Source organism: Nitrosospira sp. Nsp1 (assembly GCF_900100985.1).
Classification (GTDB): Bacteria; Pseudomonadota; Gammaproteobacteria; order Burkholderiales; family Nitrosomonadaceae; genus Nitrosospira.
This window is the reverse complement of record NZ_FMUF01000026.1, coordinates 1-42,355: the sequence shown is the minus strand read 5'-3', so window position 1 is coordinate 42,355 and position 42,355 is coordinate 1. Positions and strand designations below refer to the sequence as shown.

Sequence of the window (42,355 nt, the reverse complement as noted above, 5' to 3'; positions counted from 1 at the left end):
TGCTCTTCACTAAATCGCTTCTTCATGTTCGCCTCCATGTCAAAATTAACATGAAGACTCACTCAGCGGGTGGCTACAATATTCTTAGCAGATCAGCATCACCCATCTCCGCCATCGCCTACCCCTACTACATCCAGCATATCGTAAACCTTCCCCTGATGTCACATTTTGGTACTTCAGGTTGAGTCAGAAATAAAAATTCGCTCAATGGCGGGTTTAGTAACTGCTGAGTTGAATATTTCGCGATCTGTACTATGCTTTTATCAATGTATTGTTTATAGCCTTTTGCCACCAAAACCCGATGGCCTATTAATTAACCATTGAATTTTACAATAACAACTGCACGCAAACATGTTGCTGCTGTATCGGGCCAAACGGAGGTCAATAAAAATGAAAAAATCTACCTTACTGCTATTCATACTAATCATGGTACCGGCGGCTCCAGCTTCTGCCGAATTTAGTGGGACATTTGAACTTGGTCCCAGTGGATGCGAGGCAATGGGGTTATGCAAGCTAACCTATGACCTCAAATTCAAAGATGCTAAAGGGATTGAATGGCAAGCAAATGCAAAAGACGAAACCGATGGAGCGACCATTCCTAACTGGGCACAACCGTTTATCGGAAAACCTTTCGACGAATCCTACATCAAGGCTGCTGTCATTCATGATCACTACTGTAACCGTCACGTGAGGCCATGGCGACAAACACATCGAAGTTTTTATGATGCATTGGTCGAACTTAATGTAGGAACGAAGAAATCCAAGCTCATGTATTACGCGGTTTACCTATATGGCCCAAAATGGGTGGAATTAATTCCAGGAAATGCCTGTGGGGCAAACTCCAACTGCATAAATACCTTCAAAACTGGCGGTCCAGTCATGCAATCTCGTCAAGCTGAGTATGAAAAACAAGGAATGCTCGAGGATATGAGGGAGGTTGAAAAACTCCTGGAAGAGCAGGATGCTAGCTTGGAAGGCCTTGAGAAGCGCGCCCAAAATAAACGACCGAATGACTTCTATTACAAACATGGTGATCGGGTGATAACCAATACTGGCTTGGCGGTCGAATAGCTTCTATGATTAGATTACGTTGTCATTTGTCTAGCTACGCTTCAACAGTATCATTACCAACATAGTCATCGCCTCTGCAGGCTATATTTTCGTGATTATTAATATTCAACCCGAGGGGAACAAGAATGAAAAATAAGGTGCCTTTGAATATCGTGGCCGCTAGCATTGTCTTGCTTTTAACAGGCTGCAGCTCACTAGCAATTAAAGACCTTCCCCCACTATCAATTAAGGACCCTACTAAGTATATAACTGAGCAGAAGAATCCTATCTTTACCCGTGAAGAATTGGAAGACAAGGAAAAGAGTCATGGGTTAAGAATACTTGCAAAACAGGTCCTTGGCCAAGGTCATGAATGCAGCAAGGAACCCATCAAGGCAGTTTCCGACGAAAAAACCGACGATACGGCCTTCAGACCGAAATATTATGAAGATAAGGAACCACTGTCAGAAGACATGGCGAAGGCAGGTACTATGAAGGCACTAATAATGAGCCAGTGCAGCCAAGATGGTGATATGGAAGCAGGGAATCTCGGAATGCGTGAGTTTATAGATGCCATGCATAAAGAATATGTACGAGCGTATGCAGATGGTGATGTTCAAGAAACAATATCAAAAGCGAAAGCGGAAGGGAAAGCGAAAGCGAAAGCAAAAGCGGAAGCAGAAGGGAAAATGGGAGCAAAAGCCAAAGCGAAAGCGGAAGGAAAAACGGACGCGGAGGCGGAAGCAAAGGAGGAAGCGGAAGCGGAGGCGGAAGGCGGACTAGTATTCAGCAAGGTGCTGTTCACTTATGCAAAAGCTTACTATAACGGAGATTTTGTTCTCCGAGACGGCACTAAGTTAGCAAAACCATCCGTGGTCGTTGGCTTCGATAAAGATGGAGTATTCAGTGGGTCCACCGATAACGATACATTGATTGGTTTGACTACTGTTTTTCTCGAGGCATTCGCAGAATTCGTATTTCCTACTCCGGTCATTGTTGCCGCGAAGAAAAAACCCGTTTATGAGGTCAAATATTGCCTAAAAAATCCAAAGGATTCTACATCAACTAAAACAGCAACCAAAACATCAGCTAATAGCAAAGGGGAAAAGATAATTTGTATAGAAGACCCTCAACCGCGCGAAGAAGATCAATTATACGAGCTACTCTATACAAGGAAGAAAGATGATGTTACGGACTATATGAATACTTCTAACCTTGAACCCGTAGTTCATACATTAAAAAACAGTTTTTTCGGGAAGGAGGTGGTTCTAGTCGAAAAAGGCTCTAAGGGAATCTCAGCGGTGGAATTTAAAGCTATGAGACACATCTCAGGCAATGTAGCTGATGGATTAAAAATGGTACTTGGCACATCTCTTCGCAGCCTGGGTGGATTCGGTGTGAGCTTTGGCGGTTTCGGGAAAATATCGGTTGGAGATAATGATGCTTTAACAAAAATAGTAGAAACAGCGATTGAAGTGTTGAGCAGGCGGTTGGTGGAATATAGATTTTATAAACTTTTCAAGGAGAAAGAGTTAGAGTCGCAAAAAAAATTGGACATTATTTTTAGAGATTGACTTCATTTCACCTAGCTTGGCCAGGAATGCGCTCTAGATCAGCGCATTCCGACCAATTCGATTAACGCGTGATTTTCTAAATCGGCCGACAATTCTCCCATCGCCCTATCCCCAATCACATCCAGCGTGTGTCATACACCTTTCGCCGGATTTCAATTTCCACAGTTTCCCGCGTAAAATTTCACCGAATTCTCCAGGGTCGCCCCCATTCCTTTACAATTTACGCAGAGGTTCGTTGTTGGGGGTGATCTGCTTTAGAAATTCAGGACCAGACAGAAAGTGAGTTTTTCGGCAAACTTGACCTTGAAAGGAGGGCTGTTTGCCATGAAGAAGAAGCGGTTTTCAATAGAACAGATCGTAGCGGTATTGAAGCAGGCGGAGCTTGGGATGCCGGTGGCGGATCTGATCCGGCACGTGGGGATATCGGAACAGGCGTTCTACCGCTGGAAGAAGCAGTACGCGGGGATGCAGTCGGATCAGGTGCGAGAGCTCAAGCAGTTGCAGGAAGAGAACGGGCGGCTCAAGAAGCTGGTTGCCGAGCTGAGCCTGGATAAGGCAATCCTGCAGGACGTTGCCACAAAAAAGTGGCCCGGCCCGCGCTGAGACGTGAAGTGGTGGCCTACATTGTGAGCCACTATGACTTGAACATGCGGCGGGCCTGCAGATTGATGAAGCAATCGCGCAGCGTCCAGTACTATCAGAGCGTCAAGGATCCGAAGCAGGCATTACGAGGGCGGATGCGAGAGATTGCAAAAGACACGGGTTCGTTATGGCTACCGGCGCATCCACGTGCTTCTCAAGCGTGAAGGCTGGCAGCTGGGTAAAAACCAGGCGTATCGGCTCTATAGCGAAGAGAAGCTGCAGCTTCGCTCGAAACTGCCCAGGCGCCGCAAGATGGTGGTGACGCGCCAGGCAAAGATAAAGCCGACCAAACCCAATGAAGTATGGAGTATGGACTTTGTGTCGGACCAACTGGCCAATGGCATGAAGTTCCGTATGCTGACGATTGTGGATGTCTTCAGCAAGGAAGCGCTGGCGATCGAAGTGGGTCAGCGCTTGCGAAGCGAACATGTGGTTGCCGCGTTAAATCGGTTGGCTACACACCGGGGTCCTCCCCAATATCTTTTTGTCGACAACGGCAGCGAGTTCTCGGGGCAGTTGCTCGATCTTTTGGCATACCATCACCAGGCGCGGATCGACTCAGCCGTCCTGGAAAACCTACGGACAATTGCCGCATCGAGACGTTTAATGGATCATTCCGAGACGAGTGCCTGAACTTGCACTGGTTTGAAACGTTGGAAGAGGCCAAAGTGATCATCGAGGACTGGCGGCGGGACTATAACGAGAGTCGGCCTCACTCGACTCTCAACGACTTGTCGCCAGCCGAATTTGTACGCCAGGCGGGCCTTCCAGGCCCTGTCCCGGTTTAACCAACGCCGAAAACTAACTCTCGGAATGGTCCTGGAAACCCAAGCGGATCAATTAACATGAAGACTCACCCAGCGGGTGGCTACAATATTCTTAGCAGATCACAGCCGTTCCCTCTTACTTTATATACATTGTTTCCTGAATATTCAGAGAATGTGCGGCTTAGAAAATCAACTCAGTAGGTAGAGGGAAATCATGAAGATATCAGGTTTGCTAGGGTTGATAACGGTATTAGGCATGATAGTAGGTTGCGCAATGCAGCCGCCACAGCAATCCCAGTCATCAATATCACCGGTAGAAGAGGATTCGCGCGACATCGTCGTATATTTCCTGCCGCTGGATGATTTCTCCGCGGATGCTTCAGCGTCGTTAGCCCAGTATTTCTCCCGGGAATTTGGAGTGCGTATGAAGAGCGCGTTACCAATGGGATCTGGCGAGCTACAGCCATTCGAGGGAACGCAACAGTACGCCGGGGAGGACATTTTAATGCTTGCAAAACCAGTGCTGGAACGTCTTCCTGGGCGAGCTCAAAATGCGAGTTACATAATCCTGACAAACCGAGATATCAATGCGCGTTCACGTACTTTCCGTTATATGTTTTCGTGGCACGATAGCGGTCTTCGCGCCTCAGTGGTATCGACAGCTCGAATGACTGAACCGGGCGATCTTTCGCAGCGAGCTGCGTCCCTACTAACTGACCGGTTTAGCAAAATGATCCGTCGAGCTGTTGGAGAAATGCAGTTCGGTTGGAAGCGGTCGAGTAATATCAACGATGCGATGTATTCTCCTATCATGGGTGTGGATGACCTTGATCGTATTGGACGCATGCATACACCCTGACAGCCCGCATTTCAAACCAGACCGATCTCAATGCAATGCATGGGTAACTGATGGAAAACCTGATGAACAGAGACTCCCCACCCACGAGGTTTCCCACAGGGATTACCCACCGGTTGCCCGGACTTCAATCACATAAGCAAGGGGCCTGACGCGACCTTTCGGCTTTGCCCAAGCTGTTTTTGATATTTTCTTTAGGGGCAATATCTTGTCAACAGAATCAGGAAAATTCCGAAGGTCCGGGCTTACTATCCCGCGATGGCACTCAATCGTCAGACGATTTTATTTTTAAGAATCCGGCGGATTTTAGGCAGTGTGAATACAGTGCCACCCGCCTGCTTGACCCGACGTTCGGCCCCAACCTGGCTGAGGGTGATCCAAGCGGTGACCAAGAGACCGCTCAGTTTGGCAGACGCCATTGCGAAATGGCTGCATCCGGTGCGCACAGGGCGGCGTAGGCTTCCCACTCCTCGATCAGATTATCGGCACAATCGCGTACCACGTGCGACAGGCGAGGATCATCACGGATAAGGCGCAAGTGAATAATGATTGCCGCTGCAACCGCCCGCGAACGTCTCGCCGGAAAGCGTGACATCAGGCAGATCAGGGCTGCCAAGGCCTGTTCCGGATTCGTGGAGTATTCCGGTAGTGTATCAGCCTGATTGCAGGTCTTGGGCCTCATCCGTTACAACCTCACGGCGTAATACTCGACGACGTGCTGCACCTCGATAGGGAAAGGCACTTCATCGGCGCCTGGCAGGCGGGTGACGACAGCCGATCGGGTCCGAGCATCGAAGCTGATCCATTCCGGGTGGGTAAGGGCAGGGGCGAGTAGGCACTCCATGGTCGAAGGAATGCGCGCTGCCTTATCGGTCAGGGCTATGGCGTCGCCAGTTTTTATCCGGATGGATGGGATGTTCACCAAGCGGCCATTCAGCATGACATGGCAATGACGGACAAGCTGGCGGGCAGCGGCCGCGGTCGGTGCGAAACCGGCGCGAAATACCAGATTGTCGAGGCGGCGCTCAAGCAGTTCGAGCAGTTTCTCGCCGGTCGGCGTCTGGGATTTCTTGGCTTCCTTGAACAAAATCCGAATTTGGGCTTCCGATAGGCCATAGTTGAAACGCAACTTCTGCTTTTCCATCAGGCGCACCGCGTAATCGGAACGGCGACGGCTTTTCTGTCCGTGCTGACCGGGCGGATAGCTTCCCGGTTCAAGGGATTTGCGGGACAAGCCCGGCAACTCGATCCCAAGTGCGCGCATGACTTTGAGTCTCGGTCCAGTATAACGTGACAAACGATTCTCCTTTTCGTTCTGGTTGATAGAGAGTCAGGATCTCCTTGACGCAAGGAGTCGATCTGGCAGCAAGCAGCAGCGATGCACCTTGACAATCCACTGCAAGGCTGCGGCCGAGCTGTAAGAATCATAATATTATCGAAACTCATTTGCAAATGATTCTTATTATCAATGATGATTTTTACTCCATCTATCACGAATTCCCAGTAAACGGAGCGCAAAGCATATTAAGCCGGAGCATTAGCCGCACAGCCGAAATTCCCTTGATCCAAGGGTGTTATCCCTGTTTTATGAAGAGCCGGCTCTTATTACTATAAAGATGAGAATAGAGTCATTTCTAAATATATTAATTGACAACAGTTCTCATTCTCATTACTATTTTGTCGTCGCTTACGGCTTCGATAGATCTGAGAAGCCGTTCTCGAGCTTTCAAAAATAAAAATAACTGTAGTTTGTTGTCCGCCCGCCACGCCAGGCTCTTACCTCTGGCCGCCAGCCCCGGAAAATCCTGCCAGTCAGGTTCCCCGAAATACCCGCCAGCCGATTCCGCCCGCAATCAATAAGCGTTTGACATGTGGAGTTTCCACATATGCCTGCTCATGTGCCTCTGGCACCTAGGGCTAGCGTACTTGCTTTGTTCATTCATCCATGGAGGATCTTGACGTGAAATTGAAATCCATAAGTTTGATTGCCGGTTTGCTGCTGGCCGCTCCAGCCCTTGCCGATATCGCCAACGGGCCCGATCCCTATGCCGCCGGCTTCGGCTTCGACAAGCCGAGCGATGCCACGGCTGCCTGGGGCGGATGGGCCCGGGGCGATGCAGGTACCGCATATGCGGAATGGGATAATTTTGTTGGGGGCATGCCCGGTACTCCCTACTCCTCGGTTTATGACTCGTCTGGCGTAAGTAGCGCCACTTTTACCTGGAATGCCGGGACCTTCGGCGCGACCTCGGGAAATCTGTATAGCTTTACCGGCTCTCAGATATTCGACATCGATGTCACGCCTGCTGTTGCTTTCAATGGTCCGCTTACAGTGGCATTGCAATTCGAAACCTGGGGCACAGTGATGGATTACGGCAACATCCAACTGAATGGAATAGCGCCCACCAGCGCGGGAGTAACCTATACCGATCCTGACTTCTCCAGCTCCATGGGGCCGGTCGAGTTGAACCACTATCTGGCGGTATGGAATTTGAACGCGGCCCCAACTGTGTTTCACATAGATATGCAAAGTATCGGACCGCACCAGAGCTTCACGCAAGCCGTCCTGGATATTGCCGCTCCCGTTCCGGAACCCGGTGAATGGGCCATGCTGTTGACCGGACTGGGGTTGATGGGGACGATTATTCGCCGGCGTAGCGTCGGAAATAATACCCAGGTATAGAAAAGCGTGATGGTGCGCGATCAGGCCAAATGGAACAGAAATATAAAGCCTGCCTTCTGGTGGGCACGCTACTCCTGCCTGCATACGCGGCCTATGCCGAGGTACCTGCCGATCAGGCTTCTGCCTTTCCTTCCCCATGCGCGGAACGCGAACTGAAAATTGCAGTCGCTGCCGCTTTTCCAAAGCCCACCCCAGAGGCCGGTTCCCCGCCGGTCGCGGCAGCGGCTCCGTGCATGGATTCACTACCTGAAAAAGCAGGCGCGGAAAACGTGCTTCGCACCATTTCCGTGTCGGCGCTCCGCCCCGAGCGCGACATGAAAAACGTGCCGGTCACGCTGAACGTCATTTCCGCAGAGACGATAAAGGAACAAATGGCTACGTCCATCAAGGATTTGATCCGTTATGAACCAGGGATATCGGTCGGCAACAATCCATCGCGTTTTGGCCTGAGCGGTTTCAATATCCGTGGACTGGACGGCAACCGCATACTGATCCAGATGGATGGCATCCGCCAGCCGGATAATTTCGTCATTGGTGGTTTTGCCAATACCGGCCGCAACCTGGTCGACGTCGGCATGCTTTCCGGCGTGGAAATTCAGCGCGGAGCCGGTTCCGCCCTGCAAGGGTCGGAGGGAGTAGGGGGTGTCGTCTCGTTTCGTTCCCCGGAGCCGGAGGATTTCCTGAAAGGCCGTTCGTTTGCCATCAGCCCTGAAACCATATACCAGGGCGTGGATCGCTCGCTCGGCATCATCGGCACGCTTGCCACGGGCAACGAATATCTCAAGCTGATGTTGCGGGGGGTGCAGCGCAGCGGACACGAAACCGCCACCATGGGTGCGGTGGGGGGTACCGGGATAACTCGCACCAAAGCCAACCCCCAGGATATCGATACCCTGAACGGGTTGGCGAAGCTGGTGTTCACGCCGTTTGCCAGTTACCGGGCGACGTTTGCGGCGGAAGGGTTTGAGCGCATCGTGGACACGGATATCCTGTCGCTGCCACGAGGCCGGCGGGTTGGGATCACGACGAAGGATGCCTATGATCGCGACCGGATCTCGCTCGACCAGCGCATTGCGAATACACCGGCCGGTACGATCAACCTCAAGCTCTACCAGCAGAACAGCAGGACCCGGCAGCATACGCGCGACGAGTTTCTGGATAGATCTCCCGCCGCTGGCGACCAAAGAAGCCTCATCGAACGCGACTTCGACTTCAGGCAGACATTGACCGGAGCGAAGCTGCAAACCGAATCGATATTTGAAATGTGGGGCGCTCATACCCTCACATGGGGGGGAGAAGCCTTTCGCACAGATACGAAGCAGGCACGCGACGGCTTGCAAAGCTATCTCACGCTGGGTACGCAGACGAAGCAAATCGGCCCCGACCTGTTACCTACGCGGGATTTTCCCCCGTCAAGCGCCACCCAGTTGGCTGCATTCTTCCAGGATGAATGGTGGCTATCCGACCGATTCACGGTTGTCGCCGGTTTGCGCTATGACAATTATTCTCTCAAGCCCAAGCCGGATGCGCTTTTCATTGAGCGCAATCCAGGCGTCGATGTGGCGGATGTCAGGCTCAGCGCATTTTCGCCCAAGCTTTCCGGCATCCTGCACATGGGCTATGGTTTTTCATTCGTTGCCCAATACTCGCAAGGATTCCGGCCTCCGCCATACAACGATGTGAATATCGGGTTTACCAATTTAAGCGCAAGGTATACAGCGGTTGCCAATCCCCATCTCCGGCCCGAAATTGTGCGTGGCGGGGAGTTATCGTTGCGTCATGACGGCGACAGGGGCACCGTATCCCTCACCGCCTACGATAACCGGTATGAGGATTTTATCGACTCCTCGCGTCCTCTTGTCTGCCCGGGCGATCCTCTGTGCGTGCCGGGACTGATGACATTCCAGTCCCGCAACCTGCCAAGGGTGCGCATCTATGGCTTTGAAGGCAGGCTGGACCAGCAGCTATACCCCGGCTGGCGTTTGCGCGGCAGCTTTGCCTGGACAAAGGGACGTGACCTCGAAACCGGTCTCCCGATCATTCAGATCAACCCGGCCACGGGCGTACTGGGCTTGTCCTATGAGCGCGGCCCGTTCCGCATCGAATCGCTTGTCACGGCGGCAATGCGCAAGACAGCCCTCGAATCGAGAGGCGTGAATCGATTGCTGCTGCCGCCCGGCTATACCGTGATGGATCTTCTGGCCCAATGGAAATTTGCGCGCACCGGCAGGCTGTCCGTAGGCATATTCAATCTGCTGGACGAGAAATACTGGCAATGGGCGGATGTGCCCGTTAATGATCCGCACACCGCCGACTCGCGCGGCGGCCCTGACCGCTATACCCGGCCGGGGCGCAACTTTTCCGTGAGCCTCAGCTACCAATTCTAAACCATGAGAAATTCCAGAGACCTGAACGACAAGCCATCGGTGCGGTTGCTGTTGGCGGCCTTGTCGTGGCTCACCAACAAGCCGCGCCCCGGTGACCCGGCAATGCAATTGGCCATTGCCCATCACATTCATATGCTCGTCCTGCACCCGGCATCCGATAGCTTCGATGTTCAGGCAGCTTTCTACATGGCAGGCAAAGCGGGCATGGATGCGGAGGGGCTTCTCGCACGTTTTTCCGCCGTTGCGACAAACCTTCATTGAGCATGGTCTTGGAACAGTTCTCAAGCCAGCCAGCTGGCTTCGGCCCTGACAAAATGAAATTTTTCAGGGATCTTCATATCCCAGTCGATTCTGTACGCTTTATCAAATAGTAAGGAAAACATGAATACGAAAAAACACATGTCAATGCTCAAACCCTGTTATTGCCTTGCGCTGGTTGTGCTGCTGGCGGTATCGATCAAATCCGGTTTTGCGGAAGAGACCTTGAGCAGAAAAGACAGGCAGACAGGATTTCTGGTTGTCGCAGCGGATCGTGGTTTCCTTGGCAACGAGGAGATCATCGACGAATTCCACCTGTTTGCAAAAGGACGCAATGCTTCACTGGTATTCGTTACCGACGAACGCACGCAGAAATATCTCGATACGGAGGTGGACAGTCTTTTGCAAAGAGGCGCGGAGCGCATCGTGACGATTCCGTTGTTTGTGTCCCCGCAGGATCCCCGCTATCGGCTGGCCCGCAACCTGCTTCAAGGCGGAAAAGTCAGCGTACCGGTTTCGTATGCACGCTCCTACGGCGAGAGCGTCTTCGCCGTAGAGGCACTGGTGGATAGATTGCGCACCATTCGATCCCCCGCGGATACCAGCCTGATCGTTGTGGGGTACGGCGCGGTGGACAGCGATAGCGAGCAGAGAATGCTGGATGACTGGAAGCATATCGCGGAGAAGGCCGCTGCCGGGTTTGATTTTGCATCCGTCAGCGTGGTGATCGGCTACGATAAAAAAGATGAAGCAGAGAAACAAACCGCCAGGCTGAAGCAGGAACTGGCCGGCGCTGCCGGCCCCGGGGGCGGAAAAACCGTCGTGATGCCATTTCACCTCGGCCCCAGGCTCGACAGCATGATGTCGTTCGACGCGAAGCTCAAATGGCTATTGCCGTCGGGCGCTCAACTGGTTTCCGAGGATAGTGCGGGTATGCAACCGAGTGACGGAGCCGGGCGCAGCAAAAATATCCCCCCGATCGCCGCCGGACTGGCGGCGTGGTTTGAGCGTGAAGCCAGCCTGAGCCAGCCGCTTGCCGCCGAAGATGTCGGAATCGTATTTTTGTCCCACGGTGCCGACTTCAACTGGAATGAAACAATGCGCGAGTCGGTACAGCCTTTGGCCAAGCGGTACAAAATCGAATTCGCATTTTCCATGGCTGACCCGGTGACTGTCGAGCGTGCCATCCGCAAGCTGGAGCAGCGCGGTGCAAAAGCCGCGATAATTGTGCGGGTGTTCGCGATGGAGGATAGTTTCCGCAAATCGGTTGAACGCATGGCCGGGCTGGACGTGGAAGGCATCGCACGGGACGCCGCCGATAATCATGCCGGGCATGGGCATGGGCATGGAGAAGGCGCCGGCATTCCGGCGCCGCGCATCCTTACCCGGTTGCCTATCCGGACCGTGGGCGGCTTGGACTCCCATTCGCTATTTGCCGCCGCATTGCTTGAGCGCGCTCGCACGCTGTCCAGGAACCCGGTGCGCGATACCGTTATTTTGGTCGCGCATGGTTCCGGTAGCGATCATCAGAACGATCAGTGGAACAGGGTGCTGGAGAAGATGGCCGCCCATATGCAAAATGCCGGTAAGGGCGAATTTCACGCAATCAAGGTTGCAACCTGGCGTGAAGATTGGCCGGACAAACGGGAACCCTGGATCCGCAAAGTCCGGGACATGGTTGGAGAGGCGGGAAACGATGGAGGCAGGGCGATTGTAATCCCTGCCCGAACCACCGGTCAGGGACCGGAGAAAGAGTTCCTTTCCGGCCTGGAGTATGACTTGGGAAGCGGATTTGCGCCCCACCCACTGTTCGTGCAATGGGTGGACGAGCAAATTCAAATGGGATTGGCGCAATTTGCCGAGACGCGCCGTGCAGCAATGGCGATGCTGGAGACCGATGGAATTAAACAGGAAATAGTCCCGAACAGGCTGTCACGTTCCAATCACGCATTTTATAAACTGATAAAGCAAATCAAAAAAAGAAAATAATCGATGGCAACTGACGATAAACCAACTACGTCGCATTGCGCCTCGACTTCATCATGAAGGGAACGGGTTAGCGCATTCGTCACGGTATACCGTGCGGGTCGACTGAAAAGCGCATCGATAAATCCACTGCCATTATATCCTTGGTGAGGCTGCCGACCGAAATTCGGTCCACGCCGCTTTCGGCTATCGCGCGGACGTTGTCGAGGGTGATCCCTCCCGATGCTTCCAGCGCCGCTGCCCGGTTGGTCAACCGCGCATTCAGGATGACTGCCTCGCATAAAGTGCCGAGGTCGAAGTTATCCAGCAGAATCAGTTTAGCCCCCGCATCCAACGCGGTGCGCAGGTCGTCCAGCGTTTCCACTTCAATCTGAACAAACACGCCTGCCGGCGCAATTCTTTTCGCGGCGCGCAGGGCAGGTTCGATTCCCCCCGCGGCGGCGATGTGGTTTTCCTTGATGAGTATGCCATCATATAAACCGAGACGATGGTTTGCGCCGCCGCCGCATTTGACTGCGTATTTTTGCGCCAGGCGCAGCCCCGGCAGTGTCTTGCGCGTATCGACGATTATTGCCCCGGTTCCGGCCACTGCATCTGCATAACGCCTGGTTTGCGTTGCCACAGCCGACAGTAGTTGCAAAAAATTGAGTGCGGCACGCTCCGCTGTGAGGAGAGGCCGGGCATTGCCTTTTATCTCGCAGAGTTGCTGGCCGGCGCCGATCGCTTCACCGTCCTGGGAAAACCAATGCACTTCGGCTTCCGGCGACAGTTGCCGAAAACATGCGTCAAACCACTGAGTGCCACATAAAATTGCATTCTCGCGGCTGACGACAGTGGCGACCGCGGCCTTTTCGGCGGGAATGAGGCTTGCAGTAAGGTCACCCGCGCCAATATCCTCGGCCAGGGCCGCACGGACGTTTTCTTCAATTGTGATTGCTAGATCCATGAACTCAGCGTGGCTTTCTTATGTTATGGAATCGGAGTATTTTATCTGAATGAGAGGGTGGAGGCAGCATGTCTGATGCACTGAAGGTAATTTCCTACGGTTTTGGTTCCATACTTGGCTTGATCGTGATCGCGATCATCGTGTTCCTGTTCATTCAGGATGTGACGCAGAAAAAGCATTCCATCCTTCGTAACTACCCGGTGATTGGACATCTGCGGTTTTTTCTGGAAAAGCAGGGGGAATATTTTCGCCAGTATTTTTTTTCGGGCGACAGGGACGAGATGCCGTTTAATCGTGCTACCCGAAGCTGGGTGTACAAGAATGCGAAGAACGAGGGCGGCATCGTTGGTTTCGGGTCCACCAATGATGTGCGCGAGCCCGGCTCGATCCTTTTTGTCAATGTCGCTTTTCCGCTGCTGGAAAGCGAGCGCCTGCCGACCCCATCGCTTCTCATCGGCGAGGGTTTCTGCGAGCATCCCTTCCATGCCAGGTCCATAACCAACATCAGCGGCATGAGCTACGGCGCGATATCGGCGCCTGCGGTGCGTGCACTGTCGCTCGGTGCGGCGGAGGCGGGGTGCTGGCTGAATACAGGGGAGGGCGGGCTTTCGCCTTACCACTTGGAAGGCGGTTGTGACGTCGTCATGCAAATAGGCACCGCCCGGTATGGTATCCGCAAGCAGGACGGCAGTTTCTCTCCTGAGCGGGCAAAGGAACTGGCCAAGGTGGTCAAGGCGTTTGAAATCAAGCTTTCCCAAGGCGCAAAGCCAGGCAAGGGCGGGTTGCTTCTCGGCGTGAAGGTGAGCGACGAAATCGCCACCATCCGTGGTATTCCTGCTCATCATGATTCGATCAGCCCCAATCGCCACGCCGATATCAGTAATGTGGACGAGTTGCTCGACAAGATAGCGTATATCCGTGAACTCACCGGACGGCCCGTCGGCGTAAAGGCCGCCATCGGTGGTTGGCGCTTTATAAACGATTTGTGCGATGCGGTGAACCGTCGCGGCGCCGAATATGCGCCCGATTTTCTCTCGATCGATGGGGGCGAAGGCGGCAGCGGTGCCGCACCCCAGACGCTGGTCGACCACATGAGCCTGCCCATTGCGGAAGCATTGCCGCGAGTGGTGGATTCGCTACTGCAATCCGGCTTGAAAAATCGCATACGCATCGTCGCGGCGGGCAAGCTTGTAACGGGGGCGCGGGCGGCCTGGGCGCTGTGCGCCGGTGCGGATTTCGTCAATACCGCACGCGGTTTCATGTTTTCACTGGGCTGCATCCAGGCCATGCGCTGCCATACCAATACTTGCCCTACCGGCATTACCACGCACAACAGGCGTTTGCAGCGTGGCCTGGTGGTGGAGGAGAAATACCTGCGAGTCGCCAATTATGCAAGAAACATGAATAGCGAAATCGACATGATCTCGTATTCATGCGGATTGCACCATGCCCGTCAATTGAGGCGCGAGCATGTGCGTATTGTGGAGACAGCAGGCAAAAGCGTGGCGCTCAACATCCTGTATCCTTATCCTGAAGTGTCTCAAGGTTGAATGCGGCAAGGTGTAGGAATCGCTTGCTGCCTACAGATGGTCGTGCCCGGACTGAACCTGGTCAAGCTGTGTTAAATGGGCAGTCCCCTGATGCACCAGTTATCCTCAGGTTTCGAGACCGGGAATCGGGGCGTCCAGCGCCTTGGCAGCACGCACGGGATCGAAATATTCGCGCAGGAACGTGATCTTTCCGCCTGCAGCCCGCAGAAATAATACGTAATTCTGGACATAGATACGTCCTGTGGACTTGATGAGCCCTTCTGCCCCGAATTCGGCGACTGCCGCTTCCGAATCGGCAAAGGGGTAGACCTTGACATCGAGGAAGCGAAAATTTTCTACCGCGCCCAGAAACCAGGTTACATGATTCATCACTTCCTGTCGTCCCGTCAGCCGCGCCGGATGGCCGAGGGAGGGTGCGTAGGGTAGCTCCCACAAGAGATCATCGGCGATCAGCGCCTGCCATTGCGCGTTGTCCTCGACAAACGTCTGAATATGCCGATGCAAGAGATTGGAGGCGATCGTCATTTAACGCTCCTGGTTGACCTGCAATTATGTACAACACGCCAGCCAAACCCAGCGTCACGATGATGACCGTTGCAATGCAGAGGATAGCGGCGAATATTTCGTCAGTATAGTATTGTTTCTCGCCATTTTTATCGTGCAGCTTGCCTCTTGAATCATGCTGCCGTGCGGAATTGTCCCAGAATAACAACGGCGGAATGATGACCCCTGCTGTTTTACGGCGCTACTGTACTATATTGAAATTGCGATTCGCTCCCACATATAGTAGTCATCCATAATCCACCGAGGAAATCCCATGCGTTTCGACAAGCTAACCACCAAATTCCAGCAGGCGCTAGCGGATGCGCAGAGCATCGCGGTAGGGCAGGATAACTCTTATGTTGAGCCACAGCATCTGCTGCTTGCACTCTTGCAACAGGAGGATGGAGGGACGATTTCGCTGCTGCAACGTTCGGGTGCAAATGTTCCTCCCCTGCGCGATGCACTGAAAAAAGCCATAGAGCGTTTACCCAAAGTGGAGGGTACGGGGGGGGAAATCAATGCCTCGCGCGAGCTGGGCAATTTACTCAACCTTGCCGACAAGGAAGCACAGAAACGCGGCGATCAATTCATTGCATCGGAGATGTTCCTGCTGGCCGTGCTTCAGGACAAAGGCGAAACCGGCAATCTGCTGAGGCAGCACGGCGCCAACCGGGCAGCGCTGGAACAGGCTATCAGCGAGGTTCGGGGTGGCGAAAACGTCGGAAGCGCCGAAGCGGAGGGCAGCCGTGAAGCCTTGAAAAAATATACGCTTGACCTTACCGAGCGCGCGCGCATGGGTAAGCTCGATCCGGTGATAGGGCGCGACGACGAAATCCGCCGCACTATCCAGGTATTGCAGCGGCGTACAAAGAATAATCCGGTTCTGATCGGGGAGCCGGGCGTGGGCAAGACCGCCATTGCCGAAGGCCTGGCCCAGCGAATCATCAACGGCGAAGTACCGGAAACCCTGAAGGACAAGCGTGTGCTTTCCCTTGATATGGCGGCGCTGCTTGCCGGGGCTAAATACCGAGGTGAATTCGAGGAGCGCCTGAAATCTGTCTTGAAGGAGATCGCTCAGGCGGAAGGCAGCGTTATTGTCTTTATTGATGAGCTTCATACCATGGTGGGCGCGGGCAAGGCGGAAGGCGCGATGGATGCCGGAAACATGCTTAAACCTGCGCTTGCGCGTGGCGAATTGCATTGCGTTGGCGCGACTACGCTGAACGAATATCGTAAATACATCGAGAAAGATGCGGCGCTGGAGCGGCGTTTCCAGAAGGTCCTGGTGGAAGAACCCACTGTCGAAGCGACCATCGCCATTTTGCGTGGATTGCAGGAAAGATACGAAGTTCATCACGGTGTCGATATCACTGACCCGGCCATTGTTGCGGCGGCTGAGCTGTCGCATCGGTATATAACCGACCGCTTCCTGCCGGATAAGGCCATCGATCTGATTGATGAAGCCGCGGCACGGATCCGCATGGAAATCGACTCCAAGCCCGAGGTGATGGACAGGCTCGACCGGCGTCTCATCCAGCTCAAAATCGAGCGTGAGGCGGTAAAAAAGGAAAAAGACGAGGCTTCACAGAAGCGCCTGGGCTTGCTGGAGGACGAAATAGCGAAACTGGAACGCGAGTATGTGGATCTGGAGGAAATCTGGAAAGCGGAAAAATCCCAGGTGCAGGGGTCCCAGCACATCAAGGAGGAGATGGAGAAGGTCAAGCTGGAGATAGAAGCGGCTACGCGCAAAGGAGACTGGCAAAAAGTCTCGGAACTGCAATACGGCCGGATTCCCCAACTGGAAGCGCAACTGCAATCGCAACTCAACAATCAGCAGCAAAGCGAAATGGCAGGGCGAGGTGCTGCGGAGAGCAAACCGAAGCTGCTCCGCACCCAGGTGGGCGCCGAAGAAATCGCCGAGGTGGTATCGCGTGCGACCGGTATTCCCGTTTCAAAAATGATGCAGGGCGAGCGCGAAAAACTCCTGCATATGGAACAAAAACTGCATGATCGCGTGGTTGGCCAGGATGAGGCGGTTCGCCTGGTGTCGGATGCTATCCGCCGTTCGCGCGCGGGGCTGTCCGATCCCAACCGTCCGTATGGTTCCTTTTTATTTCTGGGACCGACCGGCGTGGGTAAGACGGAATTATGCAAGGCGCTGGCAGGTTTTCTGTTTGATTCCGAAGATCATCTGATCCGCATCGACATGTCCGAGTTTATGGAAAAACACTCGGTAGCACGATTGATCGGGGCGCCGCCGGGCTATGTGGGTTACGAGGAAGGCGGCTATCTCACCGAAGCGGTGCGCAGAAAGCCCTACTCGGTCATTCTGCTGGATGAAGTTGAAAAAGCGCATCCCGATGTGTTCAACGTCCTGCTACAGGTGCTCGATGACGGCCGCATGACCGACGGCCAGGGGCGCACGGTGGATTTCAAGAACACGGTCATCGTCATGACTTCCAATCTGGGCTCGCAGATGATCCAGCAAATGGCGGGGGATGATTATCAGGTGATCAAGCTGGCGGTGATGGGCGAAGTGAAGACCTATTTCCGCCCCGAATTCATCAATCGCATCGATGAGGTGGTGGTATTCCACGCGCTGGACGAGAAGCATATCCGGTCCATAGCGCGGATACAGTTGCAATACCTTGAAGAGCGGCTCGCCAAGCTCCAGATGAAACTCGAGGTGACCGATGCCGCGCTGGCGGAGCTTGCCCAGGCGGGTTTCGATCCCATTTTTGGCGCACGCCCGCTGAAGCGTGCCATCCAGGCGCAAATCGAGAATCCGCTGGCAAAGGAAATACTCGAAGGCCACTTTGGCGCCAAGGACACCATTACCGTGGATTGCAGAAATGGCGTGATGGTATTTGCGAAGTCGTGAGCAGACGGGGGAGCAGACGTTCCTCCGCCAACTCTGAGCAATCGAGGCAATAATCCTTAACCCGGCGGTGGACCTGCGCCTAGCTGACAAATGAGTGACAAGAGGCAAATGAGCGCGTCCAGGTGCCGGATTCAGGACCATAGTCCACTCAGGCCGGGCTAGCCCGGCAGTTCGGCGTGGCACCGTTCTTTGGCGTAATTTCCCTGATAAAAACCAGGGATAAGCGTCAGAGAAAGAAGTGAATGATAAGCGCTCTGGCAACTGACCAGGCAACGAACAGCGCAAGAATACTCCACGCAATGAAGACGAGAAGCTGATTGTGCATCAGGCCAGTCTCCCATAAAAAAGTTTACACCGAGCGGATAATGGAGCGGATGGTCCCGAAGTAGACTCGCTTATGGATCGAGGCTTATCTGTCGATTATCGACGAAATCAGGAATCGAACTGTCCCTTTAACTTGGCTCGCCGCACCGACCTGCTTGAACCTAAATCCGGTAGTTGACCGCTCATTTGACAGATCAATATTATGATTAATAACAATATTTCATATTATTTGACGCTCACCTTCCGGTGAGGGCGCTACGGGGTGAATTGTACGGCTTTTGGGGCACATGGCTGCGTTGCAACTTCTTGGAATGGAACGACCATTCCGCGTCGTTGCGCCTTGCCCTGCACCCCAAAAGCCGTACAATTCACCCCGTCCAACTACCGGATTTAGGTTGAAGGATCACAGAACTCCTTGATCAAGTCTGTATACGTTTGAGCCGATAAATAATAGGATCGGCCTTCTTCGTAATCGCTCTCCGCCCGCCAGAGGTTACCTTCCATCCAGCAACGCTTTTAGCTCGTATTTTTCCCGGTCTATTTCCCCCCGTGTACGTACACCCGAGCGCCGCAATATGGGTAATGGCGGGCACCATCCCTGAAGCCCGTGCTGCAGCAGGAATGACAGTACAACCCCTGGTAACACCAGCCATTTCCTGTTGACCGTCACGCCGAGCAAAAGACCGGCCAAGGCCACTGTCGCGGCATTGACTTCAAGCGCGCGCTCGACGTCCCACTCTCTGTCGAGTTCCTGGATGCGCCTATCGATGACTTCCGGGCTGCTGTTGGCGTAACGCCGGATGTTGCTATTTGTTCGGCGTTCTATTTCGTGGTTCACATCTGCTGCTGTTGAGCGGCGAACGCGATTGGCGCTCGTTGGGTCTTCGGCATGTAACATTATTTTTCTCCTTTGAAGAAGCAGTTCCATAAAAGCATAGTCTGCTTCCCTGCGGTTTTCTTGTTTTTTGATCCCCATGGCTATTTGATGGAGATCAGAACACATGCAATGCAGCAGTTCCAGTGCCCCATGTTCCATTCGACATCTTGAAAAGCGATAATTTTACATATGCCATCAATGAATAAGGTTCCATCACGGATGAGGCCTTGGTACAGATGCCGGCTGGGAATAGAAAATGGCTGGATGTCGTCTATGCATTGCTCAACTGGCAGGCAGTGCATTTACAAATGAGGCATTGATGGCGACCCCCGGCATTCCATTCGCCTGGCATTTCAAGGAAGGGCTGTTCATCTGCCTGGAAATGGAAACCTGGCCGCAATTGATCGACTTGTACCAAAAAATGCATGGCCTGAGCGAGTGCTGGGATTTCGTACGTGCGGTAGCGAACATATTTCTCGCTTAAGGATTGTCAAAATGCGCCCAGACCTGAAAACGAGGTCTCTTTTTGACTGATATGTTTCCCGGGCTCCGGCCCGATTTTTTAAAGGAAGTAAAAATGGCAACTGGTACAGTAAAATGGTTCAATGACTCAAAAGGTTTTGGCTTCATTACCCCTGATGACGGCAGTGAGGATTTATTCGCGCACTTCTCGGCAATCGGCATGTCTGGATTCAAGACGCTCAAAGAAGGTCAAAAAGTAGCGTTTGAGGTTACGCAGGGTGCGAAGGGCAAGCAAGCATCAAACATTCAATCTGCTTAAGATTTCATGCTGGGGCGGCCAAACCGTGCCAGCATGTAGTCCATTCCTGACGATCTTCTTTTATCCTGACGTATTTATCATGGGTAAAATTACTCCATGAATTCCCTTAGCCGCTTGCGTCCGGCTCCACACCGAATCTTTTCCCGAAAGCGCCGCTTTGCTTTGTATCCTTTTCCGTTTCCGTTGCCATTTTAGCCGCTTAAGCTTCTGCCCCAAGCCCACGTCCTACTCTCCTCCTGGATTTGTTCAAGTCATCCGGGAACCCGGCCATTCCTGCGTTGTCTGAAAGCGCGATCTGCGTGAGCAAGTGCCTCTTGTACGTATTAGTGCCGGGTTAATGCCGGGTCGAGGCGAATATTCTTGGTAGCGCCGAGATTCGGGTAAAATATGGTTTTTAATGTTTCCTGGATGGATCCGTCATGAATAGTGTTGCAATAAAAGGCAGCCTGGTCGCCATCGTCACACCCATGCATGACAATGGCGAACTGGATCTGGAGCGTTTCAACGCCCTGATCGATTTTCATGTAGCGGAAGGAACCGATGGCATCGTGGTGGTGGGTACCACCGGCGAATCTCCAACGGTGGATTTCGACGAACATCATCTGCTGATCAGGGCCGCCGTGGAGCGTGCTGCTGGGCGTGTGCCGATTATCGCTGGGACCGGTGCAAATTCAACGCGGGAAGCAATCGATCTATCGATTTACGCAAAGAACGCAGGCGCGAATGCAAGCCTCTCGGTGGTTCCCTATTACAACAAGCCGACCCAGGAAGGTTTGTATCAACATTTCAAGACAATAGCGGAAGCAGTCGATATTCCGCAGATTTTATACAATGTGCCCAGCAGGACAGTGGCCGATATCGCCAATGATACCGTGCTGCGGCTGGCACAGATTCCCAATATCGTTGGTATCAAGGATGCGACCGGCGATATGGGGCGAGGTTTCGATCTGCTGTGCCGGGCGCCGGAAGACTTTGCGGTTTATAGTGGAGATGATGTGAGTGCCTTGGCGATGTTGCTGCTGGGCGGGCACGGCATCATTTCGGTAACGGCCAATGTTGCGCCCCGGTTGATGCATGAGATGTGCATTGCGGCATTTGCAGGCGACCTTTCCGCTGCTCGTCTTGCCAACAGTAAGTTGTTGAGGTTGCATCTCGATTTGTTTGTCGAAGCGAATCCCATTCCGGTAAAATGGGCAATATCACAGATGGGGTTGATAGGTGCCACCCTTCGTCTGCCTTTGACCCCATTATCGGATCGATATCATCAAGTTGTAAGAGAAGCGATGGACAAGGCCGGGATAACCATATAGATGATCGGCCGGAATTTACGAGGAATCGAGCGTTGCGCATGAGATGGAGGATGATGGTCGCGCTATGTTTAGCGGTGACCGTGGCAGGATGCAGTCTGCTACCGGAAGCAAAGAAAATAAATTACAAGTCGGCGGGTAAACTTCCACCGTTGGAGATCCCGCCCGATTTAACCATGCCTAGTTCGGATGAGCGCTATATCGTTCCGGATATCAACCCGACGGGAACCGCAACTTTTTCCGCTTATGATAAAGAGCGCAATAAAAGCTCCGGAACCGGGGGCGGCAGTGCCATTCTACCCACCGTGGATGAGGGCGGTGTGCGCATGGAGCGCTCGGGCACTCAGCGCTGGCTGGTGGTGACAGGTGAACCTGAGGACATATGGCCGGTAGTAAAAGAGTTCTGGCAGGAATTGGGTTTTATCGTCAAGGTTGAAATGCCCGCAGCCGGCGTGATGGAAACCGACTGGGCGGAAAATCGCGCGAAGATTCCGGATGATATTATCCGTAACACGCTGGGTAAATTTCTGGATACCCTTTATTCGACCGCCGAGCGCGACAAGTTTCGTACTCGTCTGGAACGCGGAGAGGACGGTGCCACCGAGATTTACATCAGCCATCGCGGCATGGACGAGGTGATGGAGGGTGATACTCGTACCCGCTGGCAGCCTCGGCCTGCCGATCCGGATCTGGAGGCGGAGATGCTTTCGCGCCTGATGATGCGATTCGGGGTCGCGGAAGAGCGTGCGAGAACGGCAGTAGCCAATGCCGGTAACGCGCCGGAGCGCGCGCGCCTGACGGGCGAAAAAAATGAAGTGCTTACCGTGAATGAGGCCATTGATCGTTCCTGGCGGCGGGTGGGACTGGCGCTTGACCGTATTGGTTTTACCGTCGAGGATCGTAATCGCTCGCAAGGGATTTATTTCGTGCGCTATATCAACCCTGACGTGGACAGTGGTGCCGGGCCAGGCTTTCTCTCGAAACTTCTCTTCTGGCGCGACGAGAAGGACGAGAAGCGGGATCAATTCCGCATCCAGTTAAGTGAAGCCGGAGCGGCGGGAGAAAGCACCGATGTCAAGGTGTTGAATAGCGAGGGCGAACCAGAGAAATCGAGTGACGCAAACCGCATATTGAAATTGCTTCATGAACAATTGAAGTGATGGGCTATCTTTTGAATGAGTCAGCGGACCGGCATTGGCGTCAAATATACGGAAATTGGTAAGGTAGGTCGGGCTGAGCCCGACCTACCGCCTCACTTTCGCAGGAAGATCCGTCAGAATTGTAAATACGGTTTTTAAAAAAATCGGGTTCCGGGCGCCGATCCCCGATTTTCAATGACTGATCGGTACATATATCAAATTGACGCTCTCCACCTCGCCCGGCCGTGGTGCGCGGACGGGCGCGCCCGGCTCATCGACCTCAAGACGTAATTGCACGCGATTGTTGATAATGGCGGTCTGAGGAAGGGGAATGGTGTACGTGACGGCTTCCGGGCCCTGCGGTCCACCGAAAGGCGATACGGTGCCGAGCAGTACGCCTTCGCCCGTGCTGACGCGAATCTCCGTTCCACGTGGAAGCGCCCCGGCATGGACCTGAATCCAGACCGCCTCCCGTGAAGTGGCCGGGCGAGCAAGCCCCAGTTCGATTACGCTTTGCTGGGTTTCGCTCTCTGCAATTGCACAGCCCGCGCATCCGGCGGAATACATCAATGCAATGATGATTGACGCGAGGTTCCGCCACCGTTTGTACATGATGTCAATGCGCCTGCACCACGATGGCAAGCACTTCGGCCTTTGCTCCCATAACATGGATTGCCGCGGCACCGGGCGCGCCCACCTGTTCCGGCACCACCTGGATGCTCATCGGCGCATCGGCCTTGAGGAGGTTACCTGCTTGCATCGCGGCAAGCGCACCCGACAATGGTATGGTGAAGGTGACAGGCCCATGCATGACGTGGTGCCCGAACATCGAGAGCGTACCGGCATAATGCGGGCTCGATGGATCGATTTTAGCTCCGCCGGCAGGTGCATTGACCAGAACGGCGAAATCATGACCATGCGCCAGTGGCGGCAGCGCGATTGTCACCTGTGCAAACAGCCTGGGCGCCTCCGGTTGCATCCCTGCCTGGAGCAGCGCGGATGGAATCGTCACGGCACCGATTGCTGGCTCTGTCGTGCTTATCGACGATTGGGAAATCTGCGCGCTGAACCGTTCGGCCTGGGCGGCGGCAACACTGGCCGCAGGCGCTGCCAGCGTCATCGGCACAACCTGCTCACCTGATCCCGGCTGATAATCGTAGTTGAAATCCCCAATCGTGGCATAGTCGCCAGCGATCCTTTTGGTTACCGGCTGCCCTTTCGAATCGACAAAGAACAGGAATGGCTCCGATGACCACGCATTGAGGTCTGAACCTTCCGGCAAAACGGGGTATCCGCGTGCCTGTTGCTTCCGGGTCCAAACGTCCCACAGCCTGTCGATATTCGCGTGGTGCAGGAAAAAGAGCGGGTCGATGGGCGACAGGTTGGCTTGCATGAAGCCGCCGCTATTGGTGGTTCTGCCGGATGGATCGGTAAAGATGCCGCCTACGCAATTATGAACCCTGTTGTGTGGCTGGCCTTCCAGAACGCCGAATCCGGTCAGCCCGCTGTGACCCATCGTTTTTGGGCTGGCGAACGTGAGGAAATCCCGCGGCGCGAGCGCGTCCAGCAAGGTCTGCAGGGAAACGGCTTTTGCCGTTTTTTCGTCGAGTCCCGGCTTTTCTTTTGTCAGGCCCCGGGCATGGGCCAGGTCGAAAAAAAACTGGCCTCTTGGGTCATCGATAATGTCGAACCAGAGGTCTTCGGGAGCGCGGATTCCGCGCGCGAGTAGCTGACCGTATTGCGTGCCGTCATCGAATTCTCCATTGGGTTTGTAACTGCGTTTCCAGTAGCTCGCTTTCGCTACTGCATCCCCGAAGCGAACCCGGAATTCCTTGTATTGTGCGATATAGGCGGGATTGGACGGCGTCAGTATATCCTCGAACATGATCGAGGGCACACTCGGCCGGAACGGATTTCTCGGGTCCGTATTCTCGCTCCAGTCCCAATAGGGAAGCGCAAAGCTCGGGTCGCCGCTAAGTTCGCGGCATATCTGTTCGAACCAGCCGATATAGCCGCGATGCCATACCAGAAACCACCAATTGCCGTGCGGGCAATCCATGGTGTGGGTGAGCGCGATACGATACCAGTTACGCGGATCGGTTGGCGGAAGCGCGAGCATCGCCCGGATTGCCCTCTTATAGCTCTCGATATTACGCCTCGCGTCGGGATTCAGGACATTCAGGCGCCGATACTTTGCCGTCCCCTGCGCATGAAGCGAGCTGAACGGAAGCGTGGCGCTGCCTACGGTAGCGGCGGCGGCAGCCGCTGTTTTTAGAAACGCGCGGCGAGACATGGTTGATGGCTGCAATTTGTTATTTTGCGACACGAAAACCTCATTATGGTTGGAATTGAATATCGAGTGCACCTGCCTCCACGCCTGCTGCAGCCTGCGTTAACGGGAGTTGATAATTTTTCCGGAACGCTCCGGTTATTGCCGACGCCTGGGAAGTGGGATCTCCAGAAAGCGCATAGCATCGGGAGCTGGCGTCATGCAATCGCGATCGGGGCCAGGTAATTACAATTAGATAATTAAATGACATTTCTGGATACCTGTAAAATCTTACAGGTGCCCGAGGCTCAGGCTGGCATGCGGCAGCGCAAGAGGTGACGGCACGATTCGTCGCAGGTCTCTTCGGGTCGCGCTTGCCAAGCAAAACCACCAAAACCACCAAAACCACCAAAACCACCAAAACCACAGGCCTTCCGCCAACCTCATCCAGGCTGAAAATTATTCCCGATGCACTAGAATGAAATAGCTACCGTATTAAATACTGATGAAGCATTGATAAACGATAGTAGTTAATCGGGGAATGTAGACGTCCTGTCTTGCCAAGGGGGAATATGAGTGCTACAGCTGCCATTTCGGAATTCGGTTCGGTTGTTTCTGTGCGCGGTGGCATTGTGGACATACGGTTTGAGCGTGTGCCGTCTATTCACACATTGCTGCGTGCGGGGAAGCAAGGAAAAATTGCGATTGAAGTGTTATCGCAGCTCGATGCCCATCACGTGCGTGGCATTGCGCTAACGCCCACGCAGGGTCTTGCCCGGGGCATGCAGGTCACCGATACGCATGGGCCGCTGATGGTGCCGGTGGGAAAGGCAACCCTTTCGCGCATGTTCGACGTATTCGGCAACGCCATCGATCGCCGCCCGGCTCCGGTCAATGCGCAGTGGCGTTCGGTGCATCACGCATCGCCCCCGCTGGCGCGGCGTTCCACGAAATCCGAAATCTTCGAGACGGGTATCAAAATCATCGACGTGCTGATGCCGCTGGAACGCGGGGGCAAAGCCGGCTTGCTCGGCGGAGCAGGCGTGGGAAAGACGATCCTGCTCACCGAAATGATCCATAACGTAGCCGGGCAGCATGAGGGCGTCAGTATTTTTTGCGGCATCGGCGAACGCTGCCGCGAAGGGGAGGAGCTCTACCATGACATGAAGGCGGCGGGGGTGCTGGAGAACATGGTGATGGTGTTCGGCCAGATGAATGAACCTCCCGGTGCCCGGTTTCGTGTGGGTCATGCCGCGCTGACCATGGCCGAGTATTTCCGGGACGACGAGCATCGTGATGTGTTGCTGCTGGTAGATAATATTTTCCGCTTTATCCAGGCAGGCATGGAGGTGTCCGGGCAGATGGGCCAGATGCCGTCGCGCCTGGGCTATCAGCCGACGATGAGCACGGAGCTGGCGCAGCTGGAAGAACGGATCGCCAATACGGATACGGGCGCCATTACATCGATCCAGGCGGTTTATATCCCGGCGGACGATTTTACCGACCCTGCTGCGGTGCACGCCTTCTCGCATTTTTCCGCTTCCATCGTACTCTCGCGCAAGCGCGCGAGCGAGGGCCTGTATCCGGCCATTGATCCGCTGCAGTCCGGTTCCAAAATGGCAACGCCCGGCATCATTGGTCAACGCCATTACCGGATAGCGCAGGAGGTGCGCCACACGCTTGCCCAATACGCGGAGCTCAAGGACATTATCGCCATGCTGGGGTTGGAACAACTGTCGCCGGAAGACCGAAGCATCGTGGCACGTGCGCGACGGCTGGAGCGTTTTTTTACCCAGCCGTTTTTCACTACCGAGCAGTTTACAGGCATCGAAGGGAAACTGGTCAGTCTGGCGGATGCGCTGGATGGCTGCGAGCGCATCCTGCGAGATGAATTCAAGGATCTTCCCGAGGGAGCGCTCTATATGATCGGGCGGGCTGGCGAGGCGAAAGGAAAGAACCATGCGGGAAATTTGCCTGTAAAGCCGGACATGGATCCCAGCCCGGTCTTGAACACCAGTACGAACCGAGATGCGGCCCGTGAATTGCCATGAATCTTAAAATACTTCTGCCGTTCGGGGTTTTCGCTGAAAAAACCGGCGTCGCACGTATTGTTGTGGAGACCAGTAGCGGATCGTATGGGCTGCTGCCCAACCGACTCGACTGCGTGGCGGCGCTTGTGCCGGGTATCCTCGCTTTCGAGACGAAAGAGGAGGGTGAGGTTTATATAGCGGTTGACGAAGGCATCCTGATAAAAACCGGCATGGAGGTACTGGTATCCGTACGTAATGCGATAGCGGGGGCTGACCTGGCTACGCTGCATGAGACCGTGATGAACGCGTTTTTAAACCTTGATACACAGGAGCGGGATGCGCGCCGGATGATGGCAAAAATGGAGAGCGGCTTCATTCGCCGCTTAATGGAATTTCACCATGAGCGATGATGTCGATGGAAAAACAGGAGGAAAAGCGGGTGGGAAAGCCTCCGCAGGTGGGGGTGGATCGGAATTAAGCCGACGCGTGGAGGTGAGGGCGGCGCGCAAGCTCAAAGGACAACAGGCACAGCATCAGGCCAGCCAGACGATCTGGGCCGGGTTGGGCATGATCGGGCTGGTGGGTTGGTCGGTTGCTGTACCCACGTTGCTGGGTGCGGCACTGGGCATATGGCTGGATAAAAACTATCCGATGAATCACTCGTGGACGTTGACCCTGCTGATTATCGGCATGATCGCGGGTTGCCTGAATGCCTGGTACTGGTTAGCCAGGGAGGATAGGGCAACCCATGAGGGAGAGCGCCAGAGGAAATAAAAGGTCGAACCGACGTAGTTGGCGCAGCGGGTGTAGCGGGAGCAGCGGGAGTGACAGGAGCAATAGGAGGATCGAATGAGCGAAACCTTGGGTCTGGTGTTGTCATTGGCGTCAGGCATTCTGTTGGGCGCATTTTTCTTCGGCGGCTTGTGGTGGACGGTGCGCTACGGCCTTTCATCCCCGAATCCCGGGCTCTGGTTCATCGGCAGCATGCTGCTGCGGATAAGCGCGGTCATGACGGGATTTTATTTCCTGCTGGGCCTGCCGGGCGAAAGCTGGCAAATACTCCTTGCCGGTCTGCTTGGGTTCGTTATTACGCGGCTGGTTGCGACGCGGCTTGCAGGCATGGGGAAACCAGACCTCGACCACCTGGAACGGAAGGCCAGCCATGCACCTTAGCCCCGATGACATCATTTTCTGGGAGTATGGGTTCCTGAAGCTGAACGCCACCATTGTATCCACCTGGGGGCTGATGTTTGTGCTGGTTATCGGTTCAAGAGCCATTACCCGCAAGCTTTCCATTGGATTGGAGCGTGCCCGCTGGCAGAATCTGCTGGAAATCGTGGTTATCGCCATCCACAACCAGATAAGAGAAATAGGCCTGCGCCAGCCACGGCTATATTTCGCCTTTCTCGGCACGCTGTTTGTTTTTATCGCCACGGCGACTCTCTTCACTGTCATTCCGGGATACGATCCGCCGACCGGCTCGCTCTCGACCACCACGGGGCTCGCGATCTGCGTATTTATCGCTGTGCCGCTGTACGGCATAAAAGAGCAGGGATTGGGCCGCTACCTCAGATCCTATCTTGAGCCGACGCCCATCATGCTGCCGTTCAACGTTATCAGCGAGTTCTCGCGCACCCTGGCTCTGGCTGTTCGCCTGTTCGGCAATATCATGAGCGGAACGATGATTCTTGCGATCTTGCTGACCGTCACGCCGTTCATCTTTCCCATCGTCATGAGCGCGCTTGGCCTGCTGACGGGTATGCTGCAAGCCTATATCTTCAGCATCCTGGCGACGGTCTATATCGCGGCCGCCACCTCTGGCAATACGAAGGATATCGATCAGGACCATGACTTGGCCGAACCCGATGAATCGGAAATGGAGAAACCGGACGCCGGGCAATGAGGGTTATGCCAATAAATTATTCTCATTTTGCATTTTTCAGGTTTATGCAACGCGGGTGGAGGGAAGCGCAATGTATCGTTCGATTTATTGAAATGGGATTTTGATGGGTTACGCTTTGCTCCACCCATCCTACGAAATTACGAAACGGCCACCTCGATCTATGCGAACCATGGTGCGTCCGAATACGATGAACCGATAAGAAAATCGGAAACCACACAATGAGCAATTATGTCCGTTTTTGCGGTTTTTGTAGGATGGGTGGAGCAAAGCGCAACCCATCGTTCGCGGGAAAGGCGATGCCTCGGGAAAGGCGATACCTCATGTTGGATGGCGACCACATAATCAATATGAATAAATATGACCCAAGTAAATATAACCTGACAGACAAAGAGAAGGAGGGAGTATGGACAGCATGACCCTTATCGCAATCGTATCGATCCTCGCGGCTGGCCTGACGATCAGCGTCGGAGTGATTGGTCCGGCGCTGGGAGAAGGAAGGGCGGTGGCCACGGCGCTGACTTCACTGGCGCAGCAGCCGGATGCCGCCCCGACCATTACCCGTACGTTATTTGTCGGGCTGGCGATAATCGAGTCGCTGGCTATCTACTGTTTCGTGGTTTCCATGATTCTTATTTTTGCCAACCCGTTCTGGAATTACGTTATTGCCCAGGCTGCCGGAAAATAAGCCGTGCTGATAGATTGGTTCACCGTTATTGCGCAAATCGTAAACTTCCTCATCCTGGTGTGGTTGTTGAAGCGTTTTTTATATCAACCCATTCTCAGGGCGCTGGATGCGAGAGAAAAGCGCATCGCTGCGGAACTGGCCGCTGCCGATGCAAAAAAACGGGAGGCCGAAAAGGAGCGCGACGAGTTTCGGCAAAAGAACGACGAATTCGAACAGCAGCGATTGGTACTGCTAGGCAGGGCTTCGGCGGAGGCGCACGCCGAACGCCAGCGGCTGATTACTGCCGCCCGGACGGATGCGGGCGAACTGCGCGCGCAGTGGGAAGAAGCATTGAAAAGAGAATACGAGGATTTGAGGGCAGCGCTCTCCCGGCGCATAGGCGCGGAAGTATTTGCCATTACCCGCAAGGTGCTGGCCGATCTTGCCGATACCACGCTCGAAGCACATATGGCGGACGCGTTTATCGAACGCCTGCGTGCGCTAAGCCCTGAGGAAAAGGCGAATCTGGTTTCGATAACCAGGCTGTCGGCGGCGGCATCGCCAGCCACGCCAGCCACCCCCGCCACCCCCGCAGCAGCAGAAACGGCAGGAATTCTGATCCGTAGCGCATTTGATTTGCCCGCTACACAGCAAAACGCGATTAAAGCGGCGATTAAGGAAATCCTCGACACGAGAATTCCAGTCCGGTTTGAGACCAGGCCGGACTTGATCAGCGGCATTGAACTCATTGCCAACGGGCATAAAGTGACCTGGAATATTGCAGGTTATCTCGCATCGCTGGAGGAGGAGATAGGCAAGCTTCTGAAGAGCCCTGGCGAACCTGAACCGGAAGCTGGGCTCGAGCCTGAACCTGAGCTCGAAGCTGAACCTGAAACCGAGACATCGGTAAAGGAAAAGAACAGGGATAAGAAAAAACTGAATACCCCGGATATCCCGAACCTTAAGTCCTCCGAACATATTCGATGAATACGACCGCCAAAAATCTTCAAGGCGTCATCGATGGCGTATTCGCGCAGATAACGCAAGTACGACAAGCCTCGAGGCCGCGCTTGGCGTTGCGCGAGACCGGTGCGATCACGAGTATCGCCTCCGGCATTGCAAAAGTATCCGGTCTCCCCGGCGTGGGCTTCGAGGAAGTGCTGAAGTTTCCCGGTGAGTCATATGGCATTGCCTTCAATATCGATGCGAATGAAATCGGCGTGATCCTGCTCGACGACTACTCGCAGTTAAATACCGGCGATGAGGTGGAACGCAGAGGGCATGTAATGGATGTGCCAGTGAGCGACGGGTTGGTCGGGCGGGTAATCGATCCACTGGGACGACCACTGGACGGCAAGGCGCCAGTCATACCCTCGAAGCGTTTGCCCATCGAACGCGCCGCTCCATCCATCATGGACCGTGCACCCGTCACCGTGCCCTTGCAAACCGGCCTCAAGGTCATCGATGCACTCATCCCGATAGGCCGCGGTCAGCGTGAGTTGATTCTTGGCGACCGGCAGACCGGAAAGACCGCCATTGCGCTGGACACCATACTTAATCAGCGAAACCAGAACGTGCTGTGCGTTTATTGCGCAATCGGGCAGCATGCATCCGGTGTAGCCAAGGTGGTTGCCACCCTGCGTGAGGCGGGTGCGATGCGCTACACGGTGGTCGTGGTGACGGAGGGAGACAGTCCACCGGGCCTCATCTACATTGCCCCCTATGCCGCAACCAGCATTGCGGAATATTTCATGGAACAGGGCCGCGATGTGCTGATCGTGTACGATGATCTTACGCATCACGCGCGCGCTTACCGTGAGCTGTCTCTGTTGTTGCGCCGGCCGCCTGGACGCGAAGCCTATCCAGGCGACATTTTCTATATTCACTCGCGGTTGCTGGAGCGCGCGACGCATCTGCGCGAAGAATTGGGCGGCGGTTCGCTGACTGCGTTGCCCGTTATTGAAACGGAAGCCCAGGATATTTCCGCCTATATTCCGACCAACCTGATTTCCATCACCGATGGCCAAATCTATCTCTCCCCGACATTGTTCGCGTTGGGTGTGTTGCCTGCCATCGATGTCGGCAAATCCGTTTCGCGTGTTGGCGGCAAGGCCCAGCGCCCCGCTTACCGCGCGGTGATAGGCGATTTGAAGCTGGACTATGCGCAGTTTGAAGAGCTGGAGACCTTTGCCCGGTTCGGCGCGAGGCTGGATAAGGCTACCCTTGGGATTATCGAGCATGGGCGCCGCATTCGTGCCTGCCTCAGGCAGCCCGAATCCGCCCCGGTTTCAATGATCGAGCAGATTGGCCTGCTGCTGGCGCTGACCGCCAGATTGTTTGACGATGTGCCGCCTGACCGCATGACAGAGGCCGAGCGAACAGTACGGGAGGCAGTGGCGAATATACCTGCCGAGGTGCGTGCGCGCATCGAAACTGCCAAGAATCTGAGCGATGAGGACCGTGAATCGATCACGCAAAGCCTGCGCAAGGCGCTCACCGGATTTCAGTCATCGCCGGAACTTGAATCCAAAGCAGGCGAGGCACATGATGAGCGATAGCCTCGCCAGCCTGCGTCGGAAAATCGAGGGCGCCCGTGATCTGCGGTCGGTGGTCAGCACCATGAAGGCGATGGCAGCGGCGAGCATCGGGCAATACCAAAGATCGACGCGGGCACTGGATGATTATTATCGTGCCGTGCAGCTTGGCTTGAGTGTCTGTTTCCGTACCGGCATGCTATCGTCATTCGTGTCGCCCGTGACCGGACAGGAAGTAAACCCGTGGGGCAACGTAACCGGCGCGGTCGTGTTCGGTTCGGATCAGGGCCTGGTGGGACGATTCAACGAGGTCATCGCCGATTACGCCATTCAGACGCTGGCGGCCTTGCCGGGCAAAACAAGGGTATGGGTGACGGGTGAGCGTGTGTATGATCGGCTGGCGGACACGGGCATGCATGTGGACCTGCAGGTAGCGGGGCTTTTTACCGTTCCGCTTTCGGTCAAGGGCATCACGCCGCTGGTGGGCCGGATTCTGATGGAGACGCTGATGCCAAGTCTGGGGGAAGGCGAAGCCCGGCGGGCAAGGCGCGACAAGGATGGGATCGCGCAGCTTTATCTTTTCTACAACAGTTCCCGGTCGGGCGCGATATATGCGCCTGTCCATCAGCGGCTGTTGCCGCTGGATGATGCCTGGCGGCGCGAACTGGCCGGAATTCCTTGGCCGACGAACAAGCTGCCGGAGGTGATGGGCAGCGGCGAAGCAACGCTGCATGCACTGATTCGGGAGTATCTGCTCGTTTCCCTATTTCGCGCTTGCGCTGAATCGCTCGCGAGTGAAAATGCGAGTCGCCTGGCGGCAATGGAGCGCGCCGAAAAGAATATCGATCAATTGAGCGCTGACCTTCAACAGAGCTTCTACCGTCTGCGGCAAAGCAACATCGATGAGGAATTGTTCGATGTTATCGCCGGCGTGGAAGCACTGGCAGGGCGCATTTCCTCTTAGGTCGCGGTCGCGCGGCTGATTAGCGCCAGCGGCTGCGAACGCTGAAAGAACAGGGCTGATTTTCTATCATGCTGTCATACGGGAGCGCCGATGAGCTTTCTTTCCTCCGAAGAACTGGCACGACTTTCATCCGCTGAATCGCTTTTTCCTTCCCCTATCCCGGTTCAGTCGGTATCGAGCGATGAGTTCATGCCGGCGCCACAGACGCCCCGGCAGCGGGAATTCGAGGTCCGGATCAAGGAAGCGGGCACGCGGATGGCGAAGCGCCTGGGCATCAGCCGGAGGAAATTTCTCCAGACGGCAGCCGGGATGACGACGGCATTTCTCGCCATGAACGATACGTACGGGCCGATCTTTGGCGTGTCGCGTGCCGAAGCGCAAACGCCCGAAGAAGCCGACGCGCGCGCAAAAAAGCTGTCCGGGCAATTCATCATGGATATGCACACTCACTTCCTGCGTCCCGGCACCCGGCTTGCCGGTTTTATCAACGCGCGCAAAGCCGTGGGCAAAGCCGGCTGGAACCCGGAACTGGTCGAGAAGGAGCAGACGCTCGATGACTTGATGTTCAGGAACTACATCAAGGAAATCTATCTCGACAGCGATACCAAGGTCGCCTGCATCAGCGGCGCGCCTTCCGAGATTCCGGAAGACTGGTTTCTGACCAACGAGATGAAAGCCCAGGCACGCGCCGCGGTGAATGGGCTTGCCGGCCGCAAGCGCATGTTCTCGCATGCCGTCTTCACGCCTGGCTATCCCGGCTGGATGGAGCAACTGGATCACGCGCTGGCCGATCTCAAGCCAGATTCGATCAAGGGCTACACCATCGGCGACAATACGCATAAGGATTTGTCGAAACATCCGTGGCGCCTGGACGATGAGAAACTTGTTTATCCCGCCTACGAAAAGATCCAGAAAGCCGGCATCAAAAACATCTGCATTCACAAGGGGCTGTTTCCGCCGTCGGTCGAGCAGCGGTTTCCGCACCTGCTGGGTTACTGCGATGTGCACGACGTGGGGAAGGCGGCGCGGGACTGGCCACAGCTCAACTTCATCATTTATCACAGCGGCTATCGCTGGGCCGGGGGCGGAACGGCGCAGGATGCCTGGAAGCAGTTCGAGCAGGACGGGCGCATCGAGTGGGTCACCGATCTTGCCGAGATACCGGCGAAGTATGGTGTCGGAAATGTATATGCGGACCTGGGCCAGGTATTCGCCCAATCCACTATTGCCGACCCAAGGGTAGCGGCCATCGTCACGGGACAACTCATCCGGGGCCTCGGCGCAGACCATGTTTGTTGGGGCACCGATGCAATCTGGACCGGTTCGCCGCAGTGGCAGATCGAAGCGCTACGGCGCCTGGAAATTCCGGAGACCTTGCAGAAAAAATATGGCCTGCAACCGCTGGGACCCGCCGATGGCCCGGTCAAAACGGCTATTTTCGGCGACAACAATGCGCGGCTTTACAACTTCACGGCTCAGCAGCGCTCCGGGTTGACCGATGACGAGATCGCTTCATACAAGAACTTGTACGGCAAGATTGGTGCCGGACGCGCCAATCTTGCCTACGGCTATGCGCTGAAGAACGCCTGAGCGAAACCGGCTGGTATCGTACATTTTCGTGGATGTACGGAAGCAGGTTAAATGCGTTTTGGATGGAGGCAGACTCGTACCGGTTTTCGGACGGCATCGCCCTATGCCACGTGTTTTTGCTCGCTGGGTAAACCCGATATGCCCTACCAGGTCAAGTCGATAACCGCTGGGTGATCATGCCGGCAAAGGGTGCCAACCCGACATCAGCAAAACGCCGTATTGGGACCGCGAAACAAAATCGAGTGAATGAGGCGCCGACCGTCGCAAGATTGCAGCGCCATGCCCCTATCCGGTAATTTCCACTTGACTTTTTTAAGCGAAGCCTAGTCTTTCCAGCACATCGATCGGCGAATTTAAGTTTGCCAAGGCCGCGCTACCGGGACCGTTGCGCCATGATGAAGCTGTCGCACAGTATTTGGGCTTGACGCCGGACCTCAGAAAACCGACCCTAGAGGCATAGTAAATACTAACAGCCCAGGAAAGTAGAATAACAAGTGCGCGACGACAACCTGCAACTCAATAATGAACCTCGCCGGCTGTTCGACCTCGGGGACTCTGAGGGCGTCAACGAGTCCGAGCGCATCCTGACAAACCTATGCCGGCGCTCATTCCTCCGTCTCTGGTCCCAAACTAACATCTACACCGATGAAGGCTTTAAGGACGGCAAGGGTGGGACGAAGGAACTCTGCGATGCCCTAGTTATCTTCGGGAACGACGTCATCCTCTTTTCGGACAAACACATCACGTTTCAGGTGGACAAGGAGCTGAACGTAGCTTGGCCCCGTTGGTACAAGCGGGCAGTGCTCGACTCATGCCGCCAACTACATGGTGGGAAGTCCTGGCTCAAACGCTTTCCAGAAAGAGCGTTCCTCGACCCGAAGTGCCTTCGAAAACTCCCGATACTCATACCCACTGGGGAGGCTGTTCGATTTCACCTTGTAGCGGCTACACGAGGTAGTTGGGATGCCGCATTGGCAGCTCGAGGAGGAGAAGGATTTGGCTCATTTGGTGTATGCAGCAGCTTAGAAGGCGACGCCCACTTGACTACGCCGTTCGTCATCGGACTGCCCGAGCCGAGTAAGCAGTTCGTGCACGTCTTCGACGAAGGTACCATTGAGTTGTTGATGAGTGAATTCGATACCGCTATCGACTTTATCGACTACCTCAAGGCCCGTGAGGCTCTGCTGGGGCGACGCGGCACGAATGTGACTGCCTTTGGCGAAGAAGAGTTGATGGCTGCGTACCTGCGTACCATGGATGAGTCTGGAATGCGGCATGTGTTTTTTAACACCCCGCCAGAAGAGCTTTTGCCCGACATAGTTGTATTTGATGGTTCTCACTACAACGGACTCAACTCTGACCCCGGCTACAAACGCAAGAAGCTGGCCGATAAAATCAGCTACTCATGGGATGCGCTGATTGAGCGTTTCATTGAATACGGAGACCCTGGTCTACATGAACGGTACGTCGACCAGACGGCGCTGGAAACTGAGGGCGGTCTGCGTCTGTTGGCCGCAGAGTCCCGCTTTAGGCGACGCCAATTGGCTGAGTCGTTCATTGGGGCATTGCATCGGGTAAAGCCAGGAGACCGACTAGGACGACTAGTGTACGGTGGCGTGGCCGATGAAACGGCTTTCGTTTTCGTTATCGTCCCAAAGCGCGCTGACGAGTCGTATGCAGAGTACCGTCAGTACCGTATGAGTGTTCTGCATGCCTACGTGCAAACGACACGACTCAAGGCAGAGTTGGCAACAACATTCGTTGGCATCGCCTTTGACAACCCGCACAAGGACTACGAGCGTCGTTCTGAGGACCTGTTCGTTCTGTCTAAGGACACTTGGACCGAGGAGGAGCTCGCGGAACTGGAACGAAGGCGGCAAGAGCTTGGCCTTTGGGGGCCTGCGATGGAGTACTGGCGATACCGCCAGGACGAGTTTCCACAAACAAATCAAGCAGTCGCTCTACGGCGAGTAGAAGTAGATGACAGGAAGTCGCTGCAATCGCGTGGCGGCGAAAGACGGAAAACTACGAAGAATCGCAGGAAGATGCAACAACAGTCAAAGCGCCGAAATCGCAGAAGGTAGAGCAGTTGATGAGATTCGCTGCCTTCTTAAATACATTGCTCACTTTGAATACCCCTACTTGGTGACTGGTGTACCTAAGTCCAATTGTTTTGTCATTGATAGAGTTCGTAAAATCAAAGCTAATGGATATTTTTTCAGTATTCTTTTAACGCTACTGGGATATTAATTGATATGCGACCTAAATCTGATAAGAAAACTTATTCTGGCCGTGGAAGCCGGTCCAACGGGGTATGTTCAAGATGAAATTGAGATTAATGGGTACTCGGAAGAGCAAATTGGTTACCACGCGTATCTTCTCATCAATGCTGGGCTAGCAAACGGTATAGATGTCACAACAATTGCTGATACGTCACCCCAATGGACAATTCTTCACCTTACATCCGCGGGTCACGATTTTGCTGATGCTGCTCGGGATGAGTCTATTTGGCAAAAAGCAACAGGGATAGCGAAAGAAAAAGCTGGCAACGTAACCCTTGATGTAATGAAGCAGATTCTAATTCACCTCATCAATAAAACGCTCGGATTCGACGATTCATGATCAAGTGCGCACCATCATCCAGCTGCTTTATAGGCGGAGGTTTACAACTAAGGGTTTTTCAGAGTAAGGAGGAGATTTCTAATGACAAATAGATATCATTATATAATCATTGAGACTTATCAATCCCACGGCGAATTATCGAGGCATTCAATACGGGCACGTCCGCTTCCAGGACAAGGCTTACCCCTAACAATGAGGGTTGAATGCTCTACTTTTATGCGAGAATTCCACCCCATAGGAACAAAGTTTAAGGTAAAAGCAAAAATCAAATCGACTGATGAAGCTCCTCATATTTATACTTCGTGGCAATGGAAATATGAAGTAGTTTCCGATGATGATGCGCGTAAATTCATCTCACAGGCCATATATGCGTGAGCAATAGCTTGAGTGTAGCTTGTAATAATGCATAAGGCATCCCTTTTGCTAAACCAATATGAGCAATGCAATGTATTGTTTTTTTTTGACTTCGTTTGTTGCATAAGGGCAGTGCAAAAACGGAGAGAGAAAATTCATGAAAAATGGTCAAAGGCGATATGGTGATTGTGCTTTCACCCACACCGAGAGTCCCGCGAAGCGGAGATCGGAGTAAGGGATGTCGCGATCGCGTTCCAGGTGCGTGGGACGCCTGCATCTCGCTTCGGTATCGACCTTCTTGCGAAAGGGCACTGCGCGGTCGCATTCTGCGCCGCTGCGTCCTGCTCTGCACCCCAAAAACCGCGCACTCCACCCTTCTAACTGCTGGATTCAGGATGACTGTTTTTCCACTAATAATCGAGCGGAGAATTTATTCCACGGCGGGTTGCGAAGCCGGTTCGTATTGGGGCGTCCAATCAATTATCTCCGCGGCGAGCCGGTCAGTGGCCCTGCCGAATGCCGCGATGACTTCAGGTATTTCCCTGCCTTGTACGGGTTCGATGATCTCAAAGCTGCGCGTGGCTACGATGCGGTTTCTTCCGGGCTGCACCAGCGTTGCGTATAAACGGATATTCACGGCCGGTATGCCGTTTTTGTATTCCACCTGGAATGCGGTCAGGTCACCCCCGAGCTCCAGATCGGCCATGAGATTATTGTTGCCGCTGCTCACGGAACTGAATCTGCCATCGATGCGAAAGGCTACGGCGAGCTGATCACGCAGTAAAATCGGCGCCGGGTTGCCCCAGCGTATGCCCTTGTAAGCACTGATCTGGTTGTCCTGCCGCAGTACCAGCACGCGCATGCTGTCGGTCAACTGGCTGCTGTGCGGGGTAGCAATGCGCAGCGCCCACGGCAGACTGCCTGCCTGGGCCGAGCGCGGAATCGAAGAGGAGGGCAGTTGATAGATCTCCAGCTTTTCGGCTTTCGGCAATATCGAGCAGGAAGACAGGAATACCAGTCCCATCACCGCCGATATCGACCCGAAACGGCAAAAGTATTGCGGCCGAAGCGCACTACCCATCATGGTTCAAACTCCTGAATTTTTTCACGGCCGGTCAGATAATCGGCCGGGTTGTCCTCCAGCCTGCGCATTATCCTGTTCATTGAGCCCAGTGTTTTTTGCAGTTCTTGCAGGGCAGGCCCAAGCTCGTTCAAGCCACGCATTCCGCCACCAAGCGCATCCTGGTTGTCGAGCAGCAGTTGGTCGATGGTGGCGGTGGTTTTTGCCAGCGAAGCCGCCGTTCGCTCCACGCTGTCCAAAGTACGCGCACCCTGATTGTTGATCAGGGCGTCGGCGCTGTCCATCATCAGCGAAGCCTGCCGCAACGCCAGATTTGCTTGCTGGCTGGCGGTCGTCAATTCCTTCACCAGCACTTTGAAATTCTCGCTCTGCCCGGCTATTGCCCCTGAAGCCTGCGCGATATTTTCCACCGTTTTACTTAAGTGCTGCGCGTTTTCTCGTGACAAGACATCCTTGGCGCGCAGGATCAACTCGGTGATGTCCGCCATGGTACTGTCACTCTGCTCCAGCAGTTTGGCGATTGGAGAAGGGGTGGCCACGATCACAGGATCTTCGTCTTCCGCCGCCACCAGTCTGCGGCTATCCGGAGATCCGCCGCTGAGTTCTATAATGGAGTTTCCGGTGATGCCCGTAAACGACAGCCGCGCTTGGGTATCCTGTTTGATCTGGACATTGCCTTGCACACGTATCCGCGCGAGTACTTTGCGGGGATCGCGCGGATCGAGCGCAAGCCCGACCACATCGCCCACCTTTATACCGCTGTACTGCACGGCGCTGCCGACGGACAAGCCTCTTACCGCTTCGTTGAAAATGACGCTGTAATATCGCTGTCCGGTATCGCTGGGCGATTTGCCTAACCATAAAACGAATAGCGAGACAGCCGCCACGGCGATAACGGTGAAGAGCCCGATCAGCACATGGTGAGCGCGGGGTTCCATCAACCGGCCTCCTGCAGTCGTTGGCGTCCCGCTTGGTGAGCCGCCCGCCCGCGTGGGCCGTGAAAGTAATCCTGCACCCAGGCGTCGTCGGTGGCTTCAACGACATCCAGCGTATCCGCCACCAGGACGTGTTTGCCGGACAGTATCGCAACCCGGTCACAGATGGTGTAGAGCGTATCGAGGTCGTGCGTCACAATGAAAACAGTCAGCCCCAGCGCATCGCGCAAAGTGATGATGAGTTGGTCGAATTCCGCGGCGCCTATCGGGTCAAGGCCCGCCGTAGGTTCGTCCAGAAAGAGTATGTCCGGGTCGAGGGCCAGCGCCCGCGCAAGCGCAGCACGTTTTACCATGCCCCCGGACAACGTGGCCGGGTATTTTTCGCCGGCGTTGGCGGGCAATCCTGCCAGTGCGAGTTTTACGTTCGCGAGATGCTCGGCATCGGCCCGGCTGAGGCCGGCATTTTCCATGAGCGGCACAGCGACATTTTCGACGACGGTCAGCGAAGAAAACAAGGCGCCGCGCTGGAAAAGCAAACCAAACCGCCGCTCGAGCCGGTATCGGCGCTCACGCGACAACTTGAGGACGTTTTCGCCAAGCACACATACACTCCCTGACACAGGTGTCTGCAATCCGACTATCGTACGCAATAGTACCGACTTGCCTGAGCCGGAGCCACCGATCACACCCAGGATCTCCCCACGATAAACGTCCAGATTCAGCTTTTCATGTACGGTCTGCTTGCCAAAACGGTTTGTCAGATCGCGGACCTGAATTATCACATCGCGGCTGGGAGAAGCAGTCGAGCTTACCATCCCATCTCCATGAAAAACAGCGCGCCCAGCGCATCCAGAAGAATAACGACGAAAATGGATTGGACCACGCTGGAAGTCGTGTGCTGGCCAACCGACAGTGCGCTGCCGCTGACCTTGAAACCTTCGAGACAGCCGATGACCGCGATCACGAAAGCGAATACCGGCGCCTTGGACATACCCACCAGAAAATGCCGCAACTCGATCTGTTCCTGAAAAATCGACAGGAACATCGCTGGCGAAATATCCAGCGCCAATGCGCAGACGACCGCGCCGCCGAGTATGCCTGAGATCATGCCCACGAAGGTAAGAATAGGCAGCGAGACGAACAACGCCAGCAGGCGTGGCAATATCAGCAAGTCGACCGGGCTCAGCCCCAGCATGCGAGCGGCGTCAATTTCTTCATTGGCTTTCATGGACCCGATCTGGGCTGTGAAGGCACTCGCCGTCCGACCAGCCATCAGAATAGCGGTGAGCAGGACAGCAAGCTCGCGCAGGAACGAGAAGGCCACCAGATTAACGGTATAGATGCTGGCGCCGAAATCGGCCAGCACCGTTGCGCCAAGAAACGCAATCACCGCTCCGACCATAAAATTGAGCAAGGCAACGATGGGCACGGCATTCAGGCCAGTTTCTTCAATCTGGGCCACTACTGAAGTGATACGCCAGCGCCTTGGACGCAGAATGGTATGGGTCAGGGCCTGGAGCGTGAGGCCCGTAAATCCGAGCAATGCTAATGCCTGCTGTCGGAAGATTTCCATGGCATGCCCAATCCTCTCGAGCAGTTCGATTGCCGCCGAGCGCCGCCGCGTGTGCTGGATTTTACCGGTGGTGCTCATCGCATCCGCTACCGTTCGCAACAGTGCATCGCGTTCCGTAGTCAGCACTGAATCGGGACCGGATAGTTTCCGGGCGAGTTCGACGCCGAGCAACTCAAGCAGCCTTGAAGCCCCCGCCGTGTCAAGCGCGCCCAGGCCACTCAGGTCAACCTGGTTACTCTGCGCGCCAGCCAGATCCTCCACCTCGGTGCGAAGCCGGGCGATTTCCTGTCCCAGTGCCGCGTAGTTGTCAAGGGTCCAATCGCCGCGCACGGTCAGTTTGGGCGGGATGACGGAGGAATCCCAGGCGAGGAGTTTTGAATTAGCGCCGGGTGTCATGGGTTTCTACTTTTCCGGATGTAAATGGGATAATCGCAGGAATCCGTTGAGAGGCTTGTTTGCTCTCCCGGGCGTCGATGGACGGCGATAATTTCATATGACATCGGTGGTAGAGGAAGAGGATGGCGCGACATGGAGCAGGCTGCGTTTTTGGTGATTGAAACTCATCGCCATCCTAGCATAGTGGAAGTAGCGAAACCGCGCTTGTTAAATCGCATTCACGATGTTTCTGTTTAGCGTCGGCTCAGCCTCGGTATTGGTTTCGGGGCGTGTGGCTAGTGACCTACGCCGGCCGATATTGATCGAGGCCGTCGGCCAGCTTCGCCATTCTTCAACTTCCTGGAACCGGGGTTCGCCATGCCGTCTTGATTCAAATGCATGATATCCCGTCAGGCAACCAACTGAAAATACGTTTAAAAAACTATCTGTTTGTGCGGACGGTGTCAAGCACGAAGTATAGTGCGGGAACGGGCACGAGTGCTGGCCTATCGGCACGCAGCAAAACCTGCGTAATGGAAAGGGAGAGTAAACCACGCTCAACTGTATCGGCAGGTTATACGTCCTCGCGTCGGTTGATTCCGGCGCTAAAACAATCTGCCACGTTGCCTAGTAATGCAGATCGGGAGGCATGCGCTATTCGCTACCATGGCATATCTGCTATGGTTCAATCCTGGATGATACGTACGTAACCCTGAATCCGGCGGTTGACCGCTCATTTTTTAGCTTATTTGGGAAGCTGGCGCTATGAACAGCAAGGATAAGTTTCACAAAGTAGCGGAAATAGAAATAGTAGATACTCTGTTCCCGTCAACAATAATTTTCGATTTTTCTGCCTCATGCGTGAAGCGCATAGAACCGTCGATTATCGAACGGCTGATTGTGGGTAAAC

38 protein-coding genes and 1 pseudogene are annotated in these 42,355 nt (G+C 54.5%); 28 read left to right on the top strand and 11 right to left on the bottom strand.

The genetic code is table 11. From position 1 onward, the window contains the following. The 5 genes and pseudogenes from BLP78_RS15820 to BLP78_RS13385 all read left to right on the top strand — a co-directional run. Nucleotides 1-185, top strand: a 185-nt coding sequence (locus BLP78_RS15820) for a hypothetical protein (RefSeq protein WP_218118984.1), incomplete at its 5' end; no start/stop codon positions are given. A 205-nt stretch (nt 186-390) separates the two neighbouring features. Further along, complete coding sequence (locus BLP78_RS13400; protein WP_176752870.1) at nt 391-1,071, top strand: DUF1353 domain-containing protein; 681 nt, start codon at nt 391-393, stop codon at nt 1,069-1,071. Nucleotides 1,072-1,196: 125 nt separating this feature from the next. Further along, nucleotides 1,197-2,624, top strand: a complete 1,428-nt coding sequence (locus tag BLP78_RS15365) for a hypothetical protein (RefSeq protein WP_143002970.1) — start codon at nt 1,197-1,199, stop codon at nt 2,622-2,624. A gap of 324 nt (nt 2,625-2,948) precedes the next feature. Then, nucleotides 2,949-4,054, top strand: a pseudogene (locus BLP78_RS13390) (IS3 family transposase). A 193-nt stretch (nt 4,055-4,247) separates the two neighbouring features. After that, complete coding sequence (locus BLP78_RS13385) at nt 4,248-4,892, top strand: zinc metalloprotease (RefSeq protein ID WP_090459979.1); 645 nt, start codon at nt 4,248-4,250, stop codon at nt 4,890-4,892. Nucleotides 4,893-5,289: 397 nt separating this feature from the next. Here BLP78_RS13385 and BLP78_RS13380 read toward each other — a convergent pair whose 3' ends face one another. Both BLP78_RS13380 and rpsD read right to left on the bottom strand, forming a co-directional pair. Then, complete coding sequence (locus tag BLP78_RS13380) at nt 5,290-5,571, bottom strand: hypothetical protein (RefSeq protein ID WP_090459978.1); 282 nt, start codon at nt 5,569-5,571, stop codon at nt 5,290-5,292. A gap of 3 nt (nt 5,572-5,574) precedes the next feature. After that, nucleotides 5,575-6,186, bottom strand: a complete 612-nt coding sequence (gene rpsD, locus BLP78_RS13375; RefSeq protein ID WP_090459976.1) for a 30S ribosomal protein S4 — start codon at nt 6,184-6,186, stop codon at nt 5,575-5,577. Nucleotides 6,187-6,849: 663 nt separating this feature from the next. Between rpsD and BLP78_RS13365 the strand changes: the two genes are divergently transcribed. The 4 genes from BLP78_RS13365 (at nt 6,850) to BLP78_RS13350 (ending at nt 12,206) form a co-directional block, all read left to right on the top strand. Beyond that, nucleotides 6,850-7,572, top strand: coding sequence for a PEP-CTERM sorting domain-containing protein (locus BLP78_RS13365; protein WP_218118983.1), 723 nt, complete (start codon nt 6,850-6,852; stop codon nt 7,570-7,572). A 29-nt stretch (nt 7,573-7,601) separates the two neighbouring features. Further along, nucleotides 7,602-9,959 carry a TonB-dependent hemoglobin/transferrin/lactoferrin family receptor gene (locus BLP78_RS13360; RefSeq protein WP_090459970.1) on the top strand — a complete coding sequence of 786 codons (2,358 nt, stop codon included), beginning with the start codon at nt 7,602-7,604 and terminating at the stop codon, nt 9,957-9,959. A gap of 3 nt (nt 9,960-9,962) precedes the next feature. Next, nucleotides 9,963-10,220: a hypothetical protein gene (locus tag BLP78_RS13355; protein WP_090459968.1), complete on the top strand. Its 258-nt coding sequence runs from the start codon at nt 9,963-9,965 to the stop codon at nt 10,218-10,220. Nucleotides 10,221-10,340: 120 nt separating this feature from the next. Next, complete coding sequence (locus tag BLP78_RS13350; protein WP_143002969.1) at nt 10,341-12,206, top strand: sirohydrochlorin chelatase family protein; 1,866 nt, start codon at nt 10,341-10,343, stop codon at nt 12,204-12,206. A 79-nt stretch (nt 12,207-12,285) separates the two neighbouring features. Here the strand turns inward: BLP78_RS13350 and nadC are convergent, their stop codons facing one another. Beyond that, on the bottom strand, nt 12,286-13,149 hold the full coding sequence (gene nadC, locus BLP78_RS13345; RefSeq protein WP_090459964.1) for a carboxylating nicotinate-nucleotide diphosphorylase: 864 nt from the start codon (nt 13,147-13,149) through the stop codon (nt 12,286-12,288). A 68-nt stretch (nt 13,150-13,217) separates the two neighbouring features. Here nadC and BLP78_RS13340 point away from each other — a divergent pair, with 68 nt between their 5' ends. Continuing rightward, nucleotides 13,218-14,699: an FMN-binding glutamate synthase family protein gene (locus tag BLP78_RS13340; protein WP_090459962.1), complete on the top strand. Its 1,482-nt coding sequence runs from the start codon at nt 13,218-13,220 to the stop codon at nt 14,697-14,699. Nucleotides 14,700-14,804: 105 nt separating this feature from the next. Here the strand turns inward: BLP78_RS13340 and BLP78_RS13335 are convergent, their stop codons facing one another. Continuing rightward, entirely contained in the window at nt 14,805-15,224 is a 420-nt protein-coding gene (locus BLP78_RS13335) for a nuclear transport factor 2 family protein (RefSeq protein WP_090459960.1), read from the bottom strand. A gap of 292 nt (nt 15,225-15,516) precedes the next feature. On the opposite strand from BLP78_RS13335, the gene clpB reads away from it, so the two are divergent. Continuing rightward, entirely contained in the window at nt 15,517-18,123 is a 2,607-nt protein-coding gene (gene clpB / locus BLP78_RS13330) for an ATP-dependent chaperone ClpB (RefSeq protein ID WP_090459957.1), read from the top strand. An 817-nt stretch (nt 18,124-18,940) separates the two neighbouring features. On the opposite strand, the gene BLP78_RS13325 is transcribed toward clpB, so the two are convergent. After that, nucleotides 18,941-19,345, bottom strand: a complete 405-nt coding sequence (locus BLP78_RS13325; protein WP_090459988.1) for a DUF2892 domain-containing protein — start codon at nt 19,343-19,345, stop codon at nt 18,941-18,943. Nucleotides 19,346-19,580: 235 nt separating this feature from the next. On the opposite strand from BLP78_RS13325, the gene BLP78_RS15660 reads away from it, so the two are divergent. The 4 genes from BLP78_RS15660 (at nt 19,581) to bamC (ending at nt 22,572) form a co-directional block, all read left to right on the top strand. Beyond that, nucleotides 19,581-19,808: a hypothetical protein gene (locus BLP78_RS15660; RefSeq protein ID WP_176752869.1), complete on the top strand. Its 228-nt coding sequence runs from the start codon at nt 19,581-19,583 to the stop codon at nt 19,806-19,808. Between the two features lie 93 nt (nt 19,809-19,901). Then, nucleotides 19,902-20,105, top strand: a complete 204-nt coding sequence (locus tag BLP78_RS13320; RefSeq protein ID WP_025040002.1) for a cold-shock protein — start codon at nt 19,902-19,904, stop codon at nt 20,103-20,105. Between the two features lie 419 nt (nt 20,106-20,524). Beyond that, nucleotides 20,525-21,415, top strand: coding sequence for a 4-hydroxy-tetrahydrodipicolinate synthase (gene dapA, locus BLP78_RS13315; RefSeq protein ID WP_090459955.1), 891 nt, complete (start codon nt 20,525-20,527; stop codon nt 21,413-21,415). 50 nt (nt 21,416-21,465) lie between these two features. Further along, nucleotides 21,466-22,572, top strand: coding sequence for an outer membrane protein assembly factor BamC (gene bamC, locus BLP78_RS13310; RefSeq protein ID WP_256330283.1), 1,107 nt, complete (start codon nt 21,466-21,468; stop codon nt 22,570-22,572). A gap of 171 nt (nt 22,573-22,743) precedes the next feature. Here the strand turns inward: bamC and BLP78_RS13305 are convergent, their stop codons facing one another. Then, the gene (locus BLP78_RS13305) at nt 22,744-23,163 is read right to left on the bottom strand and encodes a hypothetical protein (protein WP_090459951.1); all 420 of its coding nucleotides are present in this window, start codon (nt 23,161-23,163) and stop codon (nt 22,744-22,746) included. A gap of 4 nt (nt 23,164-23,167) precedes the next feature. Next, nucleotides 23,168-24,844, bottom strand: a complete 1,677-nt coding sequence (locus tag BLP78_RS13300) for a tyrosinase family protein (RefSeq protein ID WP_090459986.1) — start codon at nt 24,842-24,844, stop codon at nt 23,168-23,170. 548 nt (nt 24,845-25,392) lie between these two features. Between BLP78_RS13300 and atpD the strand changes: the two genes are divergently transcribed. The 13 genes from atpD to BLP78_RS15355 all read left to right on the top strand — a co-directional run bounded on the left by atpD (nt 25,393) and on the right by BLP78_RS15355 (nt 37,502). Continuing rightward, the gene (gene atpD / locus BLP78_RS13295) at nt 25,393-26,871 is read left to right on the top strand and encodes a F0F1 ATP synthase subunit beta (RefSeq protein ID WP_090459949.1); all 1,479 of its coding nucleotides are present in this window, start codon (nt 25,393-25,395) and stop codon (nt 26,869-26,871) included. Beyond that, nucleotides 26,868-27,260, top strand: a complete 393-nt coding sequence (locus BLP78_RS13290; RefSeq protein WP_090459947.1) for a F0F1 ATP synthase subunit epsilon — start codon at nt 26,868-26,870, stop codon at nt 27,258-27,260. Before atpD ends, BLP78_RS13290 begins: the two co-directional genes overlap by 4 nt. Beyond that, nucleotides 27,250-27,624, top strand: a complete 375-nt coding sequence (locus BLP78_RS13285; RefSeq protein WP_090459945.1) for an AtpZ/AtpI family protein — start codon at nt 27,250-27,252, stop codon at nt 27,622-27,624. The genes BLP78_RS13290 and BLP78_RS13285 overlap by 11 nt, the downstream gene beginning before the upstream one ends. Nucleotides 27,625-27,699: 75 nt before the next feature. Next, nucleotides 27,700-28,023 (top strand): ATP synthase subunit I, encoded by a 324-nt coding sequence (locus BLP78_RS13280; RefSeq protein ID WP_090459943.1) that lies wholly within the window; start codon nt 27,700-27,702, stop codon nt 28,021-28,023. Then, nucleotides 28,013-28,753 carry a F0F1 ATP synthase subunit A gene (locus tag BLP78_RS13275; RefSeq protein WP_090459941.1) on the top strand — a complete coding sequence of 247 codons (741 nt, stop codon included), beginning with the start codon at nt 28,013-28,015 and terminating at the stop codon, nt 28,751-28,753. Before BLP78_RS13280 ends, BLP78_RS13275 begins: the two co-directional genes overlap by 11 nt. Before the next feature lie 403 nt (nt 28,754-29,156). Then, nucleotides 29,157-29,438 carry a F0F1 ATP synthase subunit C gene (locus BLP78_RS13260; RefSeq protein WP_025039991.1) on the top strand — a complete coding sequence of 94 codons (282 nt, stop codon included), beginning with the start codon at nt 29,157-29,159 and terminating at the stop codon, nt 29,436-29,438. A 3-nt stretch (nt 29,439-29,441) separates the two neighbouring features. After that, nucleotides 29,442-30,404: a F0F1 ATP synthase subunit B family protein gene (locus BLP78_RS13255; RefSeq protein ID WP_090459935.1), complete on the top strand. Its 963-nt coding sequence runs from the start codon at nt 29,442-29,444 to the stop codon at nt 30,402-30,404. After that, nucleotides 30,401-31,975: an alternate F1F0 ATPase, F1 subunit alpha gene (locus BLP78_RS13250; protein WP_090459934.1), complete on the top strand. Its 1,575-nt coding sequence runs from the start codon at nt 30,401-30,403 to the stop codon at nt 31,973-31,975. Before BLP78_RS13255 ends, BLP78_RS13250 begins: the two co-directional genes overlap by 4 nt. Then, nucleotides 31,962-32,915 (top strand): F0F1 ATP synthase subunit gamma, encoded by a 954-nt coding sequence (locus BLP78_RS13245; RefSeq protein WP_256330279.1) that lies wholly within the window; start codon nt 31,962-31,964, stop codon nt 32,913-32,915. Before BLP78_RS13250 ends, BLP78_RS13245 begins: the two co-directional genes overlap by 14 nt. Before the next feature lie 90 nt (nt 32,916-33,005). Then, on the top strand, nt 33,006-34,505 hold the full coding sequence (locus BLP78_RS13240) for an amidohydrolase family protein (RefSeq protein ID WP_090459932.1): 1,500 nt from the start codon (nt 33,006-33,008) through the stop codon (nt 34,503-34,505). 494 nt (nt 34,506-34,999) lie between these two features. Further along, a complete protein-coding gene (locus BLP78_RS13235; RefSeq protein WP_090459930.1) occupies nt 35,000-36,589 on the top strand; it encodes a hypothetical protein in 1,590 nt (529 codons plus the stop codon). A 166-nt stretch (nt 36,590-36,755) separates the two neighbouring features. After that, nucleotides 36,756-37,127, top strand: coding sequence for a DUF2513 domain-containing protein (locus BLP78_RS13230; RefSeq protein ID WP_090459928.1), 372 nt, complete (start codon nt 36,756-36,758; stop codon nt 37,125-37,127). Nucleotides 37,128-37,208: 81 nt separating this feature from the next. Further along, the gene (locus BLP78_RS15355) at nt 37,209-37,502 is read left to right on the top strand and encodes a hypothetical protein (RefSeq protein ID WP_143002968.1); all 294 of its coding nucleotides are present in this window, start codon (nt 37,209-37,211) and stop codon (nt 37,500-37,502) included. 409 nt (nt 37,503-37,911) lie between these two features. On the opposite strand, the gene BLP78_RS13225 is transcribed toward BLP78_RS15355, so the two are convergent. From BLP78_RS13225 to BLP78_RS13210, 4 genes are read right to left on the bottom strand one after another with little or no spacing between them, the layout of a single operon-like run. Continuing rightward, on the bottom strand, nt 37,912-38,565 hold the full coding sequence (locus BLP78_RS13225; RefSeq protein WP_218118982.1) for an ABC-type transport auxiliary lipoprotein family protein: 654 nt from the start codon (nt 38,563-38,565) through the stop codon (nt 37,912-37,914). Further along, nucleotides 38,562-39,500: an MlaD family protein gene (locus BLP78_RS13220; RefSeq protein ID WP_090459927.1), complete on the bottom strand. Its 939-nt coding sequence runs from the start codon at nt 39,498-39,500 to the stop codon at nt 38,562-38,564. Before BLP78_RS13220 ends, BLP78_RS13225 begins: the two co-directional genes overlap by 4 nt. Continuing rightward, nucleotides 39,500-40,312 (bottom strand): ABC transporter ATP-binding protein, encoded by an 813-nt coding sequence (locus tag BLP78_RS13215; protein ID WP_090459925.1) that lies wholly within the window; start codon nt 40,310-40,312, stop codon nt 39,500-39,502. Before BLP78_RS13215 ends, BLP78_RS13220 begins: the two co-directional genes overlap by 1 nt. Continuing rightward, complete coding sequence (locus BLP78_RS13210) at nt 40,306-41,466, bottom strand: ABC transporter permease (protein WP_090459923.1); 1,161 nt, start codon at nt 41,464-41,466, stop codon at nt 40,306-40,308. The genes BLP78_RS13215 and BLP78_RS13210 overlap by 7 nt, the downstream gene beginning before the upstream one ends. Nucleotides 41,467-42,355: the final 889 nt, after the last annotated feature.

What these genes read in the sequence shown, in the direction of transcription:
- BLP78_RS13400 (WP_176752870.1), top strand. Translation starts at nt 391, where the DNA reads ATGAAAAAATCTACCTTACTGCTATTCATACTAATCATGGTACCGGCG.
- BLP78_RS15365 (WP_143002970.1), top strand. Translation starts at nt 1,197, where the DNA reads ATGAAAAATAAGGTGCCTTTGAATATCGTGGCCGCTAGCATTGTCTTG.
- BLP78_RS13385 (WP_090459979.1), top strand. Translation starts at nt 4,248, where the DNA reads ATGAAGATATCAGGTTTGCTAGGGTTGATAACGGTATTAGGCATGATA.
- BLP78_RS13380 (WP_090459978.1), bottom strand. Translation starts at nt 5,571, where the DNA reads ATGAGGCCCAAGACCTGCAATCAGGCTGATACACTACCGGAATACTCC.
- BLP78_RS13360 (WP_090459970.1), top strand. Translation starts at nt 7,602, where the DNA reads ATGGAACAGAAATATAAAGCCTGCCTTCTGGTGGGCACGCTACTCCTG.
- BLP78_RS13355 (WP_090459968.1), top strand. Translation starts at nt 9,963, where the DNA reads ATGAGAAATTCCAGAGACCTGAACGACAAGCCATCGGTGCGGTTGCTG.
- BLP78_RS13350 (WP_143002969.1), top strand. Translation starts at nt 10,341, where the DNA reads ATGAATACGAAAAAACACATGTCAATGCTCAAACCCTGTTATTGCCTT.
- nadC (WP_090459964.1), bottom strand. Translation starts at nt 13,149, where the DNA reads ATGGATCTAGCAATCACAATTGAAGAAAACGTCCGTGCGGCCCTGGCC.
- BLP78_RS13340 (WP_090459962.1), top strand. Translation starts at nt 13,218, where the DNA reads ATGTCTGATGCACTGAAGGTAATTTCCTACGGTTTTGGTTCCATACTT.
- BLP78_RS13335 (WP_090459960.1), bottom strand. Translation starts at nt 15,224, where the DNA reads ATGACGATCGCCTCCAATCTCTTGCATCGGCATATTCAGACGTTTGTC.
- clpB (WP_090459957.1), top strand. Translation starts at nt 15,517, where the DNA reads ATGCGTTTCGACAAGCTAACCACCAAATTCCAGCAGGCGCTAGCGGAT.
- BLP78_RS13325 (WP_090459988.1), bottom strand. Translation starts at nt 19,345, where the DNA reads ATGTTACATGCCGAAGACCCAACGAGCGCCAATCGCGTTCGCCGCTCA.
- BLP78_RS15660 (WP_176752869.1), top strand. Translation starts at nt 19,581, where the DNA reads ATGGCTGGATGTCGTCTATGCATTGCTCAACTGGCAGGCAGTGCATTT.
- BLP78_RS13320 (WP_025040002.1), top strand. Translation starts at nt 19,902, where the DNA reads ATGGCAACTGGTACAGTAAAATGGTTCAATGACTCAAAAGGTTTTGGC.
- dapA (WP_090459955.1), top strand. Translation starts at nt 20,525, where the DNA reads ATGAATAGTGTTGCAATAAAAGGCAGCCTGGTCGCCATCGTCACACCC.
- bamC (WP_256330283.1), top strand. Translation starts at nt 21,466, where the DNA reads ATGATGGTCGCGCTATGTTTAGCGGTGACCGTGGCAGGATGCAGTCTG.
- BLP78_RS13305 (WP_090459951.1), bottom strand. Translation starts at nt 23,163, where the DNA reads ATGTACAAACGGTGGCGGAACCTCGCGTCAATCATCATTGCATTGATG.
- BLP78_RS13300 (WP_090459986.1), bottom strand. Translation starts at nt 24,844, where the DNA reads ATGTCTCGCCGCGCGTTTCTAAAAACAGCGGCTGCCGCCGCCGCTACC.
- atpD (WP_090459949.1), top strand. Translation starts at nt 25,393, where the DNA reads ATGAGTGCTACAGCTGCCATTTCGGAATTCGGTTCGGTTGTTTCTGTG.
- BLP78_RS13290 (WP_090459947.1), top strand. Translation starts at nt 26,868, where the DNA reads ATGAATCTTAAAATACTTCTGCCGTTCGGGGTTTTCGCTGAAAAAACC.
- BLP78_RS13285 (WP_090459945.1), top strand. Translation starts at nt 27,250, where the DNA reads ATGAGCGATGATGTCGATGGAAAAACAGGAGGAAAAGCGGGTGGGAAA.
- BLP78_RS13280 (WP_090459943.1), top strand. Translation starts at nt 27,700, where the DNA reads ATGAGCGAAACCTTGGGTCTGGTGTTGTCATTGGCGTCAGGCATTCTG.
- BLP78_RS13275 (WP_090459941.1), top strand. Translation starts at nt 28,013, where the DNA reads ATGCACCTTAGCCCCGATGACATCATTTTCTGGGAGTATGGGTTCCTG.
- BLP78_RS13260 (WP_025039991.1), top strand. Translation starts at nt 29,157, where the DNA reads ATGGACAGCATGACCCTTATCGCAATCGTATCGATCCTCGCGGCTGGC.
- BLP78_RS13250 (WP_090459934.1), top strand. Translation starts at nt 30,401, where the DNA reads ATGAATACGACCGCCAAAAATCTTCAAGGCGTCATCGATGGCGTATTC.
- BLP78_RS13245 (WP_256330279.1), top strand. Translation starts at nt 31,962, where the DNA reads ATGATGAGCGATAGCCTCGCCAGCCTGCGTCGGAAAATCGAGGGCGCC.
- BLP78_RS13240 (WP_090459932.1), top strand. Translation starts at nt 33,006, where the DNA reads ATGAGCTTTCTTTCCTCCGAAGAACTGGCACGACTTTCATCCGCTGAA.
- BLP78_RS15355 (WP_143002968.1), top strand. Translation starts at nt 37,209, where the DNA reads ATGACAAATAGATATCATTATATAATCATTGAGACTTATCAATCCCAC.
- BLP78_RS13225 (WP_218118982.1), bottom strand. Translation starts at nt 38,565, where the DNA reads ATGATGGGTAGTGCGCTTCGGCCGCAATACTTTTGCCGTTTCGGGTCG.
- BLP78_RS13220 (WP_090459927.1), bottom strand. Translation starts at nt 39,500, where the DNA reads ATGGAACCCCGCGCTCACCATGTGCTGATCGGGCTCTTCACCGTTATC.
- BLP78_RS13215 (WP_090459925.1), bottom strand. Translation starts at nt 40,312, where the DNA reads ATGGTAAGCTCGACTGCTTCTCCCAGCCGCGATGTGATAATTCAGGTC.
- BLP78_RS13210 (WP_090459923.1), bottom strand. Translation starts at nt 41,466, where the DNA reads ATGACACCCGGCGCTAATTCAAAACTCCTCGCCTGGGATTCCTCCGTC.